Source organism: Deinococcus aetherius (genome assembly GCF_025997855.1).
Classification (GTDB): domain Bacteria; phylum Deinococcota; class Deinococci; order Deinococcales; family Deinococcaceae; genus Deinococcus; species Deinococcus aetherius.
The window spans coordinates 1,560,711-1,616,225 of the sequence record NZ_AP026560.1 but is presented as its reverse complement, the minus strand read 5'-3'; the positions used below and the strand labels follow the sequence as shown (position 1 = coordinate 1,616,225).

The following is a 55,515-nucleotide window of genomic DNA, read 5'->3' as shown; positions in this document are numbered from 1 at the left end:
CCGGAGCCGCCCCCGCTCTGTCCCCACGGTGGGGACAAGGGGCCGGGGAAACGGCGGGGCGGCTTATACTCCTTGCTCGGGACAATAAGGAAATCGGCCTCACCCAGAGCCACAGAGGAGGAAACCGTGAAGCTTCACGAGTATCAGGGCAAGGAGCTGCTGCGCCGCTTCGGCGTCAACGTGCAGGAGGGCCGGGTCGCCTACACGCCCGACGAGGTGCGCGACATCGCCCGCGAGTACGGGCAGCCCGTCGTCGTCAAGGCGCAGGTCCACGTCGGCGGGCGCGGCAAGGCGGGCGGCGTCAAGTTCAGCCCCAACCTCGACAAGGCCTATGAGAACGGCCAGAACATCCTCGGCATGGACATCAAGGGCCTCACCGTCAAGAAGGTCCTCGTCACCAAGGCCGTCGACATCGACGCGGGCACCGAGTACTACGTCGGCATGATCGTCGACCGCAACGTCCAGTCCTACACCCTGATGGCCTCCGCCGAGGGCGGCATGGAGATCGAGGAAGTGGCCGCCGCCACCCCTGAGAAGATCATCCGCCACCGCGTGGACCCCGTCACCGGCCTGCGTCCCTTCGAGGCGCGCGAGGTGGCGATCCAGGCGGGCTTCAGGGGCAACCTGAACAAGATCGCCGACATGATGGTCAAGATGAGCGAGGCGGCCCTGAAGATGGACGCCGTGCTCGTCGAGATCAACCCCCTCTTCGTGGAGGCGGACGGCACGCCGCTCGCGCTCGACACCAAGTTCGAGATCGACGACAACGCCATGTACCGCCACAAGGACCTCTCCGACTGGCGCGAGCTGGAGGCCGAGCACCCGCTCGAAATCGAGGCCAGCAAGTACGGCTTCGCCTACGTGAAGCTCGACGGCAACGTCGGGGTCCTGGGGAACGGCGCGGGCATCGTGATGACCTCCCTCGACGTGGTGAACCGCGCCGGGGCCAAGCCCGCCAACTTCCTCGACATCGGCGGCGGGGCGAAGGCCGACATCGTGTACAACGCGGTGAAGCTCGTCTCCAAGGACCGGGACGTGCAGGCCATCTTCATCAACATCTTCGGCGGCATTACCCGCGCCGACGAGGTGGCCAAGGGCGTGATTCAGGCGCTGCAAGACGGCATCCTGACCAAGCCCGTGCGCATGCGCATCGCGGGCACGGCGGAGGAGGAGGCCAAGGCCCTGCTCGCCGAGGTGAACAGCCCCCTGATCCAGATGTACCCCGACATGTTCCAGGCCGCCGAGGCCGCCGCACAGGAGGCGAACAAGTAATGGGTATCCTCGTCAACAAGGACAGCCGGATCATCGTCCAGGGCATCACCGGGCGCGAGGGCGCCAACCACGCCCGAGCCATGCGCGAGTTCGGCACCCAGGTCGTCGCGGGCGTCACCCCCGGCAAGGGCGGCCAGGACTTCGAGGGCTGGCCCGTCTACAACTCCGTCGCCGAGGCGAAGGAGAACCACGACGCCAACGTCTCCATCATCTTCGTGCCGCCCGCCGGGGCCGCCGACGCCGTGCTGGAGGCCGCCCACGCGGGCATCCCCCTGATCGTCCTGATCACCGAGGGGGTGCCCACCGTGGACATGATGCGGGCGGTGCAGGAGGTCAAGGCCCTTGACGCGCTCAGCCGTGAGCAGGGCGGCCCCGGCATCCGCCTCATCGGCGGCAACTGCCCCGGCCTCGTCACCAGCGGCGAGTGCAAGGTGGGCATCATGCCCAACCGCATCTACCAGAAAAAAGGCCGTGTGGGCCTGATCTCCCGCTCCGGCACCCTCACCTACGAGGCCGCCAAGCTCCTCGGCGACGCGGGCCTGGGCACGAGCACCACGGTCGGCATCGGCGGCGACCCGGTGATCGGTACCACCTTTGCCGACGTGCTCCCCATGTTCGAGGCCGACCCCGAGACGGACGCGGTGGTCGTGATCGGCGAGATCGGCGGCGCGGATGAAGAGGCCGCCGCCGAGTACATCGCCCGGAACATGAAGAAGCCGGTGGTCGCCTTCATCTCGGGCCGCTCCGCCCCTAAGGGCAAGCGGATGGGCCACGCGGGCGCGATCATCATGGGCGACGTGGGCACCCCCGAGAGCAAGCTCGCCGCCTTCGGGGCCGCGAACGTGCCCGTCGCCGACACCATGCCCGAGATCGTGGACCTCGTGAAAAAGGCGCTGGGCGTCACCGCCTGAGACTCAGCCGGACCAGGGGAGAGGGGGCCGGAGCCGCGACGCTCCGGCCCCCCTTGCTTCCCCCACGGACCCCCTACCAAACGTCCTTTTCAATCATCCCGCCGTCAGCCCCGCGCGTAGACTGGGGGCATGAACACACGCCTTCTCCCCCTCGCCACGGCCCTCCTCGCCTCGGCGGCGGGTGCCCTCACGGTGACGGGGAGCGTGGCGGGCAACGTCTCGCCCGAGACCCGCGTGAGCGTGTGGGCCGTCAGCGCCTCCGGCCAGCCCGTGCAGGAGATCGCCAGCGTGCCCGTGACCTTGGGAGGACGCTTCCGCCTCGACCTGCCCACGACCGCCCCCACCCCGCGCGCCCAGACCCCCCTCAGCGCCCAGAACGTCGCGTGGCCCGGCGTCCTCGACCCGGTCACGGTGAGCGCCCCCGCCCAGGCCGCCGAGCTGAAGTTCTTCACCTACCGCGACGTGAACCGGAACGGCACCCGCGACGAGGGCGAGGGGCTGAACGAGGCGACGGCCAACGTGGGGCGCGGCACCCTCTTCGTCGTCTGGGTGGGCAATGACGTGACGGTGAAGGCGAATAGAGGTTATGAGGCAGCCCTCAAGCGCGGCTGGAATGCCCTGGTGGTCGAAGTCGCCCGTACGGTGAAGGTTTCCCCTTACCCGGACGGGGCGGCGGAAGTGACGTTGCAGGCGGGGCGGTGAGGGGAGACGGGCTTGGGGGGTGACCCGGGCCCCTCTCACTTAAGGCCGGTTATGGAACCCGGGGATGTGTTCCCCCTCAGTACCCGACACTTTCTGATTTTACGGTGTGGAGGGAAGCAAACGCCTGAGTGATCAGGGCGAGAAGCGTCTCGGGCAGGCCCGAAGCAGCCCGGGTGAAGGCCTGAACTAGACGACGGAGTCCCAGGGTGAAGGCACTCCAAGCGGCCCGGCCGTGCCCCTTGATGCGGGCGGGCTCCTCCAAGCCGATCACCACGCTCCATACAAAGGCCAGGGTCAGCAGGCACAGCAGCCGTTCCAAATGGTCGTGCAGGGCCATGTGGGTGTTTTCCAACCTAAATCCTTTAGATTTCAGGTGCCGGAACAGACACTCGATCTTCCACCGCTTGCGGTAGAGCGCCAGCAGCCTCGCTGCTGGCACGTTCCCCGCCACGATCACCCGCTCACCGTCCTGCCCGATAGTCGCGGCGACCTGAAGCGGCAGGCCATGAACCTCAACGTCATGGGTGATCAGGCCCCGTTCTCCGACGCCCAAGTTCGGCCACCACTGCGAGGCGGGCAGGTCGTCCAGCAGAGTGTTATTTCGTAAGCGGATACAGCAGTGAACTCCACGGGTGAGTAGGTCATCCAGCCAGTCGTGGCCGATGAACTCCCGGTCGGCGATCAGCACCTCCACCTGTTGGGCCGTCAACAGCGTGAGGGCATCGTCGAGCAGGGTCTGGCGGGTGAGCTGATCACTGCTGCCCCCGTGGGGCAGCAGCTCAAAGAGCAGGGGCACAGCTACGCCTCGCCACACCACGGCCAAGACCAGCACATTGACGTGCTGGTTGCCCAGTTGCCAGTTCGTCCGATCCAGCAGGAACGTGCGTGGCCCCGTATCTGGCAGCAACCGCAGCACCAGACGAGCTGTGTCCTGCTGGTCCAGCGGGTGGCGGTCAAAGAAGCGTTCCACCCGCCTCACCGCCGATTCGATCTTGGCCCCGCCGGGGAGGCGCTGGGCAAGTTCGGCATGCCGGACATCCTTGGCTTGCAACACGGCACACAGCAGCAATAGCAGCAGGTCGAGCTGGTTCTTGCGGTATTCGGGGAAAGCGTGAATCAGATGGAGACGCAGCGCGTCCAGAGCGGCGGGAGACGCGCTCTGTCCTACCAGAAATCAGGGCCGGAACTCCCGCCCTGGAAAGTGTCGGGTACTGGGGTGTTCCCCACACGTGCAGCTCCCGCCTACATTTGAGGTTCACTGAGGTTCCATCCTGCGGTAATCTATCCACGTGCTGAGCTTTTTGAACCCTAGTGGACGGACAACACGCAAAGGATTCTGGCTATTTGTACTCGTCTTCTTTCTCGGGACCCTTGTAATCGGAGTAGTCCAAGGAATAACCAACTCACACGATTACAAAGGTGATAGCGATATTTTGGACATCTACTTTATAATATTATTCATCCCTCTATTATTCACATTTATACGCCGAATTCATGACACAGGGCGAGATACTAAATGGGTCTTACTTCTGTTTGTGCCAGTCGTCGGCACCTTAGCAGCCATTGTGTTTGGGGTCTTGCCCGGACAGGTAGGGCTGAACAAGTGGGGACCTGATCCAAGAGGGGCGTAAAGAGGGTCAGGCGACTCTCCTGGTAAGGCCAATTCCTAGAACAGGTGGACCAGTGGAGGCCCGTCCTCGCCGAAAGGGGTCAGCTTGGGACAGCACCAGGCCGACCCCTTTCGGCTGCGGTGGGTAAAGGAGGGCTGAGTTGCTACTGGGAAGATTCCAAACTCACGGTACAGGTTCCATCGGCTGTCACACGGTCCCAGGAGAGAGCGAGCATAAATTGTCCAATCGTCTGCTGGGAGGCTGCGTACTTCCCCTCAAAAGTTGGCTTGGAGCCTGAGAATCCAGGGTTTTCGACAAAACAAGCTTTGTTCTCCACGGCGGCGCCCGGCTGGGCGACAAGATCGAGGGTTAAAGTTTTGATCTTGGCTTCGGCCTCATAGGACAGTCGGCCCGTTCTTTGCCCAGGGTTGATTTCCACCACCTGAAAGACGTGTCTCCCTGTCACTGTGCTCGCCAACTCCGTCTGTTCCTGGAGGACTCGGGCACTCGCCCGCTCGGTTTCACCTCCAGGCAACTGGGCTTGCATGGTCCACACCTGCCCGGGCTTGATCAACGTCCCAGCCGTGAGGCCACCGTCGCTCTGCGTTGGAGCGCAGGAAGAAAACAGGAGTGTTGGAAAGCAGAGGAGAGCGATGCTTCTCACAGAGCTGAGGATACCGAGCGGGTGTTCAAACATTTCTGACAGAACCTTGAAAGGCTTCAGCCCACGCGGGAGTCGTTTCCCCGACTTGCCCTAAACCTGCTGAAGTGCTCCGGAAACCGCCCCACCGTCAGAGCCGTGGAAAGTAAGCAAAGTAAGCCTCGGCCTGCGCCGGAATAAGTACCAACTAAGCACAGACATTGAGGTCCAATTTGTTGGATGCGCCTACTGCCGTTCGTTCCGCTTCTCGTGCGTCAGGTGCCGCTGCTCGCCCTTCGCGCCTTGCTCGTGTTGCTCGTGCAGGTCGTTCGGCTCCCCGGCGTTGGGGTCCTCATCCACCCACACGCCCGCGACCTCGTCCGCGCCGACTTCCAAGTGGACGTACTGGTCCACACGCATGATCTGGCCTTCGGGAATCCAGTGGGTGCCGCCGCCCGCCTGCACCCTGATGTAGGCGCCCTCGACCCGCTCTACCGTTCCCACGTCGGCGCCGTCCGAGCCGCGAATGCCCATGCCGTGCTGGATCGAGCGGCGCAGGTGCGGCTCCATGCGGCGGGCGAGGGCTCGGCGGTCGTCCTGCGGGTTGTCGCGGTTCTGGTTCATGGGGTGCCTCCACCCCGGTTGTACCCGCTCGCAGGGGCGAAGGCGGCAAAGGGCAACGAAGGCTCAAGGCCGGGTCAGGGAGTCGCCTCCAGCAGCAGCACCCAGTCGTTGCCGCGCCCCGCCGAGGACGCGGTGAAGGTGCGCTCGCCCGCATTGGCGAAGGTGCCGATCTCGGCCCGCGTTCCGGTTCGGGGGTCGAACCACGAGGCCCGCACCCGCGCGCCGCCCGTGCGCCCCAGCCTGACCGTCACCGGGCCGCCGTCTGGCAGGTACAACCAGGCGTAGTCGGGGCCGCGCATCGCCACGACGGGGCGGTCGCCGACGAAGCTACCCGCCACGAGCGTGTCGTCGGGCCCCCGGTCCTTCATGGGGCGCGACTCCAGCAGCGTCCTGAAGTACCCGAGCTGCCGCACCGCCGCCGTGTCCAGCGCCTTCTGCCACGCCTTGTCGCCGTCGTACACGTCGAAGCCGTAGACCTTTCGGTGCCCGTAGGCGTGCCCAGCCGCCCCTGCGAAGACGCTCCAGTACGCGATGTTGCGCACGTCCACCTCGTCGCCGTAGCCGTTCGGGACGTGGTGGCACACCGGGTGCCCCTCGTACATGGGCTCGGCGTTGATCACCGGCTTGGCAGGGGTGCGCTTGTAGTCCGCCAGCAGCTTGGTGGCCTCCTGCTCGCCCCGGCAGTGCCCGGTATGCCACATGTTGAAGTCCAGCCACGGCTCGTCGTGGAAATACTGCGACGAACTTTTGGCCCCGCGCGTGTGGTAGGTGATCAGGGCCCGGTCGCCCCCGCCCACCCCCTGCTCGATGCCCTGGGCCATCGCCCGCCAGATGGCCCGCACCTCCTCCGTGTTGGGATAGCGGTCGCCGCCCAGCACCCAGAGGATCGGCTTGTCCCGGTACCGCTCGCCCAGGAAGCGCCCGTAGCTGCGCGCCGAGTCGGGGGTGAAGATGGGCTCGTCGCCTAGCCTGGGCTCGTTGTTCACCCAGATGCCCCAGCTCGGGAGCAGGGCGACCGTCAGCCCGAGCGAGGCCGCCTGATCCACGATGTAGTCCACGTGGTCCCAGTAGTCGTACTGTTCAGGGTCACCCGGATCGTTCCCCGGGGTGACGGCGGGGCGGGTGGGGTCCTTGCCGACCAGGGGAAGGTCCCCTTGCGCGTTCGGGACGGTGAGGCCGCTCTCCTCGGCGAGCGCGGCCGCCTGGACGACGGTGAAGCCCTGCCGGGCCCGGGTCTGGAGGTACGTGCGGGCGTCCTCGCGGTTCGGGCGGTGGAACAGCTCCCAGGCGGTATCGCCCCAGTACAGGAAGGGCCGCCCGTCCGTGTACTCCAGCCGGTGCCCGTCGGCCGAGACGGTCAGGCGGGCAGGCCCGGGAGCGGGGGTCGGTGGGGTTATGGCAGGCGGCGCCGGGGGAGTCTCGGCCACCGGCGCCGGGGAGGCCTCCGTCACGGGCGCGGCGGGCGTCCCCCCCGAGCAGGCAGACAGCACCAGACTCATGGTGAGCAGGGCGGGGGCGAGGGACAATGCGCGCGGGAAGTGGGGCATGAGGGTCTCCTGCAAAACGGGAGGGGCACGTCGCTGAGGACGCGCCCCGGGCGTGATGGTGGGGCCCCCCGGCCCGCCGTCCCGGTCTCCGGGAGACCAGAACGGTGAGGGCGGACGGCGCGGTCCCGGCTGAATTCGAGCTTCACCCTAAGGGCAGCTCATGAGGGGTTTGTCACATTTTGGCGATCTGCTCTCATAAAGCTTCGACGTGAAGTGATCACAGCCGGGCGGGCACAGCGGGACACTCCACGTCCAGGAGGCCCGGCGGCTCGCCGCGTCTCAGCCCGGCACACCGGTCACCGTGCGCGCGTAGGCGTCGAGGTAAAGCGGCACGATCCGCCCCGGGTGAAAGCGGGTGAGGGCCGCGTGACGCCCCGCCGCGCCCATCGCCCGGGAGAGGTCCTGGTCCCGCAGGATGCGCAGCGCGGCGTCCGCCATCGCGTCCACGTCGCCCAGCGCGGCGAGAAAGCCCGTCACCCCGTCCTCCACGACCTCGGGAACGCCCCCCGCCCGCGCGGCGACGACCGGGACCTCGCAGCTCATCGCCTCCAGGGCGGCGAGGCCGAAGCTCTCGTTGCTGCTCGGCAGCAGAAAGAGGTCGCTGATCCCCAGGACCGACTGCACGTCGGGGAAGGAGCCCAGGAAGTGCGTGCGCGAGGTCACCCCGAGCTGCCCCGCCAGCTCGAAGGCGCGGGGCCGCTCGGGGCCGTCGCCGATCATCAGCAGCCGGGCCGGGACCTCGCTCGCCACCCGCGCAAAGACCTGCACCACGTCCTCCACCCGCTTGACCGGGCGGAAGTTGCTAACGTGGACGATCAGCGCCTCCTCCGGGTGCGCGAAGCGGGCGCGCACCCCGGGGTCCTCGACCCGCACGAACCGCTCCGCGTCCACGAAGTTGTGAATCACCTCGATCTCGCGGTCCACGCCGAACACCTCGCGCGTCTGCCCCGCCAGGAAGTGCGACACCGCCGTCACGTGGTCGCTGCGCTCGATGGCGTGGCGGGTCGTGTGCCGGAAGGCGGGCTCGGCCCCCACCAGGGTCACGTCGGTGCCGTGCAGGGTGGTCACCACCCGGCTTCGGCGGGTGATCGCCTGCGCGTGCAGGGCGGCGGTCGCGTGCGGGATCGCGTAGTGCGCGTGGGTCAGCTCCACCCCGTGCTCCAGGATGATCTCGGTCAGCGTGTTCGCCGCCGCCAGCTCCGGGAAGGGCTGGTCGAACAGCGCGTACGCGAAGGCGCTGACCTGATGATAGAAGGGTCTATTCGCCCCGCGCTGCCCTGCCAGCCGGAAGGGCACGGCGGTCCCCACGAAGTGGACCTCGTGCCCCGCCTGCGCCACGAGCAGCCCCAGCTCGGTCGCCACCACCCCCGAGCCCCCGGCCCCCGCGTGACACAGCACGGCAATCTTTTCCGGCGTCCGCCCCATGCCCGGGGAGTATAGTCCTCGCCGCCACCACGCCAAGAATTGTACGGACGCTCGCAATCCTGACCACTACCCTGTCCGGCGACATGCTTGCCGTCGTGACCGATTCCACCTGCGACCTTCCCCCCGAGACGGCCCGGAGCCTGGGCCTGCGTGTCGTGCCCCTGCACGTCCTGATCGGGGAACGCTCCTTCCTCGACTGGCAGGACATCGACCCCGACGCCGTGTACGACCACCAGCGCCGGGGCGGGGCCGTGACGACCGCGCCCGCCGGGCAGGAGGCCTTTGGGGCCCTGTACCGCGAACTGCTCGCCACCCACGACGGGGTGGTCAGCATCCACCTCAGCGGCGAACTCTCGGGCACCGTGCGCCACGCGCGGGCTGCCGCCGACGCCCTGAATGCCGGGGAGCGCGTGCGGGTGATCGACAGCGGTCTCGCCTCGCTGCCCCTCGCGGAGGCCGTCATCGCCGCCCGCGACGCGGTGTGGAAGGGGGGCGACGTGGAGGCCGCCCACGCCGCCGTGCGCCGGGTGGGGGAAGAGGCGCTGGCCGAATTCACCGTCCCCACCCTCGAATACCTGCGGCGGGGAGGCCGCCTCTCGCGGGCCCAGGAACTCGTGGGCAACATGCTCGGCCTGCGCCCCATCCTGCGCTTCGACGGCGGAAGGCTGCGCCCGGTGCGCCGCGTGAAGGCCGAGGCGGCCCTGCGCGACATCCTCGCGGGGATGGAGGAGCGGTTCGGCCGCGAGCCCGTCGCCGTCACCGTCGGGCACGCGGGCCGCGACCCCATCCGCCTCGCCGAACTCAAGGCCGCCCTCGGCGCGAGCGGCCTCAACGTCACCCGGGGCCGCGTGCAACTCCTCGGCCCGGCTATCGGCGCGCACGTCGGCCCGGGAACCTGCGCGCTGATGGCCCGGCCCCACGAGGGGTGAGGGGAGAGGGTCGCCAGGCGCCAGCCTCCAGCCGCCAGGAGCAGAGTTACCCGGGTTTGCGCGCCGTGAACAGCACCCTGGTAAAGGCGTAGTACACCCGCTCCCCCGGCCAGCGTGAGCGCAACCGTTCCAGGTACGCCGCCACGAACCGCTCCCCGTCCTCCGCTCCCAGCCGCGAGAGGTAGGGCACGAGCGCCGTGCCGCGCGTCCAGTCGAGCAGGCCCCCGGCGCCGGGCAGCACCACCGGGTAGACCTTGCTGAGCGCCGTGACCTCCCCGGCCCCCAGCCCGTCCAGCACCTCCGCATACCGGGCCGGGGTCAGGACCGGCGAGGCCCCGTGCGCCGTCCCGAAGCGGGTGAAGCCCCCGAGTTCCGCCGCGAACTCGTTCGCCGTCTCGGTGAGCAGGCGGTGGCTGACGTGGTCGTGGTTGGCGGGCACCTGGACGGCGAGAACCCCGCCGGGCCGCAGATGATCCCACAGCCGCGCGAGGAGCGCCGGGTGATCCGGCAGCCACTGGAGCGCCGCGTTCGAGAACATCAGGTCGTACTCGCCCGCCAGGTCGAGAATGTCCCCCCGCTCGAAGCGCAGGTTCGGAAGGCCCAAAGCGTCCGCCTTCGCCAGCATCTGCGCGCTGCTGTCGAGCCCCAGGACCCGGGCGTCAGGAAACCGTTCCGCCAGCGTCCGCGTGTGCTCCCCCGTCCCGCAGCCCAGGTCCACCACGTCGCGGCAGGGAAGAGCCGGGATCATCGCCATCAGGTCACGGGCAGGGGCGTTCCGGGCCTCCCGGTGACGGTGGTACTGGTCGGGATTCCAGGTCATGGGTTCACCTTAGCCAGCCACCCGGGCCCTGTGTGCGTACTGTGGTGGTGACAGGTGGAATCCGGTCCAAAGGAGAAGGGCGGAGACCCGCCAGCCTCCGCCCCCTCGCCGTTCCGCTCAAACTTTCGTCAGGTACGCCGTGCCCCCCTCGACCTCCGCCGAGTGACCCTCGCCGGGCCCGAAGGTCAGTTCGGGGGCGAGCACCTCCCCCGCGATGAAGTCGCGCCAGTCTGAAGCGGCCTCGCGGGCGTCCCCCGTCAGGTCGAGGGCGAGGCGGATGCGGTCTTGCACCTCGAAGCCCGCCGCCTTGCGTGCCTCCTGGACACCGCGCACGAGGTCGCGGGCCACCCCCTCCAGCACGAGGTCGCGGGTCAGGTGAGTGTCGAAGGCGACCAGGAACCCGGCGTCCTCGGCGGCGGCCACGCCCTCGGGCGCCTTCGCGTCCACGAGGACCTGTTCCCCGGTCAGCTCGAAGGTCTGCCCGTTCGCCTCCACCGTGAAGGGCTGCCCCGCCTGCACCGCCCGGGCGACGGCGGCGGCATCGGCGTTCGCCAGCGCTGCCCGCACCGCCGGAAGCGCCTTGCCGTACACCTTGCCGATCACCGGGAGGTTCGGGCGCAGGCTGTAATGCACGAGGTCGGTGTCGCCCTCCAGGAAGGTCACGTCCTTGACGTTCAGCTCCTCCAGCAGTTGATCCCGGAATCTTTGCAGCGCCCCCGTCCCCTCCGGCGTACTCGCCCGCACGCTGACGGACGCCAGCGGCTGCCGCGTCTTGAGGTTGTGTGCCCCCCGCACCGCCCGCCCGAGTTCGACCACCTTGATGACGGCGGCCATTTCAAAGGTGAGCCGTTCGTCCAGCCGCTCCGGGCGGACTTCCGGCCAGCGGGTCAGGTGCACGCTCTCCACCCCTGCGCCCCGCGTCAGGTTGCGGTACATCGCCTCCGCCAGGAAGGGGGTGAAGGGCGCGGTGAGCTGCGAGACGGTGAGCAGCGCCTCGTGCAGCGTCGCGTAGGCGGCTTCGTCCACCTCCCCGCCCTCGCCCCAGAATCGACTGCGGTTGCGCCGCACGTACCAGTTGCTCAGGTCGTCCACGAAGCGTTCGAGCACCCGCCCGCCGCCCCGCGCGTCGTAGGCGTCGAGATTCGCGGTCACGTCCCGCACCGTCTCCTCCAGCCGCGCGAGCAGCCAGCGGTCGATCTCGGGGCGCGCACCAAAGGCGGGGGCGTGGGCCAGGTCGGGGCGGTCGAGGTTCGCGTACAGGACGAAGAAGGAGTACACGTTCCACAGCGTGTTCACGTACCCGCGCTGCGCCTCGGCCACCAGCCGCTCGGAAAAGCGCTTCTGGTCCCCCGGGTCCGACGCCATGAACATGTACCAGCGCACCGAGTCCGCGCCGTACCGGTCGAAGAGGGGCAGGGGCTCCACCACGTTCCCCTTGCTCTTGCTCATCTTCGCGCCCTTCTCGTCCACGATGTGCCCCAGGCAGATCACGTTGCGGTAGGCGGGCTGTCCGTAGAGCATCGTCGAGATGGCGTGCAGCGAGTAGAACCACCCGCGCGTCTGATCGATGGCCTCACAGATGAAGTCGGCCGGGTAGTGCCGCTCGAACTGCGCCATGTTCGCCCCGGTGCCGGGCAGGGGATATTCGCCCGTCTCGTCCGTCAGCAGGTGCCACTGCGCGTACGGCATCGAGCCCGAGTCGAACCACACGTCGAGGACTTCCGGGACGCGGCGGTACTCCTTGCCCTCCAGCGTGAAGGCGATGTCGTCGATGTACGGCCGGTGCAGGTCGAGGTCGGAGAGGTCGCGCCCGACGAGTTCTGACAGCTCGGCCACACTGCCCACCACGCGCAGGTCACCGTCCTCGCTCAGCCAGAAGGGGAGAGGTGTGCCCCAGTACCGCTCGCGGGAGATGGCCCAGTCCACGTTCCCTTCCAGCCAGTTGCCGAAGCGGCCGTTCTTGATGTTCGCCGGAACCCAGTTGATCTTCTGGTTCTCCTCCTGCATCCGCTCGGAGACGCTGTTCGTGCGGATGTACCACCCCTTCTTGGCGAAGTAGAGGATGGGGTCGCCCGTCCGGTCGTGGAAGGGGTAGCGGTGCCGGAGCGTTCCCGCCCAGAACATCCGCCCGCGAGATTTGAGGTCGGCAATCAGCCCCTTGTCCGCGTCCTTGAAGAACTTGCCGCGCTCCCCCGTCACCCGCAGGAGGCCGTGGTCGTCCACCCCAAACATCAGCGGCACCCCGTACTTGCGGGCGAGTTCTAGGTCCTCCGCCCCGTACGCCGGGGCCTCGTGCGCCACCCCCGAGCCGTCCGCCGCCGACACGAAGTCCGCCAGCGTGACGAAGTGCATCACCGGGCGCCCGTCCGCGTTCCGCTCGTGCAGTTCCCCCAGCACGCCGAGTTCCACCGCCACCTCGGGGAAGGGCGGCTCGTACTCCGCCCCCTCCAGGTCGCGGCCCGGGAAGGTCGCCAGCACCTCCAGCGGCGGCTGGTCCTTGTGCAGCCCGCTCAGGCGCTCCACCGCGTCCTGCGCGACGATGACCGTTCCCGCCGGGCTCCTCGCCGCCACGTACGTCAGGTCCGCGTTCACCGCCGCCAGCGTGTTGCTCGGCAACGTCCAGGGGGTCGTGGTCCACACCACGAGGGCGAGCCCCTGGCGGTCCTCCCCGCCCAACGCGCTCAGCGCCGCGTGCGCCCGTTCCGGCAGCGTGTCCCAGACCAAGGGGAAACGCACGTACACGCTGGGGTCGTCCACCTCACGGTACGAATCGACCTCACCGAGTTCGGCCCGCGAGAGGGTGGTCGAGATGCGCGGCGAGAGGGGCACCACCTTGTAGTCCTGCTCCACGAGCCCCTTCGCGTGCAGCCGCTTCAACAGGTTCCACACGCTCTCCACATAGGAGTTCTGGTAGGTGATGTAGGGGTCCCGCAGGTCCACCCAGTACCCCAGCCGCTCGGTGAAGGTGTTCCACTCCTGGATCGTCTCCCACACCGAGGTCCGGCACAGGCGGTTGAATTCCTCCAGCTCCTCCCGCGTGGCCCCGTGGTTGCGGCCGAGCAGCCCGAGCCGCTTTTCCACGCTGATCTCGACCGGCAGGCCGTGCGTATCCCAGCCCCCCTTGCGGGTGACGTGGTAGCCCCGCATGACCTTGTAGCGGGGAAAGAGGTCCTTGAACGACCGCGCCAGGACGTGGTGCAGCGCCGGGCGCCCGTTCGCGGTGGGCGGCCCCTCGTAGAAGACGTACTCAGGCTGGTCCGGTCGGCGCTCCTGGGTGCGCTCGAAGACGCGTTCCCGCTGCCAGAAGTCGAGCACGCCCCGCTCCAGCTCGGCAAAACGTGGCTGGGAGTTCACGGGTTCGAAGGGCGGAGCGGTGGGTTTGGATTCGGTCGTCGTCATGGTCTCTCCTCGAACAACAACAAAGCCCAGGCGGCGCGTCCCGGCTTCGTTGCCGTGCTGGGACGCGCTGCCTGCGCGTGGTACCACCCAACTTCACCCCCGCGTGAGGCGGGAGCCTCTGGAATCGGCCCTCTGTCGGGGGGCGTCCGGACGGGTCTAGTCGGTGACCAGGGGGCCACCTTTCTTCCGTCGGCGCGGGAGGTGATCTTCGGCGGGGGGCCGCGCCGCCCGGCTCGCACCGTCCCGGACTCGCTCCTGGCCGCCGACCCCGCGTACTCGTCTCACGGTCGCCTCAAGTGTCCCCCGCCTCGCGGGGTTCCGCCTATGGTAGGCGCCGGGCACGGGCGGGGTCAATCCGTCATGGGTCCTATTTCGGGCTGCCTGGATCTGCGATCCTGCAAAACTTCCGGGAAGGGTCAAGGCCCCGTTGACCGCCTTGACATGGCGTCCCATAGATTCGGCGCCTACCATAACCCCGCAGGCCCATAGAATAGACGAAAGGGGGCAGGATCATGGAATTTTTTATCGACACGGCGATCATCGACGAGGTGCGCGAGATCAACGCCTGGGGCGTCCTCTCGGGCGTGACCACCAACCCCAGCCTCGTCGCCTCGTCGGGGCGCGACTTCAAGGAAGTCATCCAGGAGATCGCCGGGCTGGTCGGCGGCGCGATCAGCGCGGAGGTCACCTCCCTCGACTCCGAGGGCATGATCAAAGAGGGCCGCGAGGTCGCCCAGTGGAGCGAGCACGTCGTCGTCAAGCTGCCGCTCACCCCCGCCGGGCTCCAGGCCTGCAAGACCCTCACCTCCGAGGGCATCAAGACCAACGTGACCCTGTGCTTCAGCGTGCCGCAGGCGCTGCTGGCCGCCCGCGCCGGGGCCACCTACATCTCGCCCTTCGCGGGCCGGGTGGACGACATCGGCTGGGACGGCGTCGAGCTGATCCGTCAGATCAAGGAGGCGTATGTCCTGGGCAACATCGGGACCAGGGTGCTCGCCGCCTCGATCCGCCACCCCACCCACGTCGTGCAGGCCGCGCTCGCGGGTGCCGACGTGGCGACCATCCCCTACAAGGTCTTCACCCAGATGGTCAAGCACCCGCTGACGAGCGCCGGCCTCGACGCCTTCCTCAAGGACTGGGCCGAACGTGCCGGGGCGAGCCCGGAAACGCCCTCCAGCGAGGCCGGGACGAACCCGCAGCCCGCGCCCGGAGCCCAGGCGCCCGAGCCCATGCCCGCCAAGTAGTCCACAGGAGAGTAATCCACAGGAGGACCCCCCCCAGTGACCGATTCCGTCACCCAAGGGCCGCTGCCCTTTCACGAACTCCAGCAGAAGATCCTGCCCGAACTCCACCTGATCGCCGCCAGCCACGGCATCGAGAACTACCGCAAGCTCAAAAAGGACTCGCTCGCCCTCGCCATCATGGAGCGGCAGGCGGGCGCCGAGGGCCAGATCCTCGCCCGGGGCTTCCTCGACATCAGCCCCGACGGCTACGGCTTCCTGCAGTCGAACCTCCTCGACCCCACGTCGCGCTCCACCCTCGTCACGGCGGGCGTGATCAAGGGGTTTCACCTGCGCACCGGCGACGAGGTCATCGGCCGCGCCCGCCGCCCGCGCGAGAACGAACGCTACGGCACCCTCGTGCAGGTCGAGGCGGTCAACGGCCTCGACCCCGAGGCGGCTAGAAACCGGCCGCGCTTCGACGACCTCACCCCCACCTTCCCCGACGCCCAGCTCGTGCTGGAAGATCCCGGCATGGACGACGGCCTCTCCCTGCGGGTGGTGGACCTCCTCGTGCCCATCGGGCGGGGGCAGCGCGCCCTGATCGTCGCGCCCCCCAAGGCGGGCAAGACGACGCTGCTCAAGAAGATCGCCAACTCCATCGTCAAGAACTACCCCGACGTGACGGTGATGGTCCTGCTGGTGGACGAGCGCCCCGAGGAGGTCACCGACTTCCGCGAGAGCGTGCAGGGGGCGCAGGTCATCGCCTCCACCTTCGACGAGCCCCCGCAGCACCACGTCCGGGTCGCCGAGTTCGTCCACGAGCGGGCCCGGCGCATCGTCGAGGACGGCGGGCACGTCGTCATCCTGCTCGACTCGATCACCCGCCTCGCCCGCGCGAACAACCTCGTCACCCCACCCACCGGGCGCACCTTATCGGGCGGCCTGGATTCGAACGCGCTGCACTGGCCCAAGAGATTCCTCGGCGCGGCGCGCAACATCCGGGACGGCGGCAGTCTCACCATCCTGGCGACCGCCCTGGTGGAGACGGGCTCGCGGATGGACGACGTGATCTTCGAGGAGTTCAAGGGCACCGGCAACGCCGAACTCGTGCTCAGCCGACGCCTGGAGGAACGCCGCATCTTCCCCGCGCTCGACATCCTCAAGTCGGGCACCCGCCGGGAGGAACTGCTGCTCCAGCCGGAAGTTCTCAAGAAGATGTGGCTGCTGCGCAAGGTGATCTCCGATATGGACCCCGCCGACGCGATGGAGATGCTGCTGACCCGCATGGGCAAGACCCGCAACAACGTCGAGTTCCTGCAATCCCTCGCGGGGGGCTGAGGGCCCCGCCCCCGCTCCTCCCGCGCCCCGCAGGCACCCCGGCGGCCCGCCCGGGGTGCCTCGTCCCCGGAGGCCCGGTGCCCGATTCGCTCCCTCACCCTCCTCCCCCCGAAGCCGCCCCGGAGCGTCGCCCGTGAGGAACCCGCCCCCGGGGGCAGGGGAGGCCCCGCCCGGGCTGCGCCTCCTCGTGGTGGACGACGAGCAGCAGATCCTGGAACTCCTGGGCCTCACCCTCGGCCTGCACGGCTTTGAGGTCGAGACCGCCCGCAGCGGCCCCGACGCCCTGAGGGCCGCCCGCGCGGAGCCGTTCGACGTGATCGTCATGGACGTCCTGATGACCCCCTGGGACGGCTTCGAGACCGTGCGGCGGTTGCACGCCGCCCTCGGCCGCCGCCTGCCCCCCGTGGTGTTCCTCTCCGGCCTCGACCGTTCGGAGCGCGTGCCCGAACTCGGCCCTGACCTCGTCGCCGCCTACCTCGTCAAGCCCTTTCGGCCCTCCCAGCTCGTCGAGAGCATCCGCCAGGTCGCCGCCCGCGCCTCCGGCTGATCTGACCCCGGACTCTCCCCCGAACTGGCCCTCCTCATGGGGCCAGTTTCCCGTCATACTCGCCCCATGACCCTTTCTCCCGAGACCGGAACGCCCGCGATCAAGCGGGGCTTCGCCGAGATGTTCAAGGGCGGCGTGATCATGGACGTGGTGACTGCCGACCAGGCCAGGATCGCGGAAGGAGCCGGGGCGACCGCCGTGATGGCCCTGGAGCGCGTGCCCGCCGACATCCGCCGTGACGGCGGGGTGGCCCGCATGAGCGACCCGGGGATGATCCGCGAGATCATCGCCGCCGTGTCGATCCCCGTGATGGCGAAGGTGCGCATCGGCCACCTCGTCGAGGCCCAGATCCTCCAGGCGGTCGGGGTGGACTTCATCGACGAGTCGGAGGTCCTGACCCCGGCGGACGATCAGTTCCACATCGACAAGACGCGCTTCACCGTCCCCTTCGTCTGCGGGGCGCGGAATCTCGGCGAGGCCCTGCGCCGCGTCGGCGAGGGCGCCAGCATGATCCGCACCAAGGGTGAGGCGGGCACCGGCAACATCGTCGAGGCCGTTCGCCACGCCAGAACGGTCCTCGGCGAGATTCGCGCCCTCCAGGCCCGCCCGGTCGAGGAACTCATGACCGCCGCCCGCGACCTCGGCGCCCCCTACGACCTCGTGCGGGAAGTGCATGAGCACGGCACGCTCCCCGTGGTCAACTTCGCGGCCGGCGGCGTCGCCACCCCCGCCGACGCCGCCCTGATGATGGCCCTGGGCCTCGACGGCGTCTTCGTCGGCAGCGGCATCTTCAAGAGCGACCAGCCCGAGCGCCGCGCCTGCGCCATCGTCCAGGCCGTCACCCACTTCCAGAACCCCGACCTCCTCGCCGGGCTCAGCGAGAACCTCGGCGCCCCCATGACCGGCATCAACATCGACGCCCTCCTCCCCGGGGAACGCCTCGCGGGTCGCGGCTGGTAGGCGACTAAAATTAATACAAGTAAAGGTCTGCTCACCCCCACCGGGGCCTCCCCCATGTCCCCCCACCTCGGCGTCCTCGCCCTCCAGGGTGCCTTCCGCGAACACCGCCTGCGGCTGGAGATCCTCGGCGCCCGCGTCCGCGAGGTCCGCCTGCCCGCCGACCTCGAAGGCCTCCAGGGCCTGGTGTTGCCCGGCGGGGAGAGCACCACCATCGCGGGGCTGATGACGGCGGCGGGGCTGTGGGACCCCATTCGCGCCTTCCACGCGGCGGGCGGCGCCCTGTGGGGAAGTTGCGCGGGGCTGATCCTGCTCGCGCGGGAGGTGGAGGGCGCCCCGCCCCAGTTCGGACGGCAGGACCGCCTGGCGCTCCTCGACGCCACCGCCCGCCGCAACGCCTTCGGGCGGCAGGCGGACTCCTTCCGGGTGCCGCTCCAGATTCGCGGCCTGGACGCTCCTTTCCCGGCCGTTTTCATCCGCGCGCCCGTGATCGAGCGCCCCGGGCCCAGCGTGGAGGTGCTCGCCGAGTACGGGGGCCGGGCCGTCCTGGTGCGCCAGGGCCGCCTGCTCGCCTGCGCCTTCCACCCGGAACTCACGGCCGACGCCCGGCTGCACGAGCTGTTCCTGCGGCTGGTGGCCGCCCCCGTCCCCACCTGAGCCCGGCCCCGCGCTATGCTCGGGCGCGTGCGAGCGCAGGAATACCGGGCCGGGAGCGCCCGCCTCTCCTATCACGTGAGCGGCGAGGGCGACCCCATCGTCCTCGTCCACGGCCTGAGCGGTTCGGGAAGGTGGTGGCGGCGCAACGTCCCGGCGCTGGCCGCCCGACACCGGGTCTACGTGATCGACCTCGTCGGCTACGGCCGGGCCTACCGCCAGCGCGCCCTGGGGGTGCGGGACGCCGCCGCACTCATCGCCGCCCTGATCGACGACCTCGGGCTGGAGCGGGTCACCCTGGTCGGCCACTCGATGGGCGGCCACATCTGCACCCACGTCGCCGCCCTGCGCCCGGGGCGGGTCCGCAACCTCGTCCTCGCCTGCGCGAGCGGCCTGCTCACCGGCAACATCTACCGCGTGGCCCTCAAGCTCCCCAGGGCCGCCATCACAGGCCGCCTCACCTTCGTGCCGCGCGTCCTCGCCGACGCCGCCCGGGCCGGGCCGGTCAACATGTGGCGTTCGACCACCGACCTCCTCGGGGACAACGTCAGCGAACTCCTGCCCCGGATCACCGCCCGCACCCTGGTGATCTGGGGAGGCCGCGACGCCCTGGTGCCCCCCCGCACCGGCCGGGCGCTCGCCGCCGCCATCCCCGGCGCCCGCTACGAGGAGATTCCCCGCGCCGGGCACGTCGTCATGGTGGACGCCCCGGCGCGGTTCAACGCCCTCGTCCTCGACTTCCTCGCCGGGGCGGAAGAGGCGGAGCCGGTGGGCAGGGCAGGGGAGGCTTGAGGGCCCGGGCTCAATACACCCGCGTCCTCGGCCTGCGGATCCACGCCCGGGTGCGCGGCGACGGCCCCCCCCTGGTGATCGTCCCCGGTCTGGGCTGCGCCTCGTGGATGTACGCCCGCGCCTCGCGCGAACTCGCCCGCGAGCGCACCGTCTACGCCTACGACCCGCCGGGGCACGGCTTCAGCCAGGGGCGCCCGGGTTTTCCCGCCCACATCGAGGACCTCACCGACCATCTCGCCGCCTGGCTGGAGGAGAGCGGCCTGCAAGGGGTCCCCCTGCTGGGCCACTCGCTGGGGGCCGAGGTGATCTTCGACCTCGCCGCCCGGCACCCCGGGGCCGCCCGCGCCCTGATCGCCTGCGCCCCCACCGGCATCCCCGAGAACCCCAGCGTTCGCCTCCAACTCCTGCGCCTCGCCCGCGACCTGCCCCGCGAGCGGCCCGGGCTGCTGCTCCCCGGCCTCGCCGCCTACGCTCGCAGCGGACCCGCCCTGATGCTGCGCCTCGCCCGCGACCAGAGCGAGCACGAGACCGGCCCCCTGCTCCCCCGCGTTCGGGTTCCCACCCTGCTCCTCGACGGCACCGCCGATCCCGTCATCCGCTCCTGGACCGTCCGCGCCATCCGGGCAGCCATCCCCCACGCCCGCGTCGCCCGGATTCCCGGCGGAACGCACGCCCTCACCGACGCCTCCCCCCGCGCCGTTGCCCGCCTCACCCTCGACTTCCTCGGAGAGGTCGATGCCTGATTCCTGGCGCAATTTCGTTGCGTCCTTACCTCCTGTCCAGGACACCTGAGCAACCCCGTTGCCGCCCCGCCCCGGCAGGCGCTACACTCGCCCCCATGTTCGAGGACACCCACGACGGGCACATCCTGCTGACGCCCGGCCCCACACCGATCCACCCCCGGGCGCAGCGGGCCCTGATGCGCCCCATGCTCGGGCATATGGACCCCGAGGTGTTCGCCCTGAACGGGGAGATCCAGCAGGGGTTGCGGATGATGTACGGCACCGAGCCGGAGGCCTTTACCGCCCTGCTCGCGGGCACCGGCAGCCTGGGCATGGAGGCGGGGTTCGCCAACCTCGTCGAGGCCGGGGACGAGGTGCTGGTGTGCGCGAACGGCTCCTTCGGGCGGCGGATGGCGGAGATGGCCGCCCGCTACGGGGCCCGGGTGCGGCTCGTCACCGCGCCCCTGGGCGAGGCCATCGACCCCGCCGACGTTGCCGCGCACCTCGGCGGGGTGGGGATGGTCGCGGTCGTGCACGGCGAGACGAGCACGGGGGTGCTCAACCCGGTCCCCGAGATCGCCCGCCTGGTGCGCCGCAGCGGGGCACTCCTGACGGTCGACGCCGTCACGACCGCCGGGATGGAGCCCTTCCACATGGCGGAGTGGGGGGTGGACTACGCCTACACCGGCGCCCAGAAGTGCCTCTCGGCCCCCCCCGGCCTGGCCCCCGTCGCCATCGGCGAGCGCGCCTTCGCCCGGTATCAAGCCCGCCGCACCCCCACCCCGCTGTGGTACTGCGACTTCGGGGGCCTGCGCGACTACTGGGTGGAACACACCTACCACCACACCGTCCCCGTCAACCTCCACTTCGCCCTCCACGCCGCCCTCCAGGCCGCCCTGGAGGAGGGCCTGGAGGCGAGGCAGGCCCGCGTCCGCCTCCTCGGCCACGCGGTCGTCACGGCCCTCACGCCCCTGGGCTTCACCCACTACGTCAAGGACCCCGCCGCCCGGCTCCCCACCGTCCTCGCCCTGCGCCTGCCGCCCGGTTTTGATGACGCGGCCGTGCGCGCGGCCCTGAGGGCGCGCGAGATCAGTGTCACCGGCGGCCTGGGCCCCACGGCGGGCCTGATCTGGCGACTCGGCCTGATGGGCGAGGCCGCCCGCCCCGCCCCCTACCGCGCCCTGATGCTCGCCCTGGAAGACCTCCTCGGCGAGCGCGGAGTGGTCGACCGCTTCGAGGAGGCGCTGGGGGCGGTGCCGGTCTGAAGGGTTGAGCGATGAGGGATGAGGAGCCTTGGTTCGGTCCTTCCTCATCCCTCATCCCTTCCCCTACCCCATCCTCCCCGTCCGGATCACGTCCGCGATCACCGGGGGCAGATTCCAGGCCATGATGTCGAAGGCGGACGAGGCGAAGTCGTAGGGAACCTTGTGCAGGGTGACGGTGGGCCTGCGGCCCGAGGCGTCCAGCAGGGCCACGTCGGCGCCGGGCTCGTGGTTGAGGCTCAGGCCCACGCTGCCAGGGTCCACGAACGTCGTCTCGCCCACCACCCGCACGAAGGGCACGTGCGAGCCGCCCACCACCAGCACCCGCGCCCGCAGGGAGTCGGCCAGGGCCTCCAGCTCCCGCTCGGGGGCCATCAGGTCGATCCGCTCGGCCGGGTCGTGCGGCCCGCCGTGGAAAAAGCGCACCCGCCCCGCCGGGGTGGTGAGGCGGCCCCCCGGCGGCAGGCGGCGCAGGAATTCGAGCTGCTCGGGCGAGAGCACCCGCCGCGTCCACGACAGCACCTGCTCGGCCACCCCGCCGCGCGCCGACCGCTCGCCGAGTTCGAGCGCCACCCGCATGTCGCTGCTCCCCATCCCGGTCTGCCAGCCCTCGCGCCGCACGAGGTCGATCACCGGCCCCGGGCTCGCCCCGTACCCCACCAGATCGCCCACCACGACGACCGCGTGGACGGGGTTGTCGGCCAGAAAACGTTTCACGGCCGTCAGCGCGTGGATGTTGCCGTGCAGGTCGCTCAGGAAAGCCAGTCGCAAAGTCCCCCCATCCTAGGGCAAAGGTGGGGCGGCGTGCGCGAACTTTTCCGCGCGCGGGGGCCCCTATCATGGCCCGGTGCCGCCCCTGCCCGCCCCCCTCCTCGGCCTCCTCGTGGGCGCCCTCCTCGCCGCCTGCGGGTTGCCGCTGCCGTGGAGCTTCCTGAGCTACCTCCCCCTCGCCCTGCTCCTCGTCTTCGTCACGGGTGAACAAAGCCCCCGCCGCCTCTCGATGAGGATGTGGTGGGCGGGCACGGCCTACAGCGCCGTCCACCTGTGGTGGCTCACCGCCTTCCTCGCCAAACTCTTCGGCACGCCGGTCCTCGGAAGCCTCGCCCTGCTGCTCTTCGCGCTGGAGGGGGCCTTCCTCGCCCTGATGGCGTACCTCGCCGCTCGCCTCTTCGCCTCGCGGGAGGCGCGGGTCTGGGCCCTCGCGGGGGGCTGGGTCCTCCTCGAATGGCTGCGCTTCCTGGGGCCGCTCGCCTTTCCCTGGCCGACCCTGGGGTACACCCTGCTCCCCACCCCCGCCGTCCAGATCGCCGACCTGGGGGGGGTGCTCCTCGGCAGCGTCCTGATCAGCGCCACCGCCGCCGCCCTCGTCTCCTTCTGGTGGGGGAGACGGCCCCCCCTCGTCCTGATGTCGGCCCTGTGGGTGGCGGCGCTGGCGTACGGGGTGACGCGGGTGCCGGGCGCGGGGCCCATTCAGTCCACGCTGCTGCTGCGCACCGAGTTCGACTCCTTCGGGCGGGCCACCCGGCAGCTCAGCCCCGCCGAGCAGTTCGAGGTCCAGCGCCGCCTGAGCGCCCAGCGGCGACCCGGGGAACTCGTGGTCTGGAGCGAGACGGCCGTCACGGCGGAAAACGGGCGCACCCGGCTGCCCGAGTTCCCCGCCCCCGGCATCACCGGCGTCGGCACCCCCGCCTTCGACCAGCCCCGGCGCAACTCGGTCGTGAGCGTCGCGGAAGGCGGCCAGATCACCGCCCGCAGCGAGAAGGCCCGACTGGTCCCCTTCGGCGAGTACTTCCCGCTGTACGGCTCCCTGCGCCCCGTCTACCGCGTCATCGAGCGCACCCTCGGCTTCGACCTCGGGGGCTTCACCCCCGCCCGCACCCTCACCCCGCTCCGACTGGGGGGCGTCTCCTTCGGCGCCTACGTCTGTTACGACAGCGTCTTCCCCTGGGTCGCCCGGGGGCTCACGTCCAAAGGCGCGCAGCTTCTCGTCAACCCCAGCAATGACGGCTGGTACGACGGCTGGGGGGTCGAGCAGCACTTCCAGATGGGCCGCGTCCGCGCCATCGAGACCCGCCGCTGGCTCGTCCGCAGCGTGAACGAGGGCGTCGCCGCCAGCGTGAACGACCTCGGGCAGCCCGTCCAGATCCTCGACCGGGGGGAGGGCATCCTTCACGCCCGCCCCCGGGTGCTGACGGGGGAGACTCCCTACGTCCAGTACGGTGACCTGCCCGCCCTGCTCCTCGCCGCCCTGATGCTGCTCTACGCCCGGCGGCTGGACCGCTGAATCCCAAGGCTGGATCCCAAGAAAGAGGGCGCGGACTGTCCGCGCCCTCAAACAGACCGGTCCGCTTACTCCTTGACGCCGCCCGCCATCGTGCCGCCCACGAAGTAGCGCTGGAAGCCGTAGAACAGCGCCACGATGGGCAGCGCCCCGAGGGTGGCGGCGGCGGCGAAGATGCCCCACTTGGTCGAGAACTGGCCGCTCGTGAAGCTCAGGAGCATCACGCCCACCGTCCACTTCTCCACCCCGGTCAGCAGCACGTTCGCCAGGATGAACTCGGCGTACGTACCGATGAACTGGTTCAGGAAGATGAACACCAGGATGCCCCCCGACAGCGGCAGCACCACCCGCAGGAAGGTCTGCCAGCGGGTCGCCCCGTCCACCATCGCGGCTTCCTCCAGCGACTCGGGGAGACTCTCGACGTAGCCCTTGAAGATCCAGGTGTTGAAGGCGATGGCCCCGCCCGAGTACGCCAGGATCAGCCCGGTGAAGGTGTTGTTCAGCCCGAGGAGCACCATCAGGGTATACACGGCGACGAGCGCGAGAAAGACCGGGAACATCTGGATGAAGATGAAAAACAGCAGGGTCTGGAAGCGGCCCGGAAAACGCAGACGGGCCATCGCGTACCCGGCGGAGGTGGAGAGCAGGATCGCCAGGGCGCCGGTGATGCCCGACACCAGCAGGGTGTTGCGCACCGACAGCAGGAACTTGCTCTCGTTGCCCGGCCCGGTGAACTGCGCGGGTGTCATGAAGACCACCAGCACGGCCAGCGCAGCGATCAATATGCGCATCACCCAGGTGCGGGCGCTCGTCAACCTCGCCGACTCGCCGCCCAGGCGGCCCCTCAGCGTGAGCAGCAGCAGGGCGGCCAGGGCCGCCCCGCCGATCACTGCCAGAACGATCTGCCAGCCCGGGATGGTCACCCCGTCGAAGAGCCGCCGAAAGTTCTCCAGGCTCAGGACGTTCAGGTTGGGCAGCAGCCCCGAACGGTACAGGATGTTCGGGTTGCTGAAGTCCGGGAACGCGAAGAGGCTGTTGCGGGGGTCAAAGGCTGCCAGCAGCACGTAGAAGAGGGGGTAGATCGCCACCAGCACGACCAGAATCAGAAAGAGGTGCGTGAGCTGGTCACCCAGCACGGCCGCGTAGCTGACCTTGCGCCCCGTCCGAGCCTGCCCGATGCGTTGCCCGATCAGGCTGGTGAGGGCCAGCACCCCGCTCGCCGCGAGCAGGAACAGCAGGAAGCGAATCCAGCCGCCCTCGATGAAATAGATCGTGAAGCTGCGGGGCCGCCCCTCCATATTGCGCGCCAGGAAATACCCCAACACGCCGAGGCCGAGCACCAGCGCGGCCAGCACGGTCCAGGGCAGCGCCCGCCGCAGGGGGCCTGGCTCGTGATGAACATATCCGCCCGGCGGCAGGGGAGAGGAAGAGCGGCCCGGCCCGCTGCCGGGAGTGGGCGTCGGCGTGGCGGTCATACGGGGACCTCCTGCGGGAATGGACGCGGGACCCCGGTCACTTGCGGGCCTCCCGAAACACGCCCGCCGCCCGGAAGTTCACCAGCGAGATCGCGAGCGTCAAGAAGAAGATGATCAGCGCAATCGCGCTTGCCAGCGAATAGTTCTGCCCGCCCGAGGAGGCGAAGGCCGTGTTGTACCCCCACGACAGCAGGATGTCGGTGCTCTGCGCCGTGCTCTCGCGCCCCTCCTGCGGGGGGCCGCCCTGGGTCAGCAGGTAGATGATCCCGAAGTTGTTGAAGTTGAAGGCGAAGGCCGACAGCAGAATCGGCGTGAAGGAGGTTCTGAGCAGCGGCAGCGTGATGTTCGTGATCTGCTGCCAGCGGCTGGCCCCGTCGATGCTCGCGGCCTCGTAGAGGTCCTCGTTGATCGTCGAGAGGGCGCTGATGGTGGCCGTCATCATGTACGGAAAGCCCAGCCACAGGTTGACGAACAGGATGCTGATCTTGGCCCACAGGGGATCGCCCAGCCACGGCACGGCGGTCAACCCCAGCAGCCCGAGCGTCTTGTTCACGATGCCGAACTGCTGGTTGAACAGGGCTACCCACATCTGCACGCTGATCACCGTCGGGATCGCCCACGGCAAGAAGAGCAGCGTGCGGTAGATGTTGCGGCCCTTGAGCCGCTTGTTGTACAGCAGGATGCCCAGGATCAGCCCGGCGACGGCGTTGAGCACCACCGTGGAGAAGGCGAACACCACCGTCCAGACGAAGACCGGAATCAGCGCCGTGCTCGCCTTGGCGAAGATCTCCTGGAAGTTCGCCAGCCCCACCCGCTCGTAGCGGTTGAGCCGCGTCGCGTTCGCCACCTCCAGGCCGGGCGCCACCGGGGCCGCCAGCGTCACCGCGTTCCCCTGCACCCCCGCGACGCGCGCCCGCACCGGCGTGGACGCCGTCTCGTCGAACAGCACGATGGTGTCGCCCGCGCAACTCGGTGTGCGGCAGCGCAGGTACCCGGCCACCGAGTCCGCCTCGGGCGTCCCCGCGAGCGTCACCGTGCGGCGGTCGGTACTCAGCTTCGCCTCCGTCCGCACCGCCGAGTCGGGATTGCCGCTGTTTTCCCCGCTGTAGTTCGTAAAGGCGTAGTTCACCGTCAGCACGACCGGCAGCACCGTGAAGGCCGCCAGAAACACCAGCGCCGGAAACAGGTAAAACCAGTTGGTGATCCAGGGCAGCGCCCGGGCGAGGAGCGGCATCCCCACCACCAGCGCCGCGAGCGTGTACACCAGGATCAGGTAGGGCGGCGCCCCCGGCAGGAAGCGGGCGGTCAGCGTGGACAGCCCCCAGCCGATCAGGGCCGCGCCCGCCAGCAGCCCGGCGAGCACCAGCACCGCCAGCAGCACGCCGCCCGTGCCGTCCGGGGGAAGCTGGCGGCTGCGGCGCGCGGGGGCCGAATTCATCGTCACGGTCATGGTCGCGCTCCTTCAGGAAAGGAAGGAAAGCGGCGGACGGGAGACACCCGCTTCCCGTCCGCCGCTTTCAGGCCGCTTTGCCCCTTACTTGTTGATGTTCGACTCGATCTCGGCCACGGCCTTCTGGAGAAGCCCGGCGTAGTTCTGCCCCGGCTTCTGCACCGCCTGCGCCGTCGCGGCCGTCCAGGGGCCCCACACCGCGCCCATCTCCGGGATGTTCGGCATCGCGCTGCCCGCGCTGATCGCCCGCCCGAAGCCCGTCACCACCGGGTCGCTCTTCAGCCGCGCCCGCGCCGAGAGGCTCGTGGGAATCGCCCCGCCCGCCTTGTTGTACGCCAGTTGCGCGTCCGGGCTGGTAAGCTGCCGCGCGAGCCCCACCGCCGCCGCCTTGTTCTTACTGTACGCGTTCACCAGCACCGCGCGCACCCCCACGAAGGGGCTCCACTTGCCGGACGCCCCGGGAGGGGTGGGGAAGTTGGCGATCCCGTAGTCGATCCCCGCCTTCTTGATGTCCCCCATGTCCCACGGCCCGGTGTAAAACATCGCCGAGCGGCCGTCCACGAAAGCACTCTTGGCCGCGTCCTGGCTCACGCCCTCCGGCACCAGGTTGTACTTGTAGCGCAGGTCGTTGAGGAACGAGAGCGCCTTCGCCGTCCCCGCGTTGTCCAGCCCGATGTCCTTGAGGTTCAGCGTCCCATTGTTGTTCTTGAACACGTACCCGCCGTACGCGTTCACGAAGCCGTAGCTCTTGTAGGGCTCGGCGATGTCGTACAGCAGCCCGAACCGGCCGTTGCCGGTGTTCGCCTGAGCGGCCTTGAGCAGTTCCGCCCAGTTCGCCGGCGCCTTGGGCACCAGTTTCTTGTTGTAGATCAGCGCGACCGCCTCGGCGTTCAGCGGCAGGCCGAACAGCTTGCCCTTGTAGGTAAAGGCGTTCAGGGCCGTCTTGTCGTAGTCGGTCTTGGAGGTCACGTACCGGTCCAGCGGCTCGATCACGCCCGACGCGGCATACCGCCCCAGGCGGTCGTGTGGCTCGGTCGCAATCAGGTCCGGCCCCTGCCCCTTCGGCGCGCTCTGGATGAACTTGTCCTGCGTCTGGGCAAAAGGAACGCTCACCACCGTCACCTTGTTCCCGGTCTTCTTCTCGAACTCGGCCGCCTGCGCCCGGATCCAGGCCAGTTCCCCCGCCGCCTCGAACGACGTCCACAGCGTCAGATTCGCGGCGGAAGCGCTCCCAACCAGGGCCAACGTCACCAACGGAAACAGCACTCTGTTCATAGAACTCCTTGATACCACGCCGGACAGCGATCCGGGCGGCAACTTCGTTGAACGAATGTTCAAGCTCATCTTTCCATGTCCGCCCCCCGGGAAAGAGGGCACACGCAACCATCCCCTTCACCGAGCCTTAAACTTCGCGACTCCTCGCCCCCTGTTCCCCAGGTCGTCCACACCCGAACAGCTGGAGAAGGACACAGAGGGCGCTCGCCCGGATTAATACAAAAAGAAGGAGTGCGGAGGCGTGTGCGGGAACAAACGTCGTAGGTCGACGGTGCGGGTACGCCTGCCCTCCACCTCGCGCCACGTTCAGGAGAGGTGCGCTCCCCGCCCGAAAGGAACGGCCGGCGGCGAGACCACGACGTTGTCCTCCTGCGCGCCGCGCTCCGGCGGGAAACGGTCGACCTTCCCGAACGCCCCTCAGCCGGGGCCGCTGGGGCCCCGGCCAGCGCGCCCCATTCCGGGAAATGCAGCCTGGCCCACGAAAGGCTGGCCGGGAGAGCCTCCACCCCCTAATTGCTGCTAAGTATCATTAGCGGCAGTAGGGTAGACTGGGGCATGAGCACCGAGATCGTCTTGCGTTCGCGCTGGAGTGTGCCCGAGAACCGTCGGCGGGAGGCCCTGCGCGCCGCCCACGGGCAGGATGCGGAGGTGCTGGGCGAGCTGCTGGAGTACCACCTGCGCCTCAAGAGCCGCCGGGCCGGGGTGGTGAGCGCGTCCACGCTCCGCACCTACCGGCTGGCCGTGCGCGACTTCCTGGGGTTCGTCGGCCCACCCGAGGCGCCGAGGCACGCGCTCAACCAGCTCGACGCCGAGGTGATCGAGCGCTACCTGATCGGGCTGCGCGGGCGCGGGCTGGAGGTGGGCAGCGTCCGCACCTACCTGTACGGGGTGCGGGCGCTGTTCCGGGCGCTGGTGTGGGCCGGGGCGTTGTCCCAGGACCCGGCCCGCGAGGTCAGGGCCCCCCACGACGCGACCCCCGCCCACGCGAAGAAGCGCGCCGTCGGGGCCCCGCAGCTCGGGCGGCTCTTCGCCCTGCCCGGCGAACTGCACGGGGACGACGAGGTCGGGCGGCGGGACGGCGTGATCCTCACCCTGGGGGCCACGCTGGGGCTGCGGGCGAGCGAGATCGTGGGGCTCGATGTCGCCGACGTGAACCTGGGGCTGGGCGAGGTCCACGTGCGGCACGGCAAGGGGGGGAAGGCCAGGCGCGTCCCGCTCACCCGTTCGGCCGCTCAGGTGCTCGGCCGGTGGTTGCAGGCGCGGGAGGCGCTGCGGGTCCGGGGGGAGGTGCAAGATGACCAGCCCGGCCTGCTCGTCTCGTTCCGGCCCTCCCACTTCGGCGCCCGCCTGAGCACCCGGGGCCTGCGGGAGATCGTGAACGGCTACCTCGCCGCCGCCGGGCTGCCGCCCGACATGTTCGGCGTCCACACGCTCCGGCGCACGGCGGGGACGCGGCTGTACCGGGCCACCCGCGACCTGCACGTCGTGTCGGACATCCTGGGCCACGCCTCGGTCACGACCAGCGCCATCTACGCCAAGATGGACCAGGGCATCCGGCGCGAGGCCCTCCAGAAGGTCGAGGACGACGAGCCGTGAAGGGGGCAGGCTCAGGTGTCGAGGTCTGTCTTGCGGGCGGGCGTGAGGAAGCGGACGGCGCCGGGGAGGATGCGGGCGGTGAAGGGGGTGGTCTCGACGTGCAGTTCGCCGTCGTACTGGAGGGGAAAGGGGTCCTCCGCCTCGACGGTGACCTCCCCCGCCTCCAGGGTTTCGAGGTTGCCGCTGAAGACGGGGTCGCCGAGGTTGAGCTTCACCCGCACCGAGTCAAGCAGGTTGGGCAGCAGCCGCAGGAGGTTCCCGGCCTTGAGCAGGACGACGGTGAATTTCCCGTCCGAGGGGCTGATGTCGCTGGTGATGGGCAGGCGGTAGTTCGCCATGCCGAAGTTGGCGACCATCACGCCGATGCCCTCGAAGTCGCGCCGCTCGCCGTCGATGACGAGGTGGAAGGTGGTCTTCTTGGGGTTGATCTGCCGCATGGCGCTCAGGACGTAGGCCATCGAGCCGTACTTCTCCTTGAGGTCTTCCGAGTCGCGGATCATGGCGGCGTCCGCCCCCGCCCCCGCGAGCATGGCAAAGCCGCTCTTCTCACCCTGCACTTCCACCTCACCGAGGTCCACCCGCACCGCGTTGCCGCCCGCGACGACGGCGGCAAGTTGAGCGGGATCCCTCGGGAGGTCGAGGTTCTGCGCGATCAGGTTCGCGGTCCCCGCCGGGTACGCGAGGACCGGCACGTCGCGGTAGCGGGCGGCGTAGGCCAGGGCGCTCACGGTGCCGTCGCCGCCCGCCGCAACGAGAACGTCGAAGTTCTCCAGGTCGGTGAGGGACTCGCCGAGCGGGGTGTCCTGGGTCAGTTCGCGGGCGGTCACCAGGGCTCCCCCCTGCCCCAGCCGGGTGACGAAGTCGGGGAGGGTGCTCTCGCCCTGGCCGCTTCTGGGGTTGAAGACGAGCAGGACCTGCTTGCCCGCGAGCCCGGCGAGGGGACCACTGTCTGGTGCGGCACTGGGGGGGGTGGTTTGACCCGTCATTTGGGGCTCATTAGACTGCTCACCTGGAGGCCAGGTATGGTGCGTTTCTTCTTTGCTTCTTTACTGTTCGCGGGTGCGCTGGCATCGTGCGCGCCCCGTCAGCAGGCCACGGCGGGCGTCACGGTCACGCCCGTCCTGATCAAGGTCTCCGAGCCCGCCGCGCGGGGCGGGACGCTGACCGTGCAGGGGCGCTACCTGGGCGGGCCCGCCACCGGCCGCGTCCGCCTGGGCGCCGACGCCTCGGGGCGCGGGGGGTACGTCTTCCCCGCCTCGGCGGTGCGCTCGTGGACCGACGGGGAGATCGTCCTGACCATCCCGCAGGACGCCCCGGTCGGCGGCTCGTGGCTCTTCGTGGAGGTCGGCGGGCGGCAGTCGACCGGGCTGCCGTACAGCGTGAGGCAGTAGGGAGACCGTCGGCGATCAGCTTTCAGCCGTCAGCCAAAACGAGCAACGCCCGGGCATAGGCCGGGGCGTTTTTCTTCGCTGACGGCTGGCGACTCCCTGCTACACTCCCGGGGTTATGGCGCTGCAACGCCCCAAGGGCACCCAGGACCACCTCCCGGAGGGTTCTCCCAAACTCAGCCTCGACGTGCGGGCGTCGGCCTTCGCGCAGGTGCAGGACACGGCCCGGCGCGTGCTGGAACGTTCGGGCGCGGAGTTCATCGCCACGCCGCTGTTCGAGGAGGCCGAGCTGGTCAGGCGGGGGGTGGGGGGATCGACCGACATCGTCCGCAAGGAGATGTTCACGGTGTACTACTTCGGGGACCACGGCGGGTACGTCCTGCGGCCGGAAGGGACGGCGAGCATCGTGCGGGCGTACCTGCAAAACGGGCTGAGGCAGCTTCCTTCTCCCCTCAAGCTCTGGACCCACGGGCCGATGTTCCGCGCCGAGAACGTGCAGAAGGGCAGGCTCCGCCAGTTCCACCAGGTCGACTACGAGGTGCTGGGCTCGACGGACCCGCTCGTGGACGCCGAGGCGATCTGGCTGATGTGGGAGGTCGTGCGCGAACTGGGGCTGACGGGCGTGCGGGTCAAGCTCGGCTCCATCGGCGACCCCTCGGACCGGGAGGCCTACAACGCCTACCTGAGGGAGGTCTTCACCCCGCACGCGGGGCGCCTCTCCGATGACAGCCGGGACCGCCTCGACCGCAACCCGATGCGGATTCTGGATTCCAAGAGCGCGGGGGACCAGGCCCTGACCCTCGAACTCGGGGTGCGGCCCATGCTCGACTTCCTGGGGGAGGAGGCGCGGGCGCACTTCGGGGCGGTGCAGGGCTATCTCTCGGACTGGAGGGTGCCCTTCGACCTCGACCCCTCCATCGTGCGCGGGCTCGACTACTACCGCCGCACCGCCTGGGAGCTGCACCACACCCAGGTGGGGGCGAAGTCGGCGCTGGGCGGCGGGGGTCGGTACGACGGTTTGAGCGCGCAACTCGGCGGGCCGGAGGTGCCCGCTGTGGGCTGGGCCTTCGGGATCGAGCGGCTGCTCCTCGCGCTGGAGGCGGAGGGGGTGGCGCTGCCCGCCCCGGAGGGACCGCTGCTCTTCCTCGCGGCGATGGACGAGGAGCGGGTCGGGCTGGCGGCGCGGCTCGCGCTGGGGGCCCGCTCTGCCGCCCGGGTGGAGTTCGCCTACCGGGCGCTGAAGCCGGGGAGCGCCTTCAAGGAGGCCGACCGCCGCCGGGCCCGCTACGCCGCCGTGATCGGCAGCGAGGAGGCCGCGCGGGGCGTGCTGAACGTCAAGACCCTGGCGACCGGGGAGCAGCGCGCGGTGGCCGCTGCCGACCTTTCCACCTTTCTTTCGGAGCAAGCATGAAGCGCACCTGTTATGTCGGCGAACTGAACGAGGGTTACCTGGGGCAGACGGTCACCTTGCAGGGGTGGGTCAGCCGCCGCCGCGACCTGGGCGGATTGATCTTTATCGAGCTGCGCGACCGCTCGGGGACCGTGCAGGTGGAGGTCGAGCCCGACTCGCCCGCCTTCGCCCAGGCTGACACGGTGCGGGGTGAGTACGTGGTGGAGGTGGAGGGCCTCTTCCGCTGGCGCCCCGAGGAGCAGCGCAAGGGGGCCCTCGCGGACTTCGAGGTGGTGGCCTCCCGCCTGCGGGTGCTGAACACGGCGAAGACCCCGCCCTTCGAGCTGGAGAAGGGGGAGGGGGTCGCGGAGGAGTTGCGGCTGAAGTACCGCTACCTCGACCTGCGGCGGCCCGAGATGCAGCGCCACCTGATGCTGCGCTCGGACGCGGTGGCGGCGGTGACCCGCTTCTTGCACGCCGAGGGTTTTGTTCAGGTGGAGACGCCGATGCTGACCCGCTCGACGCCCGAGGGGGCGCGTGACTTTCTGGTGCCCTCGCGGCTGAACCCGGGCGAGTTCTACGCGCTGCCGCAGTCGCCGCAACTGTTCAAGCAACTGCTGATGATCGCGGGTTTTGACCGCTACTACCAGCTCGCCCGCTGCTTCCGCGACGAGGACCTGCGCGCCGACCGCCAGCCCGACTTCACCCAGCTCGACATGGAGATGAGCTTCGTCACCCAGGAGGACGTGCTGGAGGTGCAGGAGCGGCTGATGAGCACGGTCTTCCGCGACGTGCTGGGGGTCGAGTTGCCTCTCCCCTTTCCCCGACTGTCCTACTTTGAGGCCATGGACCGTTACGGCTCGGACAAGCCGGACCTGCGCTTCGGGCTTGAGTTCGTGGACGTGACCGACCTCTTCCGGGGCGGGGAGTTCAGGGCCTTTGCGGACGCGGGGAGCGTGAAGGTTCTTGCCGCCCCGGAACTTACCCGGCGGCAGGTCGACGAGCTGGAGCGGGTCGCCAAGCAGAACGGGGCCGGGGGGCTGGCGTGGGTCCGGCGCGAGGGAGACGCGTTGACGGGCGGGATCAGCCGCTTCGTGGGGGGGCGGGCCGGGGAGTTGCTCTCCCGCACCGGGGTGGCTCATGGCGGAACGCTCCTCTTCGCGGCGGGCGAGTGGAAGCGGGCGGTGACCGCGCTGGGGGCGGTGCGGCTGGGGCTGCGCGACCTCCTGGACCTGACGGCGGGCGGGCCCGCGTTCCACGTCTCGTGGGTGCTCGACTTCCCGCAGCTCGAATGGGACGAGGAGCGGGGGGCCTGGACGTACATGCACCACCCCTTCACGGCGCCGCACCCGGAGGACATCCCCCTCTTCGGCACCGACCGGCAGGGGGAGATCCGGGCGCAGGCGTACGACCTGGTGCTCAACGGGTACGAGGTGGGCGGCGGCTCGATCCGCATCCACGACCCGGAGGTGCAGTCGAAGATGTTCGCGGCCATCGGGCTCTCGCCGGAAGAGGCCCAGGAGAAGTTCGGGTTCTTCCTCGACGCGCTCGCGTACGGCACGCCCCCCCACGGCGGCATCGCCTGGGGCTTCGACCGCCTGGTGATGGTGATGGCGGGGGCCTCCAGCATCCGCGAGGTCATCGCCTTCCCCAAGAACAACCGGGGCGCCGACCTGATGGCGCACGCCCCCTCCCGGGTCGACCCGCGCCAGCTCGCCGAGGTGGGCGTGGAGGTCGTGGAAGACGAGGGATGAGGAAGGGTGAGGGGGGCGGCGGGGCCCCTCTTCCCTTCCGTATATAAGTGAAGTTTTTCTTTTATTTTGGGCTTGTGTAGATTCTCTTTCCTGGGAGGGAAGGCTGACCTCCACGGGGTCAGGACAAGACTCCCGATTCCTGGTGCGGGAGGAACTTCCCTTACCCTTCTCCCTGCAACACCGTGCTGGGACGCCGGTGGGTCACTCCAACCCTCGCACGGCCCGGGTCGAGAGGCCCAGCAGGGCCAACAGCGTGATGATCGACCCGCACGCCAGCGCGCTGCCCGTCACCCCCAGAACCTCCACCGCCTGCCCCAGCACCACGAAGCCCAGCGGCAGGAGGGCGATGGACCCCAGCATGTCCACACTCGCCACCCGCCCCAGGGCCTCATTCGGCACCCGTTCCTGCAAGGTGGCCTCCCACAGCACCGAGAAGAGGGTCACGCATGCCCCGCTGACGAACAGGGCCAGCATGGCCGGGAGGAGTGACCCTGCCAGCGCCAGCAGGGCTACCGCCGAGCCCTGTCCCACGACCGCCGTGTAGGCGACGATCCCCCGGCGCCGTACTGATCCCAGGCGGCCGAGCACCAGGGCGGCGACCACGGCGCCCAGCGCCTGCGCCGTATACAGCCAGCCCAGGTCTGGCGCGCCCCCCAGCACCTCGCGGGCGTAGAGCGGCAGCACGACGACGTTGAGGCCCCCGAAAAAGATGTTCACCAGCGCGAAAAGTCCAATCGTCAACCATAGCCAGGTGGAGGCCAGAATGATGCGGAAACCCTCCAGGGCCTCACGCCACAGGGGTTGAGCAGCAACCTCCTGAAGGCGGCGGGGGCGTGGACGCATCAAATACAACCCGAGCGCACCCACGACGAAGCTCAGCGCGTCCATCCCCAGCGCGAAGCTCGCGCCCCCGAGCGCGACCAGCATGCCCCCCAGCGCCGGACCGATCACCCCACTGAGCTGGTTACTGAGGTTACGCAGGGCGTTCGCCGGGACGAGCTGGGCGTCGTCCACGAGTTCCGGCAGAATGCTCGCCGTCGCCGGGTAAAAGAGCGCGCTACAGGCCCCCAAGGCGGCGGAGAGAGCCACCAGGGCGGTGATCGAGACCTGGCCCTGGGCGAGGAACCAGGCCGTGACCCCCAGGAGCACGGCCCGGAGCCCGTCCATCGCCAGGAGGACCGCGCGCCGGGGCAGCCGGTCCACCAGCACGCCGCCGATCAGGAGCAGCGCGAGTTGGGCGCCCGTGGACCAAGCCGCTAATCGGGCGAGGTCGGAGGCACCTCCACCCAGGGACAGCACCACGGCGGGCAGGGCCACCGCCGTCATCCGGTCCCCCAGGGCCGACACACTCTGGCCGAGCCAGTACGGCAGGAAGGGTGGGCGCAGCACGGCGCCCGCGTGTGGACCGAGGAGTCGGGCGAGGGTCATGGGCTTACCCTCGCCGTACCCTACGTGACATGCAAGACACACCATCACCCAGGAGGCGAACCGTCACCGATCCCCAGGCCGCGCGAATTCTCCTCGACCCCCAGGAATTGCACTTCTTCGAGCCCTTTCTGGCACGGGAGGGGACGGTGCGTGAGGTGGCCGCCGTGCTGGCCTGCAAACCCAACAGCCTGCTCGCGCGGGTGCGGCGCTTCCTGGCGTGCGGGCTGCTGGAGGTGGTCCGCGAGGTGCCGCGTCCCGGGCGGGCGGTGAAGGTGTACCGCTCGACAGCGGACGTGTACTTCGTGCCGCACTCCGGCTCACCCTTCGCGGACCACGCGGTGTGGGCGCAGGAGCGCGCGGCTTTGCTGGGGCGAGGGCTCCGCTTCGGGCACGCCCAGGCCCCCAGGTTGAGAGGGCATCGGGTCTACCGGGACGAGCACGGCGTGACCACCCACATGCTGGCGGTGAGCGCGGACGAGAACTATGACCCACTCGCTCCGGGTGAACCGGCGCTGTTCACAGCGTCGCACGACGCGGTGTATCTGAACTTCGAGGAGGCCAAGCGGCTTCAGGGCGAACTCGACGCGCTCTTGCGGCGGTACGCCACGGTCGGCGGAGGGCAGCGGTATCTGCTGTGGCTCAATCTGGTGCCCTTACCCGTTCAGACAGCCCTCGGAGGGGCCACGTAATTCCTTGCTCATCAACCCTCGCGCCTGGTGGTCGCTGCCCTGGCACGACACCAGGAGGAAGTGGAAGCCAAAAAGTGTAAACCAGGTTACTAACGTACAAGGCTTTTCGAGTCTTGTCCTGACTCCTCTACAATCGCGGAGGTGAACTTGCACAGGTGGGGTGACGTGCGGGCCATGCGCCGGGGCGGGAGGAGTTGCCGTTGACCCCTCGCGCGCTGCTGATCGACGGCCATCTCGACCTCGCCATGAACGCGCTCGCGGGCCGGGACCTGACCCTGGGGCTGGAGGCGTTGCGGGCGCGGGACCCGGTGACGGGGCAGACGGCGACGGTGACCTTCGACGAGATCCGCGCGGCGGGAACGCGGGTGTGTTTCGCGACGCTCTTCGCGCTGCCGCAGGGGCCGGGGAGTCCGGGAGGGTACACGGACCACGCGGGGGCGCGGGCTCAGGCCCTCGCACAACTGGACCAGTACCGCCGCTGGGAGGACGCGGGGCTCGTGCGCCTGTTGCGGGAGGGGCGCGAGGTGGAAGAGCACCTGGCCGGGGGGTCGGGGGCGCTGGGGGTGGTGCTGCTGATGGAGGGGGCGGACCCGGTGCGGGGCGCGGACGACCTGCCCTTCTGGGTGGCCTCGGGGGTGCGGGTGATCGGCCCGGCGTGGGGGTGCACACGCTACGCGGGGGGCACCGACGCGCCGGGGCCCCTGACGGCGGCGGGGCGCGACCTCGTGACGGCGATGCGGGAACTCGGGGTGGCGCTCGACGCCTCGCACCTCGACGACGCCTCGTTCTGGGAGGCGCTGGACCTGGGGCCTCGCCTTCTCGCCACCCACACGAACAGCCGCGCTTTTCTGCCCGGCAACCGGCACCTGACGGACGCGATGGCGCGCGCGGTGGCGGAGCGGGGGGGCGTGATCGGGCTGGTGTTCCTGAGCACCTTCTTGCAACCGGGGTGGGAGGTGGGGCAAGACCGGGTGCCTCTCGCGGGTGTCGCCGCCCACGCGCGGCACTACGCGGAGGTGGTGGGCTGGGCTTCGGTCGGGCTGGGCACCGACCTCGACGGCGGCTTCGGGCGGGAGAAGGCGCCGTCGGGGATCGAGCGGTACCGGGACGTGCCCCGCTTGCTGGGGCTGCTCCCGGCGGAGCACCGGGCCGGGGTGGCCGGGGAGAACTGGCGGCGCTGGCTGACGCGCTACCTTGGGACACGATGAGTGCCCCGCCCGCGCCCGACCTCGACCCCCGCACCCACGCCCTCGACCCGGGAAGACGCGTCGCCGAGGAGGCGCTGCGCGGGCGGCTTCCCGGCGAGGGCTGGCGGTACCTCACGCCCCGGGCGGGCTGGGTGGGCCGTTCACGGCTGAGCCTGCTGGCCCGGCCGGAATCGGACGCCGCGCAGGTCACCGAGGCGCTGCCGGGCGAGGCGCTGGAGGTGCTGGAGGAGCGGGAAGGCGGCTGGGCCTGGGTGCGGACCGGCCACGACCGGTACCTGGGCTGGGCGCGGGCGGCGGGGCTGGGGTTCACCCCGCCGCCGGGGGAGGCGTTGACGGTCACGGCACTGCGCGGGCACGCCTTCGCGGGGCCCCGGGTGAGCCGGGCGGTGGTCGCGGAACTGTGCTTCGGCGCGCGGCTGGGTCGCGCGCCGGGCGGGGTCGAGACCGAGGACGGGCGGCGCTGGGTGCCGGTGTGGCTGCCGGACGGGGAGGAGGCCTGGGTGCAGGAGGTGGTGCTCTCCCCCGCCCCGGCCGGGGACGCGGCGAGCTTCGCCCTGCGCTTTCTGGAGACGCCCTATGTGTGGGGCGGGCGCAGCGCGTGGGGGCTCGACTGCTCGGGGCTGACGCAGGTGAGTTACGCGGCGCTGGGGCGGCCCCTCCCGCGTGACGCCGACCAGCAGCGGGGGGCGCTGGGGGAGGTGGAGGAGCCCGAGCGGGGCGACCTCGCCTTTTTCCCGGGGCACGTGGGGCTGATGCTGGACGCGCGCTCTGTGGTCCACGCGAACGCGACCCGGATGCGGGTGAGCGTGGAGACGCTGGGCGAGGGCGAGTACGGGGAGCGGCTGGCGCGGGGCCTGACGGGGTTCGGGCGGTGGGCGCCGTGACCGTCCGCTGGGAGACGCTGGAGCTGCACACGGCGCGGCCCTTCGGGATCGCGCGCTGGACGCGCTCGGCCTACCCGCGCACCTTCGTCATCTTCGAGGCGGATGGGGTGACCGGCCGGGGCGAGGCCGCGCCGAACGCCTTCTACGGGGAGACGGGTGGGACGGTGGCGGCGGTGCTGCCCCTGCTCGCCCAGGCGCTGACCGACGGCTGGGACTGGGACGGGCTGCGCGGGCGGCTGGAGGCGCGGATGCCGGGGGGTCACCCCAGCGTGAAGTGCGCGCTGGAGATGGCGGCCCTGGAGTGGGCGGCCTGCTCGGCGGGCGTGCCGGTGTGGCGGCTGTTGGGCCTGTCGCCCCCAAAGATTCCCGAGAGCAGCTTCACCGTGGGCCTCGGCCCGCTGGAGGAGATGCGGCGGGAGGCCCGCGAGGCGGTGGCGCGCGGGCACGGGGTGCTGAAGGTGAAGCTCGGCACGGCGGAGGACGAGGCGATCCTGGAGGCGCTCCGCGAGGAGGCGCCCCACGTCTCGCTGCGGGTGGACGCCAACGCGGCCTGGACCCGGCCCCGGGCGCGGCGGATGCTGGGGGTGCTGGAGGCCGCCGGGGTGGAGTTCGTCGAGCAGCCGCTGGCGGCCGGGGACCTGGAGGGGCACGCGGAGTTGCGCCGCCTGTCGCCCCTTCCCCTCGTCGCCGACGAGAGCCTGCACCACGTCTCGGACGTGCCCGCGCTCGCCGGGGCCTTCGACGGGGTGAACCTCAAGCTCGCCAAGCTGGGGGGGCCGCTGCGGGCCCTGCTCGCCCTGCGGCTCGCCCGCACGCATGGCATGAGCGTGATGATGGGCTGCATGATCGAGAGTTCGCTGGGGATCGCCGCCGCCGCGCACCTCGCGGGGTTGTGCGACTGGGCCGACCTCGACGGGGCGCTGCTGCTGGCGGACGACCCGTTTACCGGGCTGGAGTGGACGGCGGGGCGTCTGGAGCGGCCGGGGGGCGTGGGGTGGGGGGTGGAGCGGCGGTGAGCGTCACCGTCGCCATCCTGGGCTGCGGCAACCGGGGCGCGGACGTGTACGCCCGGCACCTCGCGGCGCAGGGGGCGCGGGTGACCCACCTCGTCGACCCCCGGCCCGCCCGCCTGGCCGAGGTCGCCTCCAGGCACGGCCTGGGCCCGGAGGCGTGCTTCCCCGGGGAGGACGCCTTCTTCGCCCTCGGGCGGGTGGCGGACGCGGTGGTGATCGCCACGCCCGATGACGCCCATGTGGCGCCGTGCCTGCGGGCGCTCGCCCTTGGGTACGACGTGCTGCTGGAAAAGCCGGTGTGCCTGGAGGAGGCCGATCTGGAGCGGCTGCTGGCGGCGGAGGCGGCCGCGCGGGGCCGGGTCACCGTCTGCCACGTGCTGCGCGCCACGCCCTTTTTCAGGAGGGTCCGGGAGGCGCTGGAGTCGGGGCGGTTGGGGCGGCTCGTCGGGGTGACGCACGCGGAGAACGTGTCGTACTGGCACTACGCGCACTCGTACGTGCGGGGGAACTGGCGCGCCAGCCCACCCGCCGCGCCCTTCGTCCTGGCCAAGGCGTGCCACGACCTCGACCTGTTGCGGTGGTTCGCGGACGCGCCCCCGGCGCGGGTGAGCAGCGAGGGGGCCCTCCACCACTTCCGCCCCGAGGAGGCGCCCCCCGGGGCCTCGGACCGCTGCGTGACCTGCCCGGTGGTGGACTGCCCCTACGACGCGCGGGTGATCTACGGGACGAGGGACCCTGCCGGGTGGCCCGTCACCGTGCTGACGGCGGGGGGGGTGCCGCTCTCCGAGGCGCTTTCGGGCGGTCCCTACGGGCGCTGCGTGTATCACGCCGACAACGACGTGGTGAGCCACCAGACCGTGACCGTCGTATTCGCCAACGGGGTGACGGCGGGGCTGACGGTGAGTGCGTTCACCCACAACAACACCCGGACGCTGAGGCTGCTGGGCACCCACGGCGAGCTTCGGGCGCAGATGGAGCGCGGCGAGATCGAGGTGCACGATTTCCGCACGGGCGAGGTGGAGCGCGTGGTCGTGGACGCGGGCGGGAACCACGGGGGCGGGGACGAGGCGCTGGTGGCGGCCTGGCTGGCCTTCCTGCGCGGGGAGGCGGGGGTGCCCACCCCGCTCGCGGAGTCGCTCGACTCGCACCGGATGGCCTTTGCGGCGGAGCGGGCGCGGCGACGGGGGACGGTGGAGGGGGTGGCGGAGAAAGGGTGAAGGAAAGCCGGCGCGGGGTTCCCCTTTGAGGTGGAGCGGCGAAGACCTGGGTGGGGCGTGTGGCTCGGGCTGGTGCCGACTGACGTGGGGGGCTCTCTTGGTGGAGGGGTGGAGCGGCTTGTCTCGTTGTTTCACTCCTCCTACTTACCATTGTATTAATTTGGGTTGATCGGCATCAGTTCCTTCAGGTGCCGGACGTCGGCCAGGCGCACGACGTGCCAGCCTTCCCCGTGGCGTTCGAGTTCGGTGAGGGCGGCGTTGGGGTGGGCAAAGCGGGTTTCTGTCCAGGCGACGGCGACCGGGACACGCAGAAGGGCGGCGAGGCCAGCGGTGAGCGCCCCGCCGTGGGAGACGATGATGGGGGTTTCGCCGGGGGGCAGGCCGTTCAGGGCGCGGTGGAACCGCTCGCCGACCTCCTCCAGGCTCTCGCCGCCGGGAAAGCCGAGGGTGCCGTCCTCCTTTCGCAGGGCGTGGGTGCGGAGGTCGTCGTAGGGGCGGCCCACCCAGTCGCCGGGGTCGATCTCGTGGACGCCGTCGAGGATGTGCAGCGGGACGCCGAGGGCGTCGGCGACGGGTCGGGCGGTTTCGCGGGCGCGGCGGTAAGAGCTGGCGTACACGCGCGGGTTCTGGAGGTGCAGGGCGGCGAGGTGGGCGGCGACGAGGCGGGCCTGGGTCTCCCCCGCCGAGTCGAGGGGGTCGCCCTCGCCGCTGGGACCCCGCAGGACGCGGGAGACGTTCGCGGCGGTCTGACCGTGGCGGACGAGGAAGACTCGGGAGGCGGGCATGGGGGCAGGCTAGCGCGGGGACGGGCGGTGAGCGAACATCCGGTGAGGGGTGGTCATGCGGCCTATCCTGGGGCGTGCATTTCGATGATCTGCCCGTGTTGCCGACGAGCCCCGGCGTGTACATCTTCCGCAAGGGGGGCACGCCGATCTATATCGGCAAGGCGGTGAACTTGCGCTCAAGGGTGGGACAGCATTTCAAGGCGGGGGGCAAGAGCGGCAAATTCACCTCTCTTGCCGACGCTCTGGAGTTCATCACCACCCGCAACGAGGTCGAGGCGCTCATCCTCGAGGCCAACCTCATCAAGCAGCACCGGCCGCACTACAACGTGCTGCTCAAGGACGACAAGCACTACCCCTTCCTCAAGCTCACGAACGAGGACTTCCCGATGCTGGTGGTGACGCGGCGGGTTCTCCAGGACGGGGCGAGCTACTACGGCCCCTACCCCGACGCTGGCGCGGTGCGGCGGGTCAAGCACCTCGTGGACACGATGTTCCCGCTGCGCAAGAACTCGGGGCTGCCCCTTCAGAAAAAGCCGCGCCCCTGCCTGAACTACCACATGGGCCGCTGCCTGGGGCCGTGCATCGACGCCGCCGACCCGGGTGAGTACCGCCGGGTGGTGGAGGACGTGAGGGGGCTGCTGGAGGGCCGGGCCGCGCACGTGGTCGCGCGGCTCAGGGAGGACATGAAGGTGGCCGCTCGCTCGCAGGATTTCGAGCAGGCGGCCCGTCTCCGGGACCGGGTGGGGGCGGTGGAGAAGCTGTTCGGGACCGAGCAGCACGCGTACGTGGGGGGCGAGACGGACCTCGACTTCCTGGGGGTGGCGCAGGCGGGCGAGTACGCGATGGTGCAGCTCTTCCGAATGCGGGGCGGGCGGGTGGTGGGCCGCGACAAGCGCTTCCTGACGAACGCGGAGGGGGGTTCGGACGCCGGGGAGATCATCGAGGCCTTTGTGGGGGACTACTACACCCAGGCGACCCACGTGCCGCCGCTGATCCTGCTGCCCGCCGAGTTCGAGGACGCGCCGGTGTGGAGCGATTTTCTCAGCGGGCGGGCCGGGCACCGGGTCGAGATGCGGACGCCCAAGCGGGGGGACAAGGCCGACCTCGTGGAGATGGCGCAGCGCAACGCCTCGGTGGGGCTGGAGTCCGAACTCGCGTTGCTGGAGCGGCGGGGCGACCACCCGGGACTCGACGCCCTGCGCGAGGTGCTGGCCCTGCCCGAGCGGCCCTGGCGGATCGAGGGGTTTGATAACTCCAACCTCTTCGGGACGAACATCGTCTCGGGGATGGTGGTGTTCGAGGGGGGGCGGGCCCGGCGCGGGGAGCACCGCCGTTTCAAGGTGAAGGGCCTGGACCACCCCGACGACTACACGGCGATGCGGCAGACGATCCACCGGCGCTTCACCGGGTCGCTCTCCGACAAGCTGCCGCTTCCCGACCTGATCCTGATCGACGGGGGGCGGGGGCAGGTGAACGCGGCGCTCGACGCTTTGAAAGAGGCGGGGGTGCGGGTGCCGGTGGTGGGGCTCGCCAAGCGCGAGGAGCGGATCATCCTGCCGGGGCGGTTCGGGGCGCAGTGGTGGCTGGAGTCGGGGAGCGAGGTGGGGGTGGAGGGGGAACTGCTGCTCCCGCACACCCACCCGGCGCTGCGGGTGCTCATCGGGGTGCGCGACGAGGTGCACCACTACGCGGTGAGTTACCACCGCAAGCTGCGTGGGTCAGCGATGCTGCGCAGCGTGTTCGACGACCTGCCGGGCATCGGGCAGAAGCGCCGGGACGCGCTGCTGGAGCACTTCACCTCGCTCGAGGACCTCGCCTCGGCGCCGGTGGAGCAGATCGCACAGGTGCCGGGGATGAACCTCAGGGCCGCGCAGAGCGTGAAGGAGTTCCTGGTGCGGCGGGCGGAAAACTCGGCGCCGGTGTAGAGGCACACGCGCCGCGCCCCCTCATGGTCAGAGGGGGCGCGGCTTCGTGGGGTGGGCGGGTTTGTTCATGCGGGGCGGGCGCGCAGGTGCAGGAGGGCGAGGACGCCCGCGAGCCGGGAGGGCCGGGCCCCCTGGGAGCGGGCGGCGCGGGCCTGCCGGGCGCGCCGGGCCTCGGCGTGGAGGGCCTGGAGGCGGTCTTGTCCGAGGGCGAGGTGCAGGTGGGCGTTCACGGGGACTTCCTTTCGGCCGTGGGGGCCCGGCCCTCCCGGCTGCCCCCAGGGTGCCCCGCGCTCCCCCTTCCCGGCATCGGCGGGGTGGCGCAGGCGGCATGGGCGAAATGGCGGAGGGTGGCGCTCCCTGAACGTTTTCCGTGCAGGGCTGCCCGCCCGCCCGCCCTAGAGTGGCGGGGTGCGCCGCCACCTGCCCGCCCTGCTCGCCCGCCACTGGCGGCAACTCGCCCTGCTCTTCGTCGGGGTGCTGCTGCCGCTGGGTTTTTTTGCCGATCTGGTGGAGGACATCTTCCGGGAGGGGGGCTTTCCCTGGGATCAGGAGGTGCTGAGGTGGTATGCCGCGCACCGCACGCCGACGCTGACCGGGGTGGCGCAGGCCCTCGCCCTGCTGGGCGGGGTGTGGGGGCTGCCCCTGCTGGCGAGCGTGATCGCGGCGGGGCTCGTGCGGGTGGGCGCGCGGGCACAGGCCCTGTTCCTGGTCTACGCCGTGGCGGGGGCCGCCGCGCTCAACGGGCTCGCCAAGTTCTTCTTCCAGCGGCCCCGCCCGGACGTGCTGGAGGCGGTCGTGCGGGAGCCGGGCTTCTCGTTTCCCAGCGGGCACGCGATGAGCAACATGGCCTTCGGCCTCGCGCTGGTGCTGATCTTCCGCTTCTCGCGGGTGGCGTGGCCGCTGGCGGTGCTCGGCGCCCTGTGGGGCCTGGCGGTGGGGGCCAGCCGCAACTACCTGGGGGTGCACTACCCCTCGGACGTGCTCGCGGGCTTCGCGGCGTCGGTCGCCTGGGTTACCGGGCTGTACCTGATCCTGGCCCGCCGCTGGACCGTGCTGCGCCGCGCCCCCGAGGAGAGCGCCACGGCTCCTCCGGCCAAGGACGGCGAGGCGGCGAAAGGCTGAGGCTTTCGCCGCTCAGTCGGCGGCCGCCGCCCGCTCCCCCAGGGCGAAGGCGGCGTGGACGGCGCGGGTGGCGCCCTCGACCTGGGCCTCCTCGATGGCGACGCTGATGTTGAGCTCCGAAGAGCCCTGGCTGATCATCAGGATGTTGATGTCGCTTCCCGCCAGGGCCCCGAAGAGCCGCGCGGCCACGCCCTTTTGACCGCGCATCCCGGCCCCCACGATGGCGAGGACGGCCACGCCGGGCTGCTCCTCGACCTGGAGCTCGCCCGTGACGGAGCCCCGCAGGGCGGCGAGGGTCCGTCTCGCGTCCACCCCCTGCACGGCGAGGGAGACGTTGCTCATCGAACTCGACTGGGAGACCATCAGCAGGGTGATGTTCTCGCGGGCGATGGCGTCGAAGAGGCTGGCGACCACCTCGGGCACCCCGAGGGCCCCCGCGCCCGTCACGTTGATCAGGCTGACCCCGCGAATGGCGGTGACCGCCTTGACCGGGTGGCCGGGCTCGTCGAGGGGCTCCTCCTGCACCAGGGTGCCGGGGAAGTCGGGGTCGGCCGCGCTTTTCACCCGCAGGGGGATGCCGCTCTCGCGCAGCGGGGTCACCGCGAGGGGGTGCAGCACCTTGGCGCCGAAGTAGGCGAGTTCCATCACCTCGCCGTAGCTCAGGACCTCGATGTTGCGGGCGCCCCGCACCACCCGGGGGTCGGCGCTCATCACCCCGTCCACGTCCTTCCAGGCCCAGACCTCGTCGGCGTGCAGGGCCTTGCCGATGATGGTGGCGGAAAAGTCGGTGCCGCCGCGCCCCAGGGTGGTGATCGCGCCGCCCTCGGTCTCGCCCATGAAGCCCGCGACGACCGGGGTGACCCCCGCGCCGAGGAGGCCGCCCAGACGGTCATTGATCCGCTCGTAGCTGCCGGGCAGGGGCCGGGCGTTGCCGAAGTGCTCGTCGGTCATGATGCCCGCCTGGCCGCCGCTGAGGTGGTGGGCGCGGACGCCCTGGCCCTCCAGCGCGAGGCTCATCAGGGGGGCACTCAGCCGCTCGCCGAAGGCGACGATCAGGTCGCGACTCCTGGGGGTGAGTTCGCGCAGGAGGTAGACGCCGTAGACGGCCTGGCGCAGGGTCTCGTGCAACTCGCGGATCTCGCGCACCGCGCTGGAGTCGGGGGCGGCGCCGAGCTCCTGGGCGGCGGTGAAGTGGCGAGTGCGCATCGCGGCGATCTCGTCGTTCGCGGAGGCGATGTCTCCCTTCTCGGCAGCGTCGGCGAGGCGCAGGAGCCCGTTGGTCACCCCCGCCATCGCGGAGACGACGACGACCACCTTCACCCCGTCGTGGACCCACCGGGCTGCCAGGCTTGCGCTGTGGCGGATCGCGCCCGCGTCCTGCATGTTGGTGCCGCCGAACTTCATCACGAGGAGCGAGTACGCCATGACCGGCATCATACGGCCCGCCTCGCGCGTTCCGGGGGCGGGCGGTCTGGGCAGGCGGCGGGCGGGTCTTCCCTCCTCGCGTCCGGCCTTGCCGAGAGAGGGGGTATGGCGGGGGCGAGGAACAATCATTCTTGTATTAATTTACAGATGGAGCGAGGGGCGTGCCCCGTTCACAGGCTCTACTCCTAACTGGGGTCAGGAGGTAAGCATCACTCTTTTGACCCCCTCCACTCGTGGGACTTGCAAAGCTGCAAAGCAGAGGGGGCGTGTGACACCCCAGCCGCTCCCCCAGGGCCAAGGAACGCCTCCTCCGGAGAGACAAAAGCCTGCCCCGTTCACTCTTTCTTTGGTGTCCAGAACACACGAAGGCGGGGGTGGGAGGTCTGGGTTACACTCGCCCATGCGTGGTGCGTCCGCGAGGGGCGGGCGGCCCGAACATTGAGGAGGGCTCATATGAAGGTAGGCATCAACGGGTTCGGCCGCATCGGGCGTCTGGTCTTCCGCAATCTGGTCGAGCGGGGCGTGGAGGTCGTGGCGATCAACGACCTGACCGACAACAAGACGCTGGCGACCTTGCTGAAGTACGACTCGACGGCGGGCCGCTTTCCGGGCACCGTGGAGTACGACGAGGAGGCTCTGACCGTCAACGGGCAGCGCATCGCCGCGCTCGCCGAGCGTGACCCCGCCGCGATTCCCTGGGGGCAACTCGGGGCCGACATCGTGATCGAGTCGACCGGCATCTTCACCGACCGCGAGGGGGCGAGCAAGCACCTTCAGGGCGGGGCGAAGAAGGTCATCATCACCGCGCCCGCCAAGAACGAGGACTTCGCGGTCGTGCTGGGCGTGAACGAGGGGGACTACGACCCCCAGAACCACAACATCATCTCCAACGCGAGCTGCACCACGAACTCGCTGGGCGCCCCGATGAAGGTGCTCGACGAGGCGTTCGGCATCGAGAAGGCGATCATGACAACCGTCCACTCGTACACGAACGACCAGCGGGTGCTCGACCTCCCGCACAAGGACCTGCGCCGCGCCCGTGCCGCCGCCGTGAACATCATCCCGACCTCGACGGGGGCGGCCAAGGCCGTGTCGCAGGTGTACCCCAAGCTCAAGGGCAAGTTCGACGGCACCTCGCTGCGGGTACCCACCCCCGTCGGCTCGATCAGCGACGTGACCGTGATCCTGGGCCGCGACGTGACCGTGCAGGAGGTCAACGACGTGTTCCGCCAGGCCGCCGAGGGCCAGTACAAGAACATCATCCGCTACACGGAAGACCCCATCGTGCTGCAAGACATCGTGGGCGACCCGCACTCGGCGATCATCGACGGCGGCCTGACGATGGCGATGGGCAATCTGGTGAAATTCTTCTCCTGGTACGACAACGAGTGGGGCTACTCCAACCGGATCGCCGACCTCGTGCAGATGGTGCAGGAGAAGGGCGTCTAAGGAGCTGTCCGTGGTCAGCCGTCAGCTCTCAGCACTTTTGGCTGATCGCTGACGGCCGATTGCTGAAGGCTCAAGGAGGAAAGATGCGAACCCTCGACCAACTGGACACCCGGGGCAAGCGCGTCCTCGTGCGGGTGGACTACAACGTGCCCGTCAAGGACGGGGTGGTGCAGGACGATACGCGCGTCACGGCGAGCCTGCCGACGCTGCAAAGGCTGCTGGACGGCGGCGCGTCCGTGGTGCTGATGAGCCACTTCGGGCGACCGAAGGGGGGGCCGGAGGAGAAGTACAGCCTGCGGCCCGTGGCCCCGGTGGTGGAGCAGGCTCTCAAACGCGATGTGAGGTTCATCGGCTCGCTGCCGTCGAGCGAGGAGACGCTGCGGGAGGTGCAGGCCCTCCAACCTGGTGAGGTCGCCCTGCTGGAGAACGTGCGCTTCGAGGCGGGGGAGGAGAAGAACGACCCCGAACTTGCTCAGAAGTTCGCGCGGCTGGGGGACGCCTTCGTACTCGACGCCTTCGGGAGCGCGCACCGGGCGCACGCGTCGGTGAGCGGGGTGGCCGAGTATCTGCCCCACGCGGCGGGCCTGCTGCTCCAGACGGAAGTGGAGGCTTTAACGCGGCTGCTGGAGAACCCGGCGCGGCCCTACGTGGTGATCATCGGCGGGGCGAAGGTCAGCGACAAGATCAAGGTGATCGAGAACCTGCTGCCCCGGGTGGACCGGATGCTGATCGGCGGCGGGATGGCCTACACCTTCATCAAGAGCCAGGGCGGGCGGATCGGCGATTCGATTCACGAGGACGACCAGTTGGGGCTTGCCCGGCGGCTGCTGGACGAGTACGGCGAGAAGATCATGCTCCCGGTGGACGTGATCGCCGCCGACCGCTTCGCCGAGGACGCGCAGACGCAGGTCGTCCCGAGTGACGCGATTCCCGACGGCTGGCAGGGGCTGGATGCCGGGCCGGAGACGGTGCGGGCGTACACGGAGGCCTTGCAGGGCGCGAAGACCGTCTTCTGGAACGGGCCGCTCGGCGTCTTCGAGTTCCCGGCCTTTGCGGGGGGCACGAACGCGATTGCAAGGGCCGTCGCGGAACTGGGCGAGGGCGCCTACACGGTGATCGGCGGCGGCGACTCGGTGAGTGCGATCAACAAGAGCGGGCAGCAGGGGCGGGTGAGCCACATCAGCACGGGCGGTGGGGCGAGCCTGGAGTTGCTCGAAGGCCGCACGCTGCCGGGTGTGGAAGCGATGAAGTGAGAGCGGGCAGTGGTCAGCTTTCAGCGATCAGCGACATCAAGCAAAAGCTTGCGCCTGCTGAAAGCCGATGGCTGAGAGCTGACCGCTTCCCAGGAGGAACCATGACCAGACCCAGAACCCTGCTCGCCCTCAACTGGAAGATGAACAAGACGCCCACCGAGGCGAAGGCGTGGGCGCGCGACCTCGCAGGGGAGTTCACGCGGGGCGCCGCCGAACTCGCGGTGATGGCCCCGGCGATCAGCCTGCCCGGTCTCAAGGAGACGCTGCCCGGCGGGGTGGACGTGGGTGGGCAGGACGTGTCGCCGCACGAGTCGGGGGCGTACACGGGCGAGATCAGCGCGGGGATGCTGCGGGACGTGAACGCGACGTACGTGGTCGTCGGGCACTCCGAGCGGCGCGAGTACCACGGGGAGACGGACGTGCTGGTGGCGGCCAAGGCGCGGCAGGCACAGGCGCACAATCTGACCCCCATCGTCTGCGTCGGCGAGGGGCTGGACGTGCGCGAGCGCGGGGAGCATGTCACTCACACGCTCGCCCAGTTGCGCGGCAGCCTGGAGGGCGTGGGCGAGAATGTGGTGGTGGCCTACGAGCCGGTGTGGGCCATCGGCACGGGCAAGACAGCCACCGCCGAGGACGCGGAGGAACTCGCCGCCGCCATCCGGGAGGCGCTGCGGGAGCTGTACGGCGAGGTGGCCGAGAGCCTGCGCGTTCTGTATGGCGGCAGCGTGAAGCCCGACAACATCGCGTCCATCTGCGCCCAACCCAACGTGAACGGGGCGCTCGTGGGTGGCGCGAGTTTGAAGGTGGCGGACGTGATTGGGATGAACGACGCGCTGAGGTAGGCCGGACCTCTCCCCTATCGCGCTTGAGGTGGGGGAGAGTCGCCGTTCTAGATAAGTGAGATTTTTCTTTAATTACGGAGATTGTAAAAATTTTCTCGTTCGACCTCCTCTCCATCCGGGCAACAGCCGCAGAGAGACCAGGCCGCCCTTACCCTCCCCGTATACTTCCGCTCATGTCATCCCCCAGCACCCTTCATGACCTCAAGGCTCATGTCGGCGAGACGGTCACGGTCCACGCCTGGCTCACCGACAAGAGCGGCAAGGGCAAGCTTCAATTCCTCAAATTGCGCGACGGCACGGGCTTCGTCCAGGCCACCGTCTTCAAGAACGACGTCTCGGAGGACGTGTTCGAGACGGCCAGGCGGCTCTCGCAGGAGCAGGCCGTCACGGTGACGGGCGAGGTGCGGGCGGACGAGCGGGCACCGGGCGGGGTGGAACTGGGCGTGCGAGACCTCGTGGTGATCTCGGAGAACCCGGCGGAGTACCCCATCACGCCGAAGGAGCACGGGATCGAGTTCCTGCTCGACCACCGGCACCTGTGGCTGCGGCACCGCCGCCCGTGGGCCGTGCTGCGGGTGCGCGACTGCGTGCAGCGGGCGATTGTCGATTTCTTCCACGGGGAGGGCTTCGTGCGGTTCGACGCCCCCTTCTTCACCCCGAACGCGGCGGAGGGGACGACCGAACTCTTCGAGATCGACCTCTTCGGCGAGGACAAGGCGTACCTCTCGCAGACGGGGCAACTCCACGCGGAGGCGGGGGCGCTCGCCTTCGGGAAGGTGTACACCTTCGGGCCGACCTTCCGGGCGGAGAAGAGCAAGACACGGCGGCACCTGCTGGAGTTCTGGATGGTGGAGCCGGAGGTGGCGCCGAGCGACCACGGGGAGAATATGGCGTTGCAGGAGCGGTTCGTCTCGTTCCTCGTGCGCCGCGCGCTGGAGGAATGCGGGAACGAGCTGGAGACGCTGGGGCGCGACGTGGAGAAGCTGCGCCCCGCCGCTTCAGGCAACTACCCGCGCGTGACATACACGGAGGCGCTGGAGATCATCCAGCGGCACATCGAGGAGGGGGACCTGCCGCCGAACGTTCAGGCCGACGTGCAGGCCGTGGAGTGGGGGGACGACCTGGGCGCCCCGCACGAGACGATCCTGGGCTCTCACTTCGACCGGCCCGTGATCGTCGAGAAATACCCGGCGGCGATCAAGGCGTTCTACATGCAGCCGGACGCGGAGGACCCGCGCCTGGCCCTGTGCGACGACATGATCGCGCCCGAGGGGTACGGCGAGATCATCGGCGGCTCGCAGCGCATCCACGACTACGACCTGCTGAAGTCGCGGATCGAGCACGAGGGGCTGCCCCTGGAGGCCTTCGAGTGGTACCTCGACCTGCGGCGGTTCGGGAGCGTGCCGCACGCGGGCTTCGGGATGGGGCTGGAGCGGGCGGTCGCGTGGATCACCGGGATCGACCATATCCGCGAGGCGATTCCCTTTCCCCGGATGCTGACGCGGATGGTGCCGTGAGGGGCCGCCACGGCTGCGCTAGATTGGCCGCATGATCGCCTACAGCGAGGTGAGTGCCTTCACCGACACGCCGGGGCAGGGCAACCGGGCGGGGGTCGTCCTGGGGGCCCAGGAGCTGACCGAAGCCGAGATGCAGGCCCTGGCCGCCTTTCTGGAAGCACCCGAGACGGTGTTCGTGACCCGGATGGGGGGCGGGCGAGTGCGGGTGCGCTACTTCACGCCGACCCAGGAGATCGAGTTCTGCGGGCACGCGACGGTGGCGCTGGGGCTGACGCTCGCGCAGCGGGGACACTGGACTCAGGGTGACCTCATGCTGGAGACGCTGGTGGGGCGCATTCCGCTCTCCCTCGACACCGAGGCGGGGGTGCCGACGCGGGTATGGATGGAGCAGCGGGGGTTGGAAACGCGCCCCGCCGCGCGTGAGGTGCGGCGGGAACTCGCCGAGGCGCTGGGGGTGGACGAGCGGATGATCCACCGGGGGCTGCCGCTGGCGGCGGCGAGCACGGGGCTGTGGAGCGTGTTCGTGCCGCTCCTCGACCCCCTGATCCTCGACGGGCTGGAGCCGGACCTCCACCGTATCCACCTGCTGTCGGACGCGCTGGGGGTCGTCAGCGTGTACGCCTACGCGCCGATGGGGGTCAACCGCTTCGCCGCGCGGAACTTCGCGCCCGCCGTCGGCATCCCGGAGGACCCGGTGACGGGCAGCGCGGCGGGGGCGCTGCTGGCGCTGCTCGCCCGTGAGGGACGCCTTCCCGTGCGCGGCGACCGGGCCTGCGGGGTGGTGTACCAGGGGCACGCCATCGGCTCCCCCGGCGAGGTGGAGGTCGAGGTGACGCTCGCCGGGCAGACGGTGACGGGCATTCGCGTCGGGGGCTGCGCCACCCTCGACCGCGAGGGGCACTGGACGCCGGGGCGGTAACCGCGACCTGTTCAAGTCCCGCGCCCGGTCACGCGGGGGGCGGAGCGTACACTGCCCCGGATGTTGGGACTCATCTGTGTGGACGTGGACGGCACCCTGATCGGGACGGGGAACACCGTGCGGGAGGACGTGTGGGCAGCGCTGGCGGACGCGAGGGCGCGGGGAGTACGCGTCGCCCTGTGCAGCGGGCGGCCCGCCTTTGGCAACGCGCTGGGCTACGCGCGGCGGCTCGACCCGGACGGCTGGCACGTCTTCCAGAATGGGGCCTCCACCGTGAACGTGGGAAGCGGCGAGAGCCTCAGCGAGCCGCTGCCGGAGGGGCCGCTCACCGCCCTGCTCGCCCGGGCCCGCGAGACCGGGCGGCTTCTGGAGGTGTACACCGACGACGACTTCGGGATCACTCACCCCGGTGAACTCGCGCGGCGGCACGCGGACCTGCTGGGGGTGCCGTACACGCCGAAGGACCCGGAAACGCTGCTGGGCACCCGGGTCCGCGCCCAGTGGGTCGTGCCGCACGGGGAGGCCGCCGGGGTGCTGGCCGAGGCCTCCCCCGGGCTGGACGTGCACCCGGCGGGGAGCCCGGCGATGCCAGGTACCCTCTTCATCAGCCTGACGCGCGCGGGCATCGGCAAGGGGAGCGCGGTCGCCCTGATCGCCGCCGAGTACGGGCTGCCCCTCTCGCGGGTCATGATGGTGGGCGACGGCCACAACGACGTGACCGCCATGCGCGTCGTCGGCCACCCGGTGGCGATGGGCAACGCGGACGCCGAGGCGCGGGCCGCCGCGCGGTATCACGTCGCCCACGTGGACGAGGGGGGGCTGGCCCAGGCGGTGGGGCTGGCGCTGACGCTGTAGCCGCGCGGCCTAGTTCTGGAGGCGGCCCTGCATGACGCTCTCCACCGCTTTCCGCGCCCCCTCCAGGTACGGCGCGGCGGCGGCCCCGACGAGGCCGAGGTCACTCAGGTAGAGTTCGGCCTGCATCATCCCCACGTCGAGGGCCTCCTCGTGCGAGCGGTTCTGGGTCAGCGAGATGAAGTACCAGGTCGCGCTGACCTGACGCACCGAGGCGTAAATCATGTTGTCCACGGCTCCTCCTTGGGGAACAGGCAGGGTGAGGGGCGCGGGGGATCAGGCACGCGGGAGAAAGGCGAGGTGGCCCTCGAAGAGGCGCAGGCTGAACTTCCTGGGCTTTTTCTCGACGAGCGTGCCCCGCATCGGCCCGTGCTGGGTATTCACCTGCACGTCACACTGCCCGCCGTTCCGGGCACACGCCTCACCCAGCGCCTCGATGTCGGTCTCCAGGGTGCCCTTGGGGAGGCTCGTGAACTCGGCGAGGATGGTCAGGCGTTTGTTGGGCGCGACGTGGTAGTTGCCCTCGAGGGTCAGCATTCTTCTACCTTAGGCGGTCTGCCCGCCCGCGAATGGGGCTCCCGACCTTTACCTCTCGTTGGGGAGGCGGCCTTTCTCGCGTGCACCTTCCCATCATGAGCGCGTGGGAGGGTGAGGGGAGGCGGCCACCTGTATTCACCTGACCTCGCCGCCCCGAAAGCAGAGGCCCGCATGATTCCCGGCACCTTGACCCTGAGATGGATGCCCGGCACCACCGACCGCGTGCACTTCGATAAGAGCGGTCGCACCTTTACCGTCATGCTCAAAGACGTGCAGCACGTCAACGTCCACTCCCTCAGCCCCCTGTACCTGCGGGGCCGCGTGACCCTGCCCGTGACCCCGGCGCACCTCTCGGACCTGATGGGACCGCTGCGCCAGCATGTGACGCCCCGCGTGCCCGGCACGAACCGCGCCGCCTGGGTGGACGGGGGTGGCCGCGCAGGGGACGAGCCCGGGGACGGGACCGAACCGGAAGAGAGGTCTTGACCCGTTCGCCGACGCCCGCCGGTTACCGGGAAGCGTTCGGCTCCGCCCCGGCGCGCACGCCGTGGGCCAAACCGCCGCGCCAGAACAGGTCGATGCGGAAGGGCCGCGCCGTCACCCCGCCGAACCCAGCGGCTTCCAACAGCCTGCCCATCCCCGGCACCGTGTACACCCGCACGAGTTCGCGGTCGTTGAGCGAGACGAGCCGGGTGAAGCCGGGCAGGCCGTTCGGCACGTAGTCCTGAAGGACAAGGGTGCCCCCGGGCCGCAACACCCGCCGCCACTCCCGCAGGGCGACCGCCGGGTCGGCGAGGTAGTGCAGGACGTTCAGGCAGGTCAGGGCGTCCACCGAGGCGTCCGGCAGCGCGAGAGTTTCGGCGGGGGAGGCGAGGAGCGTCACGCCCCGCCCGGAGAGGGTGCGGGCCGCCACCTCGCGCATGCCCGCGCTGGGTTCGGCGCCCACGAGCTGAGCCTGTGGAAAGCGTTCGCGGGCGAGCGCGAGCAGGGTGCCCGTGCCGCAGCCCACGTCGAGCAGGGTGCCGGTCCCCGGGGGCGGCAGCACGTCCAGCACCTCGCGGGCCGTTCGCCGGGCGTAGCGGCCCCACAGGCGGTCGTAACTCGCGGCGAGGCGGTCGTAGGCTCCCATAGCCCCGAGGGTAACCCGGGGGGCGGCGAGTTCGCTCCCGGCGCCAGTCTCCCCCGCCTCACTCCACGGGGTAGAAGAACACCGCGAAGCCCAGGATCAGGTACACGCTCAGCAGCAGCAGGCCCTCCAGCCAGTTCGTCTCCGCATCGCGCACGACGCTGTTGGCGATGATCACCGCCCCGAAGATGGCGACGAGTTCGAGGGGCGTGACGACGAGGTTCATGGGCTGCCCGACGACCAGCCCGGCGAGCACGAGCAGCGGCGCGACGAGCAGGGCGACCTGCACGGTCGAGCCCAGGCTGATCGTCATGGAGAGGTCCATCTTGTTTCTCAGGGCGAACATGACGGCGGCGGCGTGCTCGGCGGCGTTGCCGATAATCGGGATCAGGATCAGGCCGACGAAGAACTCGGTGAGGCCGAGGCTGGCGGTGGCGGCCTCCAGCGTGCCCACCAGGAATTCGGACATGAAGGCGACGGCGACGGTGGCCCCGGCGAGGGTGGTCACGGCGCGCGGCACGCTCCAGAGGGGGCCGTCATGCTCGTCGTGGGCGCCCTCGTCGTCGGCGGTGGAGAGGATGTCCTTGTGACTGACCAGCGTGAAGTAGATGTAGCCGACGTAGACGAGGATCAGGACGACGGCGGCGGCGTCGCTGAGGCTCACATCGAGGGCGGCGACGCGCTCGGGGGCGACCGCGCGGGCGGCGAGGTCGAAGACGGTGGGGATCATCAGGGCGAGCACGCTGATGACGAGCAGGCTGGAGATAGTACCCGCCGACTTGAGGTTGAAGCGCTGCTCTTTGAACTTCAGGCCGCCCAGCAAGACGGCCAGGCCCATCACCAGGAGCAGGTTGCCCAGGATCGAGCCCACGATGCTCGCCTTGACGACCTCCAGCTTGCCCGCCGACAACGCGAAAAAGGCGATGATCAGCTCGGTCGCGTTGCCGAAGGTGGCGTTCAGGAGCCCGCCCACCGTGCTCCCCGTCCGCACCGCGAGCTGCTCGGTCGCCTGACCCATGATGCCCGCCAGGGGCACGATGGCGAGGGCCGCGCTGACGAAGATCAGGGTGGGGCTTCCACCCGTGACCTCCAGAAAGACCGCGACCGGCAGGAAGATCAGCAAGGCGTTCAGCCACTTCATGCGGGGCAGTGTACCGGGGGGTGAGGGCAGTCACCTTCACGCGGCCTGGGGAGAGGGCCACGAAGCGCGGTGGCCTGCTCTGGTAGCCTGCGCGGGGTATGGCGACGGTCGCGGAGATGCGGGAGAGGCTGAGGCGTCCGCTCGCGGCGGAACTCGCCTCGGGCTGCGCCGACCGGGTGGTCTCGGGCGGGGTGGAGAAG

53 protein-coding genes (1 of these 53 cut by a window edge) are annotated in these 55,515 nt (G+C 70.0%); 33 read left to right on the top strand and 20 right to left on the bottom strand.

Annotated elements, in window-relative coordinates; all coding sequences use genetic code 11:
* Positions 1-84: 84 nt before the first annotated feature.
* The 3 genes from sucC (at position 85) to DAETH_RS08035 (ending at position 2,885) form a co-directional block, all read left to right on the top strand.
* Positions 85-1,272 (top strand): ADP-forming succinate--CoA ligase subunit beta, encoded by a 1,188-nt coding sequence (gene sucC / locus DAETH_RS08045; RefSeq protein WP_264777411.1) that lies wholly within the window; start codon positions 85-87, stop codon positions 1,270-1,272.
* Positions 1,272-2,183 (top strand): succinate--CoA ligase subunit alpha, encoded by a 912-nt coding sequence (gene sucD, locus DAETH_RS08040; protein WP_264774381.1) that lies wholly within the window; start codon positions 1,272-1,274, stop codon positions 2,181-2,183. Before sucC ends, sucD begins: the two co-directional genes overlap by 1 nt.
* 129 nt (positions 2,184-2,312) lie before the next feature.
* Positions 2,313-2,885: a hypothetical protein gene (locus tag DAETH_RS08035; RefSeq protein ID WP_264774380.1), complete on the top strand. Its 573-nt coding sequence runs from the start codon at positions 2,313-2,315 to the stop codon at positions 2,883-2,885.
* A gap of 76 nt (positions 2,886-2,961) precedes the next feature.
* Here DAETH_RS08035 and DAETH_RS08030 read toward each other — a convergent pair whose 3' ends face one another.
* On the bottom strand, positions 2,962-3,939 hold the full coding sequence (locus DAETH_RS08030; RefSeq protein WP_264774379.1) for an IS4 family transposase: 978 nt from the start codon (positions 3,937-3,939) through the stop codon (positions 2,962-2,964).
* 235 nt (positions 3,940-4,174) lie between these two features.
* Between DAETH_RS08030 and DAETH_RS24645 the strand changes: the two genes are divergently transcribed.
* On the top strand, positions 4,175-4,516 hold the full coding sequence (locus tag DAETH_RS24645) for a DUF805 domain-containing protein (protein WP_406585078.1): 342 nt from the start codon (positions 4,175-4,177) through the stop codon (positions 4,514-4,516).
* 142 nt (positions 4,517-4,658) lie between these two features.
* On the opposite strand, the gene DAETH_RS08025 is transcribed toward DAETH_RS24645, so the two are convergent.
* From DAETH_RS08025 to bshA, 4 genes are all read right to left on the bottom strand, one after another.
* Entirely contained in the window at positions 4,659-5,159 is a 501-nt protein-coding gene (locus tag DAETH_RS08025) for a hypothetical protein (protein WP_264774378.1), read from the bottom strand.
* A 222-nt stretch (positions 5,160-5,381) separates the two neighbouring features.
* Entirely contained in the window at positions 5,382-5,759 is a 378-nt protein-coding gene (locus DAETH_RS08020; protein WP_264774377.1) for a DUF2171 domain-containing protein, read from the bottom strand.
* A gap of 74 nt (positions 5,760-5,833) precedes the next feature.
* Positions 5,834-7,306 carry a glycoside hydrolase family 140 protein gene (locus tag DAETH_RS08015; RefSeq protein ID WP_264774376.1) on the bottom strand — a complete coding sequence of 491 codons (1,473 nt, stop codon included), beginning with the start codon at positions 7,304-7,306 and terminating at the stop codon, positions 5,834-5,836.
* 279 nt (positions 7,307-7,585) lie between these two features.
* Complete coding sequence (bshA, locus tag DAETH_RS08010; protein WP_264774375.1) at positions 7,586-8,731, bottom strand: N-acetyl-alpha-D-glucosaminyl L-malate synthase BshA; 1,146 nt, start codon at positions 8,729-8,731, stop codon at positions 7,586-7,588.
* Between the two features lie 83 nt (positions 8,732-8,814).
* Between bshA and DAETH_RS08005 the strand changes: the two genes are divergently transcribed.
* On the top strand, positions 8,815-9,660 hold the full coding sequence (locus DAETH_RS08005) for a DegV family protein (RefSeq protein WP_264774374.1): 846 nt from the start codon (positions 8,815-8,817) through the stop codon (positions 9,658-9,660).
* Positions 9,661-9,706: 46 nt separating this feature from the next.
* Here DAETH_RS08005 and DAETH_RS08000 read toward each other — a convergent pair whose 3' ends face one another.
* Positions 9,707-10,480, bottom strand: coding sequence for a methyltransferase domain-containing protein (locus tag DAETH_RS08000; RefSeq protein WP_264774373.1), 774 nt, complete (start codon positions 10,478-10,480; stop codon positions 9,707-9,709).
* A 117-nt stretch (positions 10,481-10,597) separates the two neighbouring features.
* The gene (ileS, locus tag DAETH_RS07995; RefSeq protein WP_264774372.1) at positions 10,598-13,879 is read right to left on the bottom strand and encodes an isoleucine--tRNA ligase; all 3,282 of its coding nucleotides are present in this window, start codon (positions 13,877-13,879) and stop codon (positions 10,598-10,600) included.
* Between the two features lie 512 nt (positions 13,880-14,391).
* Here ileS and fsa point away from each other — a divergent pair.
* The 8 genes from fsa to DAETH_RS07955 all read left to right on the top strand — a co-directional run bounded on the left by fsa (position 14,392) and on the right by DAETH_RS07955 (position 21,377).
* Positions 14,392-15,123, top strand: coding sequence for a fructose-6-phosphate aldolase (gene fsa, locus DAETH_RS07990; RefSeq protein WP_264774371.1), 732 nt, complete (start codon positions 14,392-14,394; stop codon positions 15,121-15,123).
* A gap of 36 nt (positions 15,124-15,159) precedes the next feature.
* Complete coding sequence (rho, locus tag DAETH_RS07985; RefSeq protein ID WP_406585077.1) at positions 15,160-16,440, top strand: transcription termination factor Rho; 1,281 nt, start codon at positions 15,160-15,162, stop codon at positions 16,438-16,440.
* Between the two features lie 133 nt (positions 16,441-16,573).
* Complete coding sequence (locus DAETH_RS07980; RefSeq protein WP_264774370.1) at positions 16,574-16,987, top strand: response regulator; 414 nt, start codon at positions 16,574-16,576, stop codon at positions 16,985-16,987.
* 66 nt (positions 16,988-17,053) lie between these two features.
* Positions 17,054-17,947 (top strand): pyridoxal 5'-phosphate synthase lyase subunit PdxS, encoded by an 894-nt coding sequence (gene pdxS, locus DAETH_RS07975; protein ID WP_264774369.1) that lies wholly within the window; start codon positions 17,054-17,056, stop codon positions 17,945-17,947.
* A 54-nt stretch (positions 17,948-18,001) separates the two neighbouring features.
* Positions 18,002-18,601: a pyridoxal 5'-phosphate synthase glutaminase subunit PdxT gene (gene pdxT / locus DAETH_RS07970; protein WP_264774368.1), complete on the top strand. Its 600-nt coding sequence runs from the start codon at positions 18,002-18,004 to the stop codon at positions 18,599-18,601.
* A gap of 15 nt (positions 18,602-18,616) precedes the next feature.
* Positions 18,617-19,390 (top strand): alpha/beta fold hydrolase, encoded by a 774-nt coding sequence (locus DAETH_RS07965; RefSeq protein ID WP_264774367.1) that lies wholly within the window; start codon positions 18,617-18,619, stop codon positions 19,388-19,390.
* Positions 19,387-20,133, top strand: a complete 747-nt coding sequence (locus DAETH_RS07960; RefSeq protein WP_264774366.1) for an alpha/beta fold hydrolase — start codon at positions 19,387-19,389, stop codon at positions 20,131-20,133. Before DAETH_RS07965 ends, DAETH_RS07960 begins: the two co-directional genes overlap by 4 nt.
* Before the next feature lie 95 nt (positions 20,134-20,228).
* Positions 20,229-21,377 carry an aminotransferase class V-fold PLP-dependent enzyme gene (locus DAETH_RS07955; RefSeq protein ID WP_264774365.1) on the top strand — a complete coding sequence of 383 codons (1,149 nt, stop codon included), beginning with the start codon at positions 20,229-20,231 and terminating at the stop codon, positions 21,375-21,377.
* A gap of 63 nt (positions 21,378-21,440) precedes the next feature.
* Here DAETH_RS07955 and DAETH_RS07950 read toward each other — a convergent pair whose 3' ends face one another.
* Positions 21,441-22,145: a metallophosphoesterase family protein gene (locus DAETH_RS07950; protein WP_264774364.1), complete on the bottom strand. Its 705-nt coding sequence runs from the start codon at positions 22,143-22,145 to the stop codon at positions 21,441-21,443.
* Positions 22,146-22,221: 76 nt separating this feature from the next.
* On the opposite strand from DAETH_RS07950, the gene lnt reads away from it, so the two are divergent.
* Positions 22,222-23,658, top strand: a complete 1,437-nt coding sequence (gene lnt / locus DAETH_RS07945) for an apolipoprotein N-acyltransferase (RefSeq protein WP_264774363.1) — start codon at positions 22,222-22,224, stop codon at positions 23,656-23,658.
* A 65-nt stretch (positions 23,659-23,723) separates the two neighbouring features.
* Here the strand turns inward: lnt and DAETH_RS07940 are convergent, their stop codons facing one another.
* From DAETH_RS07940 to DAETH_RS07930, 3 genes are all read right to left on the bottom strand, one after another.
* Positions 23,724-25,130 (bottom strand): sugar ABC transporter permease, encoded by a 1,407-nt coding sequence (locus DAETH_RS07940; RefSeq protein WP_264774362.1) that lies wholly within the window; start codon positions 25,128-25,130, stop codon positions 23,724-23,726.
* Between the two features lie 37 nt (positions 25,131-25,167).
* Positions 25,168-26,580 carry an ABC transporter permease subunit gene (locus tag DAETH_RS07935; RefSeq protein WP_264774361.1) on the bottom strand — a complete coding sequence of 471 codons (1,413 nt, stop codon included), beginning with the start codon at positions 26,578-26,580 and terminating at the stop codon, positions 25,168-25,170.
* Between the two features lie 84 nt (positions 26,581-26,664).
* Entirely contained in the window at positions 26,665-27,855 is a 1,191-nt protein-coding gene (locus tag DAETH_RS07930; protein WP_264774360.1) for a sugar ABC transporter substrate-binding protein, read from the bottom strand.
* Positions 27,856-28,410: 555 nt separating this feature from the next.
* On the opposite strand from DAETH_RS07930, the gene DAETH_RS07925 reads away from it, so the two are divergent.
* Positions 28,411-29,451 carry a tyrosine-type recombinase/integrase gene (locus tag DAETH_RS07925; RefSeq protein WP_264774359.1) on the top strand — a complete coding sequence of 347 codons (1,041 nt, stop codon included), beginning with the start codon at positions 28,411-28,413 and terminating at the stop codon, positions 29,449-29,451.
* Between the two features lie 11 nt (positions 29,452-29,462).
* Here the strand turns inward: DAETH_RS07925 and DAETH_RS07920 are convergent, their stop codons facing one another.
* A complete protein-coding gene (locus tag DAETH_RS07920) occupies positions 29,463-30,437 on the bottom strand; it encodes a diacylglycerol/lipid kinase family protein (RefSeq protein ID WP_264774358.1) in 975 nt (324 codons plus the stop codon).
* A 36-nt stretch (positions 30,438-30,473) separates the two neighbouring features.
* Between DAETH_RS07920 and DAETH_RS07915 the strand changes: the two genes are divergently transcribed.
* The 3 genes from DAETH_RS07915 (at position 30,474) to aspS (ending at position 33,983) form a co-directional block, all read left to right on the top strand.
* The gene (locus DAETH_RS07915) at positions 30,474-30,842 is read left to right on the top strand and encodes an IPT/TIG domain-containing protein (protein WP_264774357.1); all 369 of its coding nucleotides are present in this window, start codon (positions 30,474-30,476) and stop codon (positions 30,840-30,842) included.
* A 115-nt stretch (positions 30,843-30,957) separates the two neighbouring features.
* Entirely contained in the window at positions 30,958-32,250 is a 1,293-nt protein-coding gene (hisS, locus tag DAETH_RS07910; protein WP_264774356.1) for a histidine--tRNA ligase, read from the top strand.
* The gene (gene aspS / locus DAETH_RS07905) at positions 32,247-33,983 is read left to right on the top strand and encodes an aspartate--tRNA ligase (RefSeq protein WP_264774355.1); all 1,737 of its coding nucleotides are present in this window, start codon (positions 32,247-32,249) and stop codon (positions 33,981-33,983) included. The genes hisS and aspS overlap by 4 nt, the downstream gene beginning before the upstream one ends.
* 201 nt (positions 33,984-34,184) lie before the next feature.
* On the opposite strand, the gene DAETH_RS07900 is transcribed toward aspS, so the two are convergent.
* On the bottom strand, positions 34,185-35,411 hold the full coding sequence (locus tag DAETH_RS07900; RefSeq protein WP_264774354.1) for an MFS transporter: 1,227 nt from the start codon (positions 35,409-35,411) through the stop codon (positions 34,185-34,187).
* Positions 35,412-35,440: 29 nt separating this feature from the next.
* On the opposite strand from DAETH_RS07900, the gene DAETH_RS07895 reads away from it, so the two are divergent.
* The 5 genes from DAETH_RS07895 to DAETH_RS07875 all read left to right on the top strand — a co-directional run bounded on the left by DAETH_RS07895 (position 35,441) and on the right by DAETH_RS07875 (position 40,422).
* The gene (locus tag DAETH_RS07895; protein ID WP_264774353.1) at positions 35,441-36,100 is read left to right on the top strand and encodes a hypothetical protein; all 660 of its coding nucleotides are present in this window, start codon (positions 35,441-35,443) and stop codon (positions 36,098-36,100) included.
* Between the two features lie 194 nt (positions 36,101-36,294).
* Positions 36,295-37,308, top strand: coding sequence for a dipeptidase (locus tag DAETH_RS07890; protein WP_406585076.1), 1,014 nt, complete (start codon positions 36,295-36,297; stop codon positions 37,306-37,308).
* Positions 37,305-38,192, top strand: a complete 888-nt coding sequence (locus DAETH_RS07885) for a C40 family peptidase (protein WP_264774351.1) — start codon at positions 37,305-37,307, stop codon at positions 38,190-38,192. The genes DAETH_RS07890 and DAETH_RS07885 overlap by 4 nt, the downstream gene beginning before the upstream one ends.
* Complete coding sequence (locus DAETH_RS07880) at positions 38,189-39,208, top strand: dipeptide epimerase (protein WP_406585075.1); 1,020 nt, start codon at positions 38,189-38,191, stop codon at positions 39,206-39,208. Before DAETH_RS07885 ends, DAETH_RS07880 begins: the two co-directional genes overlap by 4 nt.
* The gene (locus tag DAETH_RS07875; RefSeq protein WP_264774349.1) at positions 39,205-40,422 is read left to right on the top strand and encodes a Gfo/Idh/MocA family protein; all 1,218 of its coding nucleotides are present in this window, start codon (positions 39,205-39,207) and stop codon (positions 40,420-40,422) included. The genes DAETH_RS07880 and DAETH_RS07875 overlap by 4 nt, the downstream gene beginning before the upstream one ends.
* Before the next feature lie 155 nt (positions 40,423-40,577).
* Here the strand turns inward: DAETH_RS07875 and DAETH_RS07870 are convergent, their stop codons facing one another.
* The gene (locus DAETH_RS07870; protein WP_264774348.1) at positions 40,578-41,207 is read right to left on the bottom strand and encodes a histidine phosphatase family protein; all 630 of its coding nucleotides are present in this window, start codon (positions 41,205-41,207) and stop codon (positions 40,578-40,580) included.
* Positions 41,208-41,281: 74 nt separating this feature from the next.
* Here DAETH_RS07870 and uvrC point away from each other — a divergent pair, with 74 nt between their 5' ends.
* The gene (uvrC, locus tag DAETH_RS07865; RefSeq protein WP_264774347.1) at positions 41,282-43,132 is read left to right on the top strand and encodes an excinuclease ABC subunit UvrC; all 1,851 of its coding nucleotides are present in this window, start codon (positions 41,282-41,284) and stop codon (positions 43,130-43,132) included.
* Between the two features lie 65 nt (positions 43,133-43,197).
* Here the strand turns inward: uvrC and DAETH_RS07860 are convergent, their stop codons facing one another.
* Positions 43,198-43,362: a hypothetical protein gene (locus tag DAETH_RS07860; protein WP_264774346.1), complete on the bottom strand. Its 165-nt coding sequence runs from the start codon at positions 43,360-43,362 to the stop codon at positions 43,198-43,200.
* 178 nt (positions 43,363-43,540) lie between these two features.
* Here DAETH_RS07860 and DAETH_RS07855 point away from each other — a divergent pair, with 178 nt between their 5' ends.
* Positions 43,541-44,254: a phosphatase PAP2 family protein gene (locus tag DAETH_RS07855; protein WP_264774345.1), complete on the top strand. Its 714-nt coding sequence runs from the start codon at positions 43,541-43,543 to the stop codon at positions 44,252-44,254.
* A 12-nt stretch (positions 44,255-44,266) separates the two neighbouring features.
* Here DAETH_RS07855 and DAETH_RS07850 read toward each other — a convergent pair whose 3' ends face one another.
* Positions 44,267-45,679, bottom strand: a complete 1,413-nt coding sequence (locus DAETH_RS07850) for an aspartate kinase (protein WP_264777409.1) — start codon at positions 45,677-45,679, stop codon at positions 44,267-44,269.
* Positions 45,680-46,132: 453 nt separating this feature from the next.
* Between DAETH_RS07850 and gap the strand changes: the two genes are divergently transcribed.
* The 6 genes from gap to DAETH_RS07820 all read left to right on the top strand — a co-directional run bounded on the left by gap (position 46,133) and on the right by DAETH_RS07820 (position 52,514).
* A complete protein-coding gene (gene gap / locus DAETH_RS07845; protein ID WP_264774344.1) occupies positions 46,133-47,128 on the top strand; it encodes a type I glyceraldehyde-3-phosphate dehydrogenase in 996 nt (331 codons plus the stop codon).
* An 83-nt stretch (positions 47,129-47,211) separates the two neighbouring features.
* Positions 47,212-48,381 carry a phosphoglycerate kinase gene (locus tag DAETH_RS07840; protein ID WP_264774343.1) on the top strand — a complete coding sequence of 390 codons (1,170 nt, stop codon included), beginning with the start codon at positions 47,212-47,214 and terminating at the stop codon, positions 48,379-48,381.
* 101 nt (positions 48,382-48,482) lie between these two features.
* Positions 48,483-49,223: a triose-phosphate isomerase gene (tpiA, locus tag DAETH_RS07835; protein ID WP_264777354.1), complete on the top strand. Its 741-nt coding sequence runs from the start codon at positions 48,483-48,485 to the stop codon at positions 49,221-49,223.
* A 173-nt stretch (positions 49,224-49,396) separates the two neighbouring features.
* A complete protein-coding gene (gene asnS, locus DAETH_RS07830; protein ID WP_264777353.1) occupies positions 49,397-50,740 on the top strand; it encodes an asparagine--tRNA ligase in 1,344 nt (447 codons plus the stop codon).
* Positions 50,741-50,771: 31 nt separating this feature from the next.
* On the top strand, positions 50,772-51,659 hold the full coding sequence (locus DAETH_RS07825) for a PhzF family phenazine biosynthesis protein (protein ID WP_264777352.1): 888 nt from the start codon (positions 50,772-50,774) through the stop codon (positions 51,657-51,659).
* Between the two features lie 60 nt (positions 51,660-51,719).
* Positions 51,720-52,514 (top strand): Cof-type HAD-IIB family hydrolase, encoded by a 795-nt coding sequence (locus tag DAETH_RS07820; protein ID WP_264777351.1) that lies wholly within the window; start codon positions 51,720-51,722, stop codon positions 52,512-52,514.
* Positions 52,515-52,523: 9 nt separating this feature from the next.
* On the opposite strand, the gene DAETH_RS07815 is transcribed toward DAETH_RS07820, so the two are convergent.
* Positions 52,524-52,745 (bottom strand): hypothetical protein, encoded by a 222-nt coding sequence (locus tag DAETH_RS07815; RefSeq protein WP_264777350.1) that lies wholly within the window; start codon positions 52,743-52,745, stop codon positions 52,524-52,526.
* Between the two features lie 42 nt (positions 52,746-52,787).
* Positions 52,788-53,048, bottom strand: a complete 261-nt coding sequence (locus DAETH_RS07810) for a hypothetical protein (RefSeq protein WP_264777349.1) — start codon at positions 53,046-53,048, stop codon at positions 52,788-52,790.
* Positions 53,049-53,219: 171 nt separating this feature from the next.
* Here DAETH_RS07810 and DAETH_RS07805 point away from each other — a divergent pair, with 171 nt between their 5' ends.
* Positions 53,220-53,534, top strand: a complete 315-nt coding sequence (locus tag DAETH_RS07805; RefSeq protein ID WP_264777348.1) for a hypothetical protein — start codon at positions 53,220-53,222, stop codon at positions 53,532-53,534.
* Positions 53,535-53,556: 22 nt separating this feature from the next.
* Here DAETH_RS07805 and DAETH_RS07800 read toward each other — a convergent pair whose 3' ends face one another.
* On the bottom strand, positions 53,557-54,177 hold the full coding sequence (locus DAETH_RS07800) for a class I SAM-dependent methyltransferase (RefSeq protein ID WP_264777347.1): 621 nt from the start codon (positions 54,175-54,177) through the stop codon (positions 53,557-53,559).
* Between the two features lie 58 nt (positions 54,178-54,235).
* Positions 54,236-55,315 carry a calcium/proton exchanger gene (cax, locus tag DAETH_RS07795; RefSeq protein WP_264777346.1) on the bottom strand — a complete coding sequence of 360 codons (1,080 nt, stop codon included), beginning with the start codon at positions 55,313-55,315 and terminating at the stop codon, positions 54,236-54,238.
* A 98-nt stretch (positions 55,316-55,413) separates the two neighbouring features.
* Here cax and recG point away from each other — a divergent pair, with 98 nt between their 5' ends.
* A protein-coding gene (recG, locus tag DAETH_RS07790; RefSeq protein WP_264777345.1) for an ATP-dependent DNA helicase RecG crosses the window boundary here: on the top strand, positions 55,414-55,515 show its start. 2,238 nt of this gene lie beyond the right edge of the window; only the first 102 of its 2,340 coding nucleotides appear in the window; the start codon lies at positions 55,414-55,416; its stop codon lies beyond the right edge, outside the window.

Coding starts and splice junctions, on each gene's coding strand:
- sucD (WP_264774381.1), top strand. CDS start 1,272: ATGGGTATCCTCGTCAACAAGGACAGCCGGATCATCGTCCAGGGCATC.
- DAETH_RS08035 (WP_264774380.1), top strand. CDS start 2,313: ATGAACACACGCCTTCTCCCCCTCGCCACGGCCCTCCTCGCCTCGGCG.
- DAETH_RS08020 (WP_264774377.1), bottom strand. CDS start 5,759: ATGAACCAGAACCGCGACAACCCGCAGGACGACCGCCGAGCCCTCGCC.
- DAETH_RS08015 (WP_264774376.1), bottom strand. CDS start 7,306: ATGCCCCACTTCCCGCGCGCATTGTCCCTCGCCCCCGCCCTGCTCACC.
- bshA (WP_264774375.1), bottom strand. CDS start 8,731: ATGGGGCGGACGCCGGAAAAGATTGCCGTGCTGTGTCACGCGGGGGCC.
- DAETH_RS08005 (WP_264774374.1), top strand. CDS start 8,815: ATGCTTGCCGTCGTGACCGATTCCACCTGCGACCTTCCCCCCGAGACG.
- DAETH_RS08000 (WP_264774373.1), bottom strand. CDS start 10,480: ATGACCTGGAATCCCGACCAGTACCACCGTCACCGGGAGGCCCGGAAC.
- ileS (WP_264774372.1), bottom strand. CDS start 13,879: ATGACGACGACCGAATCCAAACCCACCGCTCCGCCCTTCGAACCCGTG.
- fsa (WP_264774371.1), top strand. CDS start 14,392: ATGGAATTTTTTATCGACACGGCGATCATCGACGAGGTGCGCGAGATC.
- pdxS (WP_264774369.1), top strand. CDS start 17,054: ATGACCCTTTCTCCCGAGACCGGAACGCCCGCGATCAAGCGGGGCTTC.
- pdxT (WP_264774368.1), top strand. CDS start 18,002: ATGTCCCCCCACCTCGGCGTCCTCGCCCTCCAGGGTGCCTTCCGCGAA.
- DAETH_RS07965 (WP_264774367.1), top strand. CDS start 18,617: ATGCTCGGGCGCGTGCGAGCGCAGGAATACCGGGCCGGGAGCGCCCGC.
- DAETH_RS07955 (WP_264774365.1), top strand. CDS start 20,229: ATGTTCGAGGACACCCACGACGGGCACATCCTGCTGACGCCCGGCCCC.
- DAETH_RS07940 (WP_264774362.1), bottom strand. CDS start 25,130: ATGACCGCCACGCCGACGCCCACTCCCGGCAGCGGGCCGGGCCGCTCT.
- DAETH_RS07935 (WP_264774361.1), bottom strand. CDS start 26,580: ATGACCGTGACGATGAATTCGGCCCCCGCGCGCCGCAGCCGCCAGCTT.
- DAETH_RS07930 (WP_264774360.1), bottom strand. CDS start 27,855: ATGAACAGAGTGCTGTTTCCGTTGGTGACGTTGGCCCTGGTTGGGAGC.
- DAETH_RS07925 (WP_264774359.1), top strand. CDS start 28,411: ATGAGCACCGAGATCGTCTTGCGTTCGCGCTGGAGTGTGCCCGAGAAC.
- DAETH_RS07920 (WP_264774358.1), bottom strand. CDS start 30,437: ATGACGGGTCAAACCACCCCCCCCAGTGCCGCACCAGACAGTGGTCCC.
- DAETH_RS07915 (WP_264774357.1), top strand. CDS start 30,474: ATGGTGCGTTTCTTCTTTGCTTCTTTACTGTTCGCGGGTGCGCTGGCA.
- hisS (WP_264774356.1), top strand. CDS start 30,958: ATGGCGCTGCAACGCCCCAAGGGCACCCAGGACCACCTCCCGGAGGGT.
- aspS (WP_264774355.1), top strand. CDS start 32,247: ATGAAGCGCACCTGTTATGTCGGCGAACTGAACGAGGGTTACCTGGGG.
- DAETH_RS07900 (WP_264774354.1), bottom strand. CDS start 35,411: ATGACCCTCGCCCGACTCCTCGGTCCACACGCGGGCGCCGTGCTGCGC.
- DAETH_RS07895 (WP_264774353.1), top strand. CDS start 35,441: ATGCAAGACACACCATCACCCAGGAGGCGAACCGTCACCGATCCCCAG.
- DAETH_RS07885 (WP_264774351.1), top strand. CDS start 37,305: ATGAGTGCCCCGCCCGCGCCCGACCTCGACCCCCGCACCCACGCCCTC.
- DAETH_RS07870 (WP_264774348.1), bottom strand. CDS start 41,207: ATGCCCGCCTCCCGAGTCTTCCTCGTCCGCCACGGTCAGACCGCCGCG.
- DAETH_RS07850 (WP_264777409.1), bottom strand. CDS start 45,679: ATGGCGTACTCGCTCCTCGTGATGAAGTTCGGCGGCACCAACATGCAG.
- gap (WP_264774344.1), top strand. CDS start 46,133: ATGAAGGTAGGCATCAACGGGTTCGGCCGCATCGGGCGTCTGGTCTTC.
- DAETH_RS07840 (WP_264774343.1), top strand. CDS start 47,212: ATGCGAACCCTCGACCAACTGGACACCCGGGGCAAGCGCGTCCTCGTG.
- tpiA (WP_264777354.1), top strand. CDS start 48,483: ATGACCAGACCCAGAACCCTGCTCGCCCTCAACTGGAAGATGAACAAG.
- asnS (WP_264777353.1), top strand. CDS start 49,397: ATGTCATCCCCCAGCACCCTTCATGACCTCAAGGCTCATGTCGGCGAG.
- DAETH_RS07825 (WP_264777352.1), top strand. CDS start 50,772: ATGATCGCCTACAGCGAGGTGAGTGCCTTCACCGACACGCCGGGGCAG.
- DAETH_RS07820 (WP_264777351.1), top strand. CDS start 51,720: ATGTTGGGACTCATCTGTGTGGACGTGGACGGCACCCTGATCGGGACG.
- DAETH_RS07810 (WP_264777349.1), bottom strand. CDS start 53,048: ATGCTGACCCTCGAGGGCAACTACCACGTCGCGCCCAACAAACGCCTG.
- DAETH_RS07805 (WP_264777348.1), top strand. CDS start 53,220: ATGATTCCCGGCACCTTGACCCTGAGATGGATGCCCGGCACCACCGAC.
- DAETH_RS07800 (WP_264777347.1), bottom strand. CDS start 54,177: ATGGGAGCCTACGACCGCCTCGCCGCGAGTTACGACCGCCTGTGGGGC.
- cax (WP_264777346.1), bottom strand. CDS start 55,315: ATGAAGTGGCTGAACGCCTTGCTGATCTTCCTGCCGGTCGCGGTCTTT.